This window comes from Planctomycetia bacterium (genome assembly GCA_021413845.1).
In the GTDB taxonomy this organism is placed as follows: Bacteria; Planctomycetota; Planctomycetia; order Pirellulales; family PNKZ01; genus PNKZ01.
The window spans coordinates 1-57,214 of record JAIOPP010000142.1; the positions used below are offsets into that span (position 1 = coordinate 1).

The window sequence follows — 57,214 nt, forward strand, 5'->3', positions numbered from 1 at the left end:
GAAGCTCGGCCGCGAAGAGTTCACTCGCGACATTCCGAACGTCAGCGAAAAGATGCTCCGCAACCTCGACGAAGGGGGCATCGTGCGGGTCGGGACGTTCGTCCGCCAAGGCGATATCCTCGTCGGCAAGGTCTCGCCGAAGTCGAAGACCGAACTGACGCCGGAAGAGAAGTTGCTGCACGCCATCTTCGGCCGCGCCGGCGAAGACGTGAAGAACGATTCGCTCGAAGTCCCCTCGGGCATCGAAGGCATCGTCATCCACACGCAAAAGTTCTCGCGCCGGATGAGCTTGTCGGAAGAAGAACGACGTGCCTTCGAGAAGGCGTTGAAAGATGCCGAAACGGACGGCAACGCGAAGATCGCCGCGACGTTCGGAGCGTTCATCGAAGAGATCGAAAAGACGCTCGGCAAGAAAATCGCCGACGAAGACGGCAATGCCTTGGTCCACGGCCAAGAGCATCGTTACGTAGCCGAGCAAGCCGCGCGGTTCAAGATCGACGTGCTCGACATTCGCAGCCCGCAACGGAAGACGGATGTCGAGAAGTTGCACAAGCAAATGTGGCCGGCGGTCGAAGAAGCGATCGACGAGCGCGATCGTCAGCTGAACTCGATGAAGCGCGGCGACGAACTGCGCAGCGGCGTGTTGCAAATGGTCAAGGTCTACATCGCTGCGAAGCGTGTGATCTCGGTCGGCGATAAGATGGCCGGACGCCACGGTAACAAGGGTGTGATCGCGAAGATCCTCCCGCGTGAAGACATGCCGTTCTTGGCCGACGGAACGCCGATTCAGATCATGCTCAATCCGCTGGGCGTGCCGAGCCGTATGAACGTCGGTCAGATTTTGGAAACGCATCTCGGTTGGGCCGGGGCGAAGCTCGGCTTCCAAGCCGTGACGCCGGTCTTCGACGGTGCGAGCGAAGAAGACATTCACAAGTGTCTCAAAGACGCCGGCCTACCGCTGTCGGGCAAGTCGCAATTGTTCGATGGTCGGACCGGCGAAGCGTTCGAGCAGAACACGACGGTCGGTTACATCTACATGTTGAAGCTGCATCACTTGGTCGACGACAAAGTTCACGCTCGTTCGACCGGCCCGTACTCGCTCATCACGCAGCAGCCTTTGGGCGGCAAGGCGCGGTTCGGCGGTCAGCGGTTCGGCGAAATGGAAGTGTGGGCGTTGGAGGCCTACGGCGCCGCTTACATCCTGCAAGAGTTGCTCACCGTCAAGAGCGACGACGTCGAAGGACGCACGAAGATTTACGAATCGATGGTCAAGGGCGAGAACACGCTGGAAGCAGGCACCCCGGCCAGCTTCGACGTGCTCACGAACGAAATCCGCGGCCTTGGCTTGAACATGCAGCTGGAGAAGCGCCGCATCTGAAATGACTAATGACTAATGACCAATGACTAACGCCGGTCGCACGGCGAGAGTCATTCGGTCATCGTCGTTACTTTAGGCATTTGACATTAGACATTAGTCATTCGAACACAACATTGGGTCGACCCAGGACCCCTTAGGAGAATAAACCATGAGCGTCGGCGAAAGCTCTTACGATCGGATTAACGACTACGCCTCGGTGAAGATCAGCCTCGCGCGTCCGCACGATATTCGTAGCTGGTCGTTCGGCGAAGTGAAGAAGCCCGAGACGATCAACTACCGCACCTATCGCCCGGAAAAAGACGGCCTCTTCTGCGAGCGCATTTTCGGCCCTGAAAAGGATTGGGAATGCTCCTGCGGCAAGTACCGCGGCATGAAGTACAAGGGGATGATCTGCGACCGCTGCGGCGTGAAGGTCACGCATAGCCGCGTGCGCCGCAAGCGCATGGGCCATATCGAATTGGCCGCGCCGGTCGTCCATATTTGGTTCTTCAAAGCGATGCCTAGCCGCTTGGGCAATCTGCTCGATATGAAGACCACGGCGATGGAAAAGATCATCTATTTCCAAGACTACGTCGTCATCGATCCGAAAGAGACGCCGCTCAAGAAAAACCAGATGCTGACGGAAGACGAATACCGTCAGGCCCGTGAGCAATACGGCGACGGCTCGTTCGACGCCGATATGGGCGCCGAAGCGGTGCGCAAGATGCTCGCCGGTTTGGAGCTCGTCTCGCTGTCGCAAGAATTGCGCAAGGCGCTCTCGGAAACCAGCTCGAAGCAAAAGCAGAAGGATCTGATCAATCGGCTGAAGATCGTCGAAAGCATTCGCGATTCCGACAACAAGCCGGAGTGGATGGTGCTCGACGTGATCCCGGTGATCCCGCCGGATCTCCGCCCGCTCGTCCTGTTGGATTCGGGCAACTTCGCCACGAGCGATTTGAACGATCTCTACCGCCGCATCATCAACCGCAACAACCGGTTGAAGAAGCTCGTCGACTTGAACGCGCCGGAAGTCATCATTCGCAACGAAAAGCGCATGCTGCAACAAGCGGTCGATGCGTTGTTCGACAACAACCGTTGCAAGCGCCCGGTCCTCGGCTCGAGCAATCGACCGCTCAAGTCCCTCACGGACATGATCAAGGGCAAGCAAGGCCGGTTCCGCGAAAACTTGCTCGGTAAGCGGGTCGATTACTCGGCTCGTTCCGTCATCGTCGTCGGTCCGCACTTGCGGCTGCATCAATGCGGCCTGCCGAAGAAGATCGCGCTGGAGCTTTATCAACCGTTCATCATTCGCCGCTTGAAAGAGCTCGGCCATGCCGACACGATCAAGAGCGCGAAGAAGATGCTCGAGCGTAAAGATACCGAAGTGTGGGATATTCTCGAAGAAGTAATTCGCAACCATCCCGTGTTGCTCAATCGCGCTCCGACGCTGCATCGCATGGGTATTCAAGCCTTCGAGCCGACGCTCGTCGAAGGGAACGCCATCAAGCTGCATCCGCTCGTCTGCAAAGGCTTCAACGCCGACTTCGACGGCGATCAAATGGCGGTCCACTTGCCGCTCTCGATCGAAGCCCAGGTCGAAGCCCATACGCTGATGATGTCGATTCACAACATCTTCAGCCCTGCCAACGGTGCGCCGATTATTTCGCCGTCGCAAGACGTCGTGATGGGTTGCTACTACGAAACGATGAACGTGCCGAATCGCAAAGGCGACGACATGATCTTCGGTTCCGTGTCGGAATGCATGCTCGCGCATGCGGTCGGCAAGGTCGATACGCATGCGCGGATCAAGTTCCGCCTGCCGAAAGATCGCCGCTTGAAGGGAGAAGGGGAACAAAAGCCCGGTATTCTCATCGAGACGACGATCGGCCGCGTCTTCTTCAACGACATGCTGCCCAAGGGGATGCCGTTCTACAACATCGCGATGCGTTCGAGCGAGTTGCAGAAGGTCATCAGCGACAGCTACCAGATGCTCGGCCGTCGCGCGACGATCGACCTATTAGACAACATGAATCGCTTCGGTTTCCGCATGGCGACGGCCTCGGGCCTGTCGTTCGCGACCGACGATCTCATCACTCCACCTACCAAGACGAAGATCATCGGTGAAGCGGAGAAGACGGTTCTCAAGTATCAAAAACTGTATCAACGCGGCGTGATCACCGAGCAAGAGCGTTACAACTCCGTCCTCGATGCTTGGACGCATGCTCGCGAACGCATCACCGCGGAAATGATGAAAGAACACGAGAACGATTATCGGTCGGAAGGCTACGTGAACCCGATTTACCTCATGGCCCACTCCGGCGCGCGAGGCGGTGTCGAGCAGATTCGTCAGCTGGCCGGTATGCGTGGTTTGATGGCGAAGCCGTCCGGTAAGATTATCGAAACGCCGATCAAGGCCAACTTCCGCGAAGGCCTAACGGTGCTCGAATACTTCAGCTCGACGCACGGTGCTCGTAAGGGCTTGGCCGATACGGCTCTCAAGACGGCCGACTCCGGTTATCTGACGCGTAAGCTCGCCGACGTCGCGCAGAACGTCGTCGTTACGATCCAAGATTGCAAGACGACGCAAGGCATCACGAAGGGAACGATCTATCGCGGCGAGAAGGTCGAAGTTCGGCTTTCCGACTCGATCCGCGGCCGTTGCAGCCGCACGAACATCGTCAACCCGATCACCGACGAAGTCATCGTTCGTGAAAACGATTTGATCACGCCGACCATCGCCCGCCGCATCGAAGACATGGGCTTGGAGAAGATCCAAGTTCGTAGCCCGATGACGTGCGAAGCGTCGCTCGGTGTTTGCCGCTTGTGCTACGGCATGGATCTCTCGACCGGTTCGATGGTCGAAGAAGGCATGGCCGTCGGCATCATCGCCGCTCAGAGCATCGGCGAGCCGGGCACGCAGCTCACGATGCGTACGTTCCATATCGGTGGAGCGGGCCAACGTCAGTTGGAAGAAAAAGAAATCAAGGCGAAGAAGACCGGTATCGTGAAGTTCACGCGCATGAAGGTTGTGCGCAACATTGAAGGTCAGCTCGTCGTGCTCACCCGCAACGGTGAAATCTCCTTGCTCGATCCGAAGGGTCGCGAGTTGGAGAAGTACGAGATCCCTGCCGGTGCCGTGTTGCACGTCGAAGAGAATGCGGAAGTCCAAGCAGGAGGCGTCCTCTGCGAGTGGGATCCGCATAGCATCCCGATTCTCGCGGAAAAAGCAGGCAAGGTTCGCTACGAAGAAATCATCGACGGCGAAACGGTCCGCAGCGAGAAAGACACGACCGGTAACATTCGTAAGATCATCACCGAGCATAAGGGTGAGTTGCACCCGCAGATCATCATCGAAGATGAGCACGGGAAGATTCTCGACTTCTATTACCTGCCCGAGAAGGCGCATCTTGAAGTCAACGAAGGTGAAATCATTACCGGCGGTAAGTTACTCGCGAAGACTCCGCGTGAAGCGGCAGGCACGCAAGACATCACCGGCGGTCTCCCTCGCGTGACGGAAATCTTCGAAGCTCGCAAGCCGAAAGATCCGGCGGTCATCGCCGAAATCGACGGCACGGTCGAGATCCTCGGCGAGAAGCGCCGCGGCAAGCGAACGATCATCGTCAAGAGCGAGAGCGGCATCGAACGCGAACATCTCGTGTCGCACGGTAAGCATCTTCGGGTGCATAGCGGCGACTACGTTCGCGCCGGCGAAGCGCTCGTCGACGGTCCTTTGGTGCCGCACGATATTCTCCGGATCTCCGGCGAAGAAGCGGTGCAGCATTATCTGACCCGCGAGATTCAAAACGTCTATCGCAGCCAGCGCGTGGAAATCGACGACAAGCACATCGAGATCATCGTCTCGTCGATGCTCCGCAAGGTGCGCATCGAAACCGTCGGCGACACCGGCTTGCTGCCGGGCAGCCTGATGGATCGCATCGAATTCCGCACGGCCAACCAAGGGCTGCACGGTTGCGTTCGCATCACGCAAAAGGGCGACAGCGAATTCGCCGAAGGCTCGATCGTTCCGAAGGAAACCTTGGAACAGGTCAACGCTCAGATCGAAACTCTCGGCGGCACTCCGACCAAGGGAGCTCGTCCGAAGCCGGCTACTGCGAGCACGCAGTTGTTGGGAATCACGAAGGCGTCGGTGCAAAGCTCCAGCTTCATCTCCGCCGCGAGCTTCCAAGAGACGACGAAAGTGCTCACCGAAGCGGCGCTGGCCGGCAAGGTCGACAAGCTCGTCGGCCTCAAGGAAAACGTTATTCTCGGCCACTTGATTCCTGCCGGAACCGGTTTCAAGACCTACCAAGAATCGGAAGTCCGGATCAATCCGCAAGCGTTGGAAGACATCGCCGCGGAGAAAGACAAAGTCTTGTCGCGCAGCTTCCCGCTGCTCGATGGTGCCGGCGACGGCGAACGGAAGCCGGCCGCCGAAACCAAAACCGCCAGCTCGCTCGACGCTTTGTTGGGTGGTGCCGGCGGAGAATAGTCTCTTCTCACCGACCTTTAGGTGAGAAGAGAAGCTAGGCCGAGCGGCGAGGTTTCGGTGAAGAACCGACTCGCCGGCGGCCGAACGAATGCAGGTTGCAGTACGAAGAATCGAAATGCGAAAAATGAGCGGTTTGCGTCGGGTTTAGGCCCGGCAGACCGGCGAATCGGGATCTTGGCTCGCCCTTGACAGGCACCGGGGTTTCGATAGGCTAAAAGGCTCGAAATTTTTCAAATTTCGTTGCATGGCCGAAGTGCTAGATTTTCAGGTTTGATTTTAAAGGGCCGTGGTCGAAACGGCCCCCTTGGATAACTCCCCTCCGGACGACGAACGGACCCGCGAATGCCGACGATCAATCAGCTCGTAAAGAACAACCGCAAGGCGCCACGCCGCTTCAGCAAGAGCCCGGTGCTTGAGAAGTGCCCGCAAAAGCGCGGCGTGTGCTTGCAAGTCAAGACGATGACCCCGAAGAAGCCGAACTCGGCCCTTCGTAAGATCGCCCGCGTGCGGTTGTCGAACGGCAAGGAAGTGACGGTTTACATTCCGGGCGAAGGCCACAACCTGCAAGAGCACTCGATCGTCCTCGTGCGCGGCGGTCGTGTTCGCGACTTGCCGGGCGTGCGCTACCACATCGTTCGTGGCGCGCTCGATACGCTCGGCGTTACCGGTCGTAAGCAATCGCGCAGCTTGTACGGTGCGAAGAAGTCGTAACGTGCGTCGCGGCTTACGAAGCCCGTCGGCCCTGTGCGGCCGCGCTTCGTAAGACTTTCACACGCAGTAATTCTAAAATCAGTCACTCTCAAATACCGAAGTCGTCAGCTTCTCGATAGGAATCATCAGATGGGTCGTATTACCGCCAGCCGTACCATGCTCGCTCCCGACGCGCGATTCAACTCGCTGCTGGTGAGCAAATTCATCAACTGCTTGATGTACGACGGCAAGAAGAATCGGGCCACGCGCGTGTTCTACGATGCGATGGACGTCATCGCGGACAAGATCAAAGATGCCGATCCGGGCGAAGTGTTCAATCGGGCCATCGACAACGTGAAGCCGGAAGTCGAAGTCCGCTCGAAGCGGGTCGGCGGTGCGGCTTACCAAGTGCCGATGCAGGTCAACAAGGTCCGTCAGCAATCGTTGGCGATCCGCTGGGTGTTGATGGCCGTTCGCGAAAAGAAGGGCCGCGCCACCCATGAGAAGCTCGCCGACGAGCTTATGGCCGCCTACAAGCGTGAAGGAACCGCCGTGACGAAGCGCGACAACGTGCATCGCATGGCCGACGCCAACAAGGCGTTCGCGCACTTCGCGTGGTAAGCTGCGGCTACGGTCGATAAGCTCCGGCGAAGATCGCCGAATGTCTGTAGAATCTCCAATGACGAACGAAGGTCTCACGACTTCCGTTCGTCATTTTTTTGTTTTGAGTTCGTCTCTCGTTCGTCATTCAGACCTTAGTCGTTAGGCATTCTCGGCCATGGCTCGCAAGCTAGAAAACATCCGCAACATCGGCATCATCGCCCACATCGATGCCGGCAAGACCACGCTGACCGAGCGGATGCTGTTCTATGCCGGTGCGATTCATCGCATGGGCGACGTCGACAAGGGAACCACGACGACCGACTTCGACCAGGAAGAGCAAGAGCGCGGCATCACGATCTACGCCGCTTGCGTGACGTTTCCCTGGCGCGACTGCGTCGTGAACTTGATCGACACGCCGGGCCACGTCGACTTCACGGCCGAAGTGGAGCGGAGCTTGCGCGTGCTTGATGGCGCCGTGGTCGTATTCAGCGCACGCGAAGGGGTCGAAGCGCAGAGCGAAACGGTGTGGCGTCAGGCCGATCGGCATCATGTTCCGCGGCTGGCGTTCATCAACAAGATGGATCGCGACGGGGCCGATTTTTACGGCACGGTCGAAGAGATGCGCAATCGATTGGAGGCGAACCCGGTGCCGATCCAGATTCCCGTCGGCATCGGCCCGCCGCATCTGCCCGACAGGTTCCGCGGGATGATCGATCTGATCCGGATGAAGTTCGTCACCTTCTCGGCCGAAACGCAAGGTCGCGAAGAGACGCTCTCCGACATCCCGGAAGACTTGGAACTCGACGCCCACGAATGGCGCAACAAGCTGTTGGAATCGCTCTACGACCAAAGTGCCGAGCTCATGGAGCTCGGCCTCGGCGATGCGCCGATTCCCGAAGAGTTGTTGCATCAGGTGATCCGCGAAGCGACCATCGCGCGCAAGATCGTGCCGGTCCTCTGCGGCACGGCGCTGGATCACGTCGGGATCCCGCCGGTGCTCGATTCCGTGGCCCGTTATCTGCCGAGCCCGCTCGACGTTCCTCCGGTCGAAGGAGTCGACCCGAAGAACCGCGAGAAGAAGCTCATTCGCAGCCCTGATCCCGAGGAGCCGTATTGCGGCTTGGTGTTCAAAATCCTTGCCGATAAATACGGCGATCAAGCGTTCGTGCGGTTGTATTCCGGCACGCTCAAGGCGAACAGCCGCGCGTTCAATCCCGACAAAGACAAGAAGGAAAACGTCAGCCAACTCTGGCACATTCAAGCCGATCGGCGAGAGCAGGTCGAGAGCGTCGAAGCGGGCGATATCATCTGCATCGTCGGCCTACGGCACTCGATCACCGGCGACACGCTCTGCGATGTGAAAGACCCGATCTTGCTGGAGACGATTCAATTTCCGGAGACCGTCATTTCGATGGCGATCGAGCCGGAAACCTCGGCCGAGCGCAAGAAGTTGGCGGAGACGTTGGAGATGCTGAAGCGGCAGGACCCGACGTTCCGCGCAGGCGATAGCTCCGAGACCGGGCAGACGCTCATCAGCGGCATGGGTGAATTGCATCTCGAAGTCATCAAACACCGCTTGCTGCGAGATTTCAAACTCAAGGTGAAGGTTCACAAGCCGCGCGTCAGCTATCGCGAAACGGTGCAGCGCGCGGTCGAAGCGACCGGCGAGTGTCGGCAGCAAGTCGCCGATAAGGCGCTGTTCGCGAAAGTGAAAATCAAGCTGGAACCGACCGGACCGGCGACGCTCTTGGAATCGGTCCATCGCCCGAGCGAACGACAAGAGCGGACGACGCAGGTCTTGAACTTGGCCGGCGATAAGTTGCCGCCGCTCTTCGCCACCGCGGCGATCGAGGTGCTGAGCCAGCAGTGCGAAGGTTCCGGCTTGGTCGGCTTCCCGCTCATGAAGCTCCGCGTGACGTTGCTCGGCGGCGAGTTCAACGAACTCGAAAGCAACGAACTCGCGTTTCGTCGGGCCGCGGCCGATGCCTTTCATCATGCGCTCGAAGCGGCGGGAGTCGCGCTGCTCGAGCCGATCATGAAGCTCGAAATCACGACTCCGGAAGAAAGCCTGGGCGAGATCGTCGCCGACTTGCAGCAACGCCGCGCCACGATTACCGAAACGCTGGTGCGTGGGCGGAACACGATCGTCGGTGCGCTGGCCCCGCTCGCCTCGCTGTTCGGCTACGCCGGCGCGATCCGCAGCTTGAGCCAAGGCCGCGCCAGTTGCTCGATGGAGCCGGCGGCTTATGGACCTGCGCCGAAGGAGGTCGCCGAGACGTTCATGATGTGACCGATTAACGGTGAGCGAGAGAAAAACACGCGGTCTGGCTCAGCTGAGTCGTGGTCGGAGCCCGAAGACTCGTAAAGTTTCATATTTTGCGACTTCTTCGATCTCTCCAGGCTCGCGTGGCTTCCGTAGTCTGCGTTGTTTGTCCGGTCGAAAAGTGGAAGATTGTGCGGTTTGTATGCGAATTTCGAGCGCGCGGCTCAATCGTGCTCAGGCCTGGCAGGGGAAATGCCGAAAACTTTGAGATTCATCCCGTTGACACCTCGGACTGACTCTCTTATTATTGCCGTTTCCCATTCGCGGAGCCGACTCGCATTGATGAGTCGCTCGGCCCTCTCCCCGGCCTATTAACACGGCTTGTGGGGAGTTTTCGGGGCCGAAACGCAAAAATAGTTTGATCGCAGTTTGATTTACGTATTCATTTAGCATGTTGGAGCCGTCCGAAGCGGAAACGCTGGGACGCAAATCGTGGCCGGAACATCGAACGAAATTATTCGCATCCGTATGGAAGCCTACGACCACTCCGTGCTCGACCAGAGCGCGGCGGAGATCGTCGACACGGCCAAGCGGACCGGCTCGGAAGTGCATGGCCCGATCCCGTTGCCGACCCGCGTCGAGCGCTATACGGTGCTCGCCGGTCCGCATATCGATAAGAAGGCTCGTCAGCAGTACGAAATTCGAACGCACAAGCGTTTGATCGACATCGTTCGCTCGACGGCGAAGACGATCGAGGCTTTGAATAAGCTCAGCTTGCCGGCTGGTGTCGACATTAAGATCAAGGCTTCGGCCCGTCACTAGTTTGGCTGATTTTCGACGCCGCTCCGCGAGTCGAAAATGGTTTGTCGCAAGAAAAGATTCGGAATTTAATCGGTTAAGAGTCGGATGGTTTCGTAGCTCAGCTGTATTTGAACTAACGCAGAATCTGAAATAACGAAGTCATGAACCTGGAAGTCTGTGGGGTAACCGGCGGCCTGTCCGCCAAGTCCCTGTAGGCAAAGATCACGCAAGGCAACGACGATGGCTATTGGACTACTCGGCCGCAAGGTCGGGATGACGCAAGTATTTGGACCCGCCGGAGAGGCGGTTTCCGTGACGGTGATCGAAGCCGGTCCCTGTCACGTGCTTCAATTGCGCTCGAAAGATCGCGATGGATATGAAGCGGTCCAGCTTGGTTTTGAAGACAAGCCGCGTCGGTTGGCCGCTCGTAGTGAGCGTGGTCATGTTGCGAAGCTCGAAAGCAAGCGGTCGAAAAAGCTCTCCGCCGGCGGCGTCGAGCTGGAAGGTAAGGCCGGCTGCGAGCCGCAACGCTTCATCCGCGAGATCGATCTCGACGGCGAGCATAAGGTCGGCGACAAGCTGACCGTATCCGTTTTCGGCGCCGTTAAGGCCGTCGATGTCACCGGCATCACCAAGGGTCGCGGCACCTCGGGCGTGATGCGTCGCCACAACTTCAAGGGCCAGCGTGCTACGCACGGCGTAAAGAAAGTGCATCGCCATGGCGGTTCGACCGGTAACAACACTTGGCCGGCCCGCGTTTGGAAGGGAAAGAAGATGGCCGGTCGCTACGGTGCCGAGCAAAGCACCATGCGCAACATCAAGGTCGTCCGTGTCGACGAAGAGAATAATCTCTTGCTTGTCCACGGCGCCGTTCCCGGCCCTGTCGGTGGTTATGTGCTGATTCGCGGCACGAATATGGTTCGCTAGTTCGCTGTCGTAAGAGATTCAAAGACTTAAAAGAATTGTTCCTGCCGGTGTTCCGGCCGTATTGGGATCGAAGAAATGGCTAGTTTGCCGATTTATAATCGCTCGGGCTCGCAAGTCGGTAGCTACGAGATCGACCCGACCGATCTCGCGCCGAGAATCAATAAGCAGTTGTTGCACGAAGTCGTCGTGATGTACCAAGCGAACAAGCGGTTCGGTACGGCGAAGACGAAGAGTCGTGCGGAAGTTGCCGGTTCGACGAAGAAGATGTATCGCCAAAAGGGAACGGGCAACGCTCGTGCCGGTGGTCGTCGCAGTCCGGTTCGACGTGGTGGTGGTCACACGTTCGCCAAGCGTCCGCGCGACTGGTACTTCCGCTTGCCGCGTAAGGCCGTGCAGCTGGCGACTCGGATGGCATTTGCCTCGAAGATCATCAGCGAGCAGGTCGTAGTGATCGACGAGTTGAAGTTCGCCGCTCCGAAGACGAAGGAAATGTATTCGATCTTGAAGGCCTTGAAGTGCGACGGTGCGAGCTTGTTGGTGACGACTGCCGCTTACGACAAGCTGGTGTATATGAGCGCTCGCAACATCGACAAGGTTTCCGTGTTGCATGTCGCCGACTTGAATGCCTTGAGCATTCTTCAGCCACGTAAGTTGCTTGTGACGCGCGAAGCATTGGACGCGATCAAGCAGCGTGCGGCCGCGAAGTCGGCATAGGCTGGGAAGTCGGCCAAGTGCCGATTGAAATAAGAGAGACGGTTTGCCGGGTGTGGTTGGTCGAGAAGATCTTAGGTTCGTGAGAAAGAGTTCGAGTCATGACCGAAATTGCCGCAACATCGACCCTGCTTCGCGCTGATCAAGTGATCTTGCGTCCGCTGGTTACGGAAAAGGGCGTGCATCGCTCTTCCCGCTACAACGCTTACGCGTTCGAAGTAGCCAAGGCCGCGACGAAGATCGACATCCGCAAGGCCGTCGAAGAGTTGTTCAACGTGAAGGTGGTTCACGTTCATACGCAGAATCGTAAGGGAAAGCCGCGACGCAATCGCTTCAAGTCGACGCACACGCGCGACTGGAAGAAGGCGGTTGTGAAGTTGAGTCCCGAGCACCGAATCGAATTGTTCTAAGCAGTCGAGCGGTGTCGGGAAGCGAGTGTTCGTCGTCGGTTTTCGGTTGGGTTGGTTTCGGCAGGTCGGGCTTCGGTGCTCGAACGCCGCATAGAAATAGTAAAAGAGATCGTTATGGGTATTCGTCGATATAAGCCGGTCACGCCAGGACGCCGCGGCGCCACGGTCAGCGACTTCGCCGAGCTAACGCCGGGCGCGAAGCCTGAGCGGAAGTTGATGATCCGCAAGAAGATGAAGGGCGGCCGCAATAACCAGGGCGTGATCACGTCGCGTCATCGTGGTGGTGGTCATAAGCGAAACACGCGGTTGATCGACTACCGCCGCAATAAAGACGGCATCGCCGCGAAGGTCGATTCGATCCAATACGATCCGAATCGTTCGGCACGCATCGCGTTGTTGTTCTATGTCGACGGTGAGAAGCGGTACATTATCGCTCCCGAAGGGTTGAAGGCCGGCGACGAAGTGATGAGCGGTGCCGATGCGGCTCCGACCGTGGGCAACTGCTTGCCGTTGAAGAATATTCCGATCGGCATGAAGATTCATGCCATCGAGTTGATGCCGGGCCGCGTTGCCGTGCTCTGCCGTTCGGCCGGGACCGGTGCGACGCTGGCCGCTCGCGACGGCGATTGGGCTCAGATCAATTTGCCGAGCGGTGAAATTCGCCGCGTGCCGGCCGCAGGCCGAGCAACGATCGGCATCGTCAGCAATGCCGACCACATGAACATCGTGATCGGCAAGGCCGGTCGCAATCGCTGGAAGGGAATTCGTCCGACCAACCGTGGTACGGCGATGAATCCGATCGACCATCCGCACGGTGGTGGTGAAGGTCGTACGAAGGGTGGTCGTCATCCGGTGAGTCGCGAAGGAAAGCTTGCGAAGGGTGGTCGCACGCGTAAGCCGCGGAAGCCATCGAACACTGCGATCGTTCGTCGTCGCAAGTCGCGCCGCTACGGTCAATTGAAGATCAGCTAAGACTGGTGCTTCGGTCGGCGATGGAATTAGTCGGAAGTTTTAAGACATAAGCTTTGAGATAACGGAAACGAGATTGCACGATGGGACGTTCATCCAAGAAGGGGCCGTTTGTCGACCCGAAGTTGTACTTCAAGGTCGATAAGCTCAACGAGCGCGGCATCAAAGAGCCTTTGAAGACCTGGGCTCGTCGTTGCACGATCGTTCCGGAGTTCGTCGGGCACACGTTCATGGTGCACAACGGCAAGCAGCACGTGAAGGTTCTCGTCACCGAGGAAATGGTCGGGCACAAGCTCGGCGAGTTTTCCCCGACGCGAACGTTCCGCGGCCACGGCGGCGTGAAGAAGGCAGAGCCTAAGTAGGCTCGCCGGCAGATCGCTTAGATCTCGGTCTGAGTGTTGTGGTTAGTAAGAAACATTGCAGTTAAGCGGTTCGGTGGTTAAGGACGCATTTCATGGCATACACGGCAACACACAAGCACGCTCGCATCAGCGCCCGTAAGGTGCGCTCGCTCGCGAACTTGATTCGCGGCAAGCATGTCGACGAAGCGCAAGACATTCTCAAGTACATGCCCCATCGCGGCGCACGATTGCTGGAGAAGGTCTTGAAGAGCGCTTTGGGCAACGCGGAAGATCGTCGCGAGGCTAGCGTTCAGAACCTCGTGGTCGTCGATGCTCGCGTCGACGGCGGACCGATGTTCAAGCGGATCAAGCCGGTTTCGCGCGGCCAGGCCTACATGATCAAGCGTCGTTCGAGCCACATTCGCGTGTCGCTCGATACGCTGAAGTAGTCTTCGCGAAGTGATGTCGAAGTCGGGTCTTTGAGTTCAACAACAAGTTCAGCTTTCGGAATCGGTTATGGGTCAAAAAGTCAATCCTATCGCTTTCCGCACCGGTGTCATGATCGGGTGGAAGAGCCGTTGGTGCGCCTCGAAGAAGGAATTCGGCGCGCTGTTGTTGGAAGATTTCAAGATCCGGAAGTTCATCAAAGAGAAGTTCCGCAGCGCCGCGATTCCGAAGATCGAAATCGAACGGACGCGCGACGAAGTCAAAGTCATTTTGTTCACGGCCCGTCCCGGCGTGATCATCGGTCGTAAGGGTCAAGAAGTCGAACGCCTCCAGGCCGAACTGCAAGGTTTGGTCGGTCGCCGGATCAATATCAAGATCGAGGAAGTCGGCCGCCCGGAAATTCAAGCTCAGCTCGTTGCCGAAGACATCGCCGATCAGCTCGCGAAGCGGGCCAGCTTCCGCCGCACAATGAAGCGCTCCACCGATCAAACGATGGAAGCGGGCGCAAAGGGTATCAAGATTCAATTGGCCGGTCGCTTAGGCGGCGCGGAAATGGCTCGTCGCGAGAAGCAAACCGCGGGTTCCATGCCGTTGTCGACGCTGCGGGCCAAGATCGATTACGGCTTCACGGAAGCCGTCACGCCGCAAGGTAATATCGGCGTTCAAGTGTGGGTTAACCAAGGTATGTACGAGGACGACGCCAATGGCGATGATGCCCAAGCGGGTCAAACATCGAAAAAGCCAAAGAGGACGTATAAAAGGTGATGCCACCCGCGGTAACCGCGTGGTGTTCGGCGACTTTGGTCTTCAAGCGACTCAAGGTGGTTGGATCAGTGCGGCGACCATTGAAGCGGGTCGCATCAGTGCGCAGCAATATCTGCGCACCGAAGGCCGTTTGTACGTTCGGATTTTTCCGCATAAGTCGATTACGTCGATCCCGCTCGAAACCCGTATGGGTAAGGGCAAGGGAGAGCCGGATTATTGGGCAGCTGTGGTCAAGCCGGGAACCGTGTTGTACGAAATTTCGGGCGTGCCCGAGTCGGCAGCAAAGATGTGTTTCCGCCGCTTGGCTCACAAGATGCCGGTCGGGGTCTGCTTCGTTCGTCGCCGAACGATGTAGTGTCTCGTCATGTAGATTGAGTTCGAATTAGTTAGCCTTGAAGCAGATAGCCTTGAAGGAAGTACGTCGATGAAGGCCGCAGAACTACGTGAGATGAGCGACGAGCAATTGTCGCTGACGTTGAAAGAGACGACCGAAAACTTGTTTCGGTTGAAGATGAAGGCACAGACCGAGAAGCTCGAGTCTCCCAGCGAGCTGATGAAGCATCGTCGGTTGGCTGCCCGCATCCGAACCGTTTCGCATCAGCGAGCCACGGCCAAAGCCGCGGCGGCCAAGCCGGAATCGAAGTAAGCCTTAAGGCCGAGCGCTTTAGGACCGTTGAAGTAAGTCACAGCAAAGTCATTAGTCGTAAAATCGAAGAGCGATAAGCGAAGTAAGCCATGCCTAAACGTGTTGCCGTCGGGACCGTGATGACCGACAAAATGAGTAAGAGCCGTCGGGTCGAGATCCCGCGCGTCGTGCATCATCAGAAGTACGGCAAGATCATCCATCGCAAGACGGTCTGCCATATTCACGACGAGAACAACGAGTCGCACGTCGGCGACATGGTCGAGATCGTGGAATGCCCGCCGAAGTCGAAGCTGAAGCGCTGGCAGTTGGTGCGGATCCTTCGCAAGAGCACAATCGTCGACTTGGCCGCGATGCGAGCGGCCGAGAAGTCGATCGACGACCCAAGTCTGACCTCGGAAGGTAACGCCAAGGCGGACAGCACCGCGAAGTCGGAAGCCTCGAAGTAGATTTTGTCGCAGCACGAATTTTCGATTCGATGACGTTTCGGGCGATCCCCGGATTCAAACACACAAGACGCAGCAGCCGATCGCGACGGACGTTTCCGTCAGGTCGCTTCGGCCGCAAGTAAGTTAGGTTTTCCGCTATGATTCAAATGCAAACGCGCCTGACGGTCGCCGACAATACCGGCGCCAAAGAAGTCATGTGCATCAAGGTGTTGGGTGGCTCGCGTCGCCGCGTCGCTCGCTTGGGCGATATCGTGGTGTGCAGCGTGAAGAGCGTGATCGCGGGAAGTGAAATCAAGAAGGGGCAGGTCGTTAAGGGCGTAGTCGTTCGCATCAAGGCGCCGACGCGCCGGCTGGACGGCAGCTACGTTCGTTTCGACAGCAACGCTCTTGTTCTTATCGACAACGATAAGAACCCTCGCGGGACGCGCATCTTCGGTGCGGTCGCTCGCGAACTGCGTGACAAGAATTACATGAAGATCGTCAGCTTGGCCGGTGAGGTGGTGTGATGAAAATTAAAGTCGGTGATACCGTAAAAGTAATCGCTGGTGACGACAAAGGTCAGACCGGTAAGGTCAGTCGCGTTCTCCGCGACAAGAACCGCGTCGTCGTCGAAGGCGTAAGCAAGGTGTTCAAGCACGTCAAGCGCAGCCAGAAGAACCCGCAAGGGGGCCGGCTCTCGATCGAAACGACGATCCATGCCTCGAACGTCATGCTGGTCAACCCGGCCGGTGAGACGACTCGCGTCGGCTTCCGCAAGACGGCCGACGGCGGCAAAGAGCGGTTCGCTCGCAACGGCGGCGGTTCGCTCGGTGCGGTAACGAGCCCGAAGACGAAGTCGGCAGCGAAGAAGTAGCTCCGGACGCGGAGTAGTTTCGGAAGTGGAACGAAGACGCGTTGCGGAAATAGAAATAGTCGAGTGATCGCGAAGCATAAATCAGTAAATTAGGTTGTTTGTCATGGCCGCCAAGAGCACGAAAAAAGACGCGAAGAACGCCGAAGCCGCGGTGCCGGCAGATATGCCCGCGATTCCGCGCTTGCAAGAGCGTTACCAAAAGGAAGTCTTGCCGCACCTGGTCGAGAAGCTCGGCCGAACGAATCCGCATTCGTTGCCGAAGCTCACGAAGATCGTGGTCAGCATGGGCGTCGGCTCGGCAGTCACCGAGAAGAAGCACATGGAAGAGGCGTTGACCGCCATGCAGACGATCACCGGTCAGAAGCCGGCTCCCTGCAAGAGCAAGGTCGCGATCTCGAACTTCAAGCTTCGCGAAGGGCTCGACATCGGTTGCAAAGTCACGCTCCGCGGTCCGCGGATGTGGGAGTTCTTGGATCGTCTCGTGTCGATCGCACTCCCGCGTGTGCGCGACTTCCGCGGCTTGAATCCGAACGCCTTCGACGGCAACGGCAACTACAGCCTGGGCCTAACCGAACAATTGGTTTTCCCGGAACTGAATCCGGACAAGTACACCCGTCCGCAAGGCATGAACATCGCGTTCATCACGACGACCGACAGCAACGACGACTCGCGGGAAATGCTCCGAGCGTTGGGAATGCCGTTCCGAGTGGAAGAAACGACGGGTAAGAAGTCGCCGGCGGCGTAAGCCGCGAGCATCGAGAATGTTTTAAAGACAGGTATCCGTATGGCTAGTAAATCGAAAATTGCCAAGGCCAATCGAACGCCGAAGTTTTCCAGTCGGCGTGAATCGCGTTGCAAACTGTGCGGGCGACCCCGCGCAGTGTATCGCAAGTTTGGTTTGTGCCGCATTCATTTCCGCGAGTTGGCCGACAAAGGTCTGATTCCCGGTATGCGCAAAGCGAGCTGGTAAGAGGGATGAACAAGTAAGATGATGACCGACCCTATCGCCGATATGTTGACGCGCATTCGCAATGCCGTGCGCGTTGAGCATCCTCACGTTGAAATGCCTCTTTCCAAAGTGAAAAAGGGCATGGCGGAAGTGCTTAAACGCGAAGGCTACAGTTGGGACTTCGAAGAAGTAGGTGAAGAGCCGCTCCGGCAACTTCGCTTGCATCTGAAGTACGGCCCGAACGGCGAGCGCGTGATTCGCTTCATCAAGCGCATCAGCACTCCCGGCCACCGCGTTTACAGCCCGTTCCGCACGTTGCGGCCCGTGCTCAACGGCCAAGGCATTAAAATTCTCAGCACCAGCCGAGGCGTCGTGAGCGATCGCGAAGCGCGGCAACGCCAACTCGGCGGCGAAGTGCTGTGCGAGTTGTACTAAGCTTGCGCAAGTAGGGCCGGTCTTAGGATCGGCGTTACGACCCGCTCTCGATAGCGACGACCCATTACGCGATATACAAGAATTCAATCACACAACGGTAGTCGTTCGCGGCGTCCTGCAGGCGAACCCGACGTGAAGGTAAGGTAACGATGTCTCGGATCGGTAAGAAACCGGCGAAGATTCCCAACGGCTGCAAAGTCGTCGTCGATAACGGGATCGTACGGATCGAAGGACCCAAGGGTAAGTTGGAGCAAGGGCTCCGCCCGGAAGTCACGGTCAGCGTCGATGCCGGCAACGTCACGGTTGCCCGCACCGAGGAAACGCGGCAAGGTCGTGCGATGCACGGTCTGTATCGCGCCCTGATCGTGAACATGCTCAAGGGTGTGAGCGAAGGTTACGTGAAGAAACTCGAAATCGTCGGCGTCGGATACTTGGCGGCTTTGGCCGGCAAGGTGCTGCAGATTCGGGCGGGCTTCGCCAACGAAATTCAGATGCCGATCCCGACCGGCTTGAAGATCACCTGTCCGGACCAGAATCACATCATCATCGAAGGAATCGACAAGCAACTCGTCGGCCAATTCGCCGCGGAAGTTCGCTCGATTCGTAAGCCTGAGCCTTATAAGGGCAAGGGAATCCGCTACGATGGTGAAGTCGTCCGTCGCAAGGCCGGTAAGGCCGTATCGAAGTAATGCGGCTTAACTAAAGCCCTGCGATCATAAAACATCACGCCGATAGAAACAGTCCACCGACAGAATTGACGAGAAGTAGCCGTGAGCCAATCTAAAACGATCAACGTCCGACGCGAGCGCCGTGGGTTTCGCGTCCGCAATAAAATCAAACGTGTGACGACCCGTCCTCGTTTGAGCGTCTTTCGCAGCAATGCGAATATGTATGCCCAGATCATCGACGACGCCTCGGGCAAGACGCTCGTCGCGGCTTCGACGTTGGAGAAGGGTGTCGCCGGCGGCAAGGGTGGCAATAAAGACGCCGCCAAAGCGATCGGCAAGACGATCGCCGAGCGGGCTCTTGCGGCAGGCATTAAGGAAGTCGCGTTCGATCGCGGCGATTACAAGTATCATGGTCGGGTCGCAGCGCTGGCCGAAGGGGCGCGCGAAGCCGGTTTGGCGTTCTAGTTCCGGTCGACAGGAATCGTACGCTGCGAAAAAAAGTGCGTAGCGCGATCCGTCGGTCGATAGTCCGAAGATTCAATAACCAGTTAGATTTATAGAGCGATGCGAGTATGAATCAGCCTAGCAGAGGACGCCAATCGGGCGACAATCGCGGTTCCGGCGGCGGCGAAGGTGGCGGCGGCGATAAGCGTCGCGGCCGCGGCGGCGATCGCAACCAAGGTGGCGGCGATCGCAAAGGGGATCTGATCGACAAGTTGGTCAAGATCCGTCGTTGCGCGTGCGTGGTCAAGGGTGGTCGTCGCTTCAGCTTCACGGCCATGGTCGTCGTCGGCGACGGCAAGGGGAAGGTCGGCTTCGGTTATGCCAAGTCGAACGAAGTCCCGCCGGCCGTCGAGAAGGCTACTCGCGAAGGTGGTCGCTCGCTGGTGGAAATCCAGATGACCGGTCACACGATCCCGCACTTGGTGCAAGGGCATTTCGGCTCGGCCCACGTCGTGATGTTGCCGGCCAGCGCCGGTACGGGCATCATCGCCGGAGCGGCCGTTCGCTCGGTGTGCGAAGCGGTCGGAATCAAGGATATTTTGACGAAGAGCTTCGGCTCGACGAATCCGCACAATCTAGTTAAGGCCACGATCGACGCGCTGCGGCAACTTCGCTCGCGCCAAGAAGTCGAGCGCCTGCGTGGAGTAAGCTTGTCATGAATCTGCACGACGTAAATCAAGGCATCGAAAAGCACAAGAAGATCAAGCGCGTCGGCCGCGGATCCGGTTCCGGGCACGGCAAGACCTCGGGTCGCGGGCACAAGGGCCAAGGCCAATTGGCCGGTTGGACGACCCACGCGGCGTTCGAAGGGGGCCAGATGCCTCTCTACCGACGCATCCCGAAGCGCGGCTTCAACAACCGTTGGGCGCTCGTCGTCAAGGTCGTCAACGTAGGCGACTTGAATGAGTCGTTCGACGCCGGTGCCGACATCACTCCCGAGTTGCTCGCCGATGCCGTCAAGGGTCGTTACGACCTGTTGAAGGTCTTGGGCGACGGGGAAATCACCAAGAAGTTCAAGGTCTCGGCGCATCAATTCAGCAAGAGTGCCGAAGAGAAGATCAAAGCCGCCGGCGGCGAGATCGTCGTCCTGCCGGGTAAGGCTCCGGTAAAGAAGTTCGAGAAGCGGGCCAAGAAGAAGACCCCGAAAGACACGAAGTAAGCGGCTTGCCGAATCGACCTGTTTGCATGGCAACGGGTTGATTTTCGCGGCTTGTTTGTTTCGTTTTAAGTTCGTCTTGTCGAGCTTTTCTCCGCGCCGCATACTACCTGCCTCGCCGCAACGGCGAATCGGATCGTGGTAGTATCGGTCGGGTATGCCGGTAGACCGATTGTTCGTTTAGCCGGCGACCGACGTTCGGCCTAGCTCTAAAGGACGGATCGCAAAGCTATGTGGGAAAAACTTCGTGTCGTCTTCACGATCCCGGAACTGCGTCAAAAGATTTTGCTGACGCTCGGGCTGCTCGCCGTCTATCGCATCGGCTTCTGGATTCCGCTGCCGGTCGTCGACACGGCGGCGATGAAGAACTACTTCGACGCCACGGCGAACGAAGGCCTTCAGAAGATGATTTCGCAGGTCGCTATGTTCAGCGGCTCGCAGATCAATCAGGCCACGATCTTCGGCCTCGGCATCATGCCGTATATCTCCGCTTCGATTATCTTCCAATTGCTCGGCAGCGTCTGGAAGCCGCTGGAAGAATTGCAGAAGGAAGGGGAGACCGGCCGTAAGAAGATCAACGAATACACGCGCTATGCGACCGTCGTGCTCTGTTTGATTCAAAGTTGGTTCTACGTCAGCTTTCTCGTCAAAGAGAATCTCATCAATGCGACGCTGCTTAACGACAATGGCGGCTTGTCGTTTAGTTGGTACCTCATCTCGGTACTGACGATGACGGGGGGCACCATCTTCCTGATGTGGCTCGGCGAGCAGATCGATGAGTTCGGCATCGGCAACGGCATCAGCTTGTTGATTATGGCGAACATCTTGGCGCGCATGCCGCAAGCGTTCGTCGAGTTGCTGCAACCGGTCTTCAAAGACGGCACGATCGCCTTGAGCGGCTCGGCAGGCGAAATCGGTTTGGATAAGTTGATCTTGCTCATCGCCTTGTTCGTCGGCGTGGTGTTCGGCGTGGTGTTTATCTACAAAGGCCAGCGTCGGATTCCGATGCAGAGCGCCAAGCATGTGCGCGGACGTCGGGTCTACGGCGGCAATCGCCAATATCTTCCGCTCCGCGTCAATCAGGCCGGCGTGATGCCGATCATCTTCGCGAGCAGCTTGCTGCTTTTCCCCGCCATCTTTTTGCGTTGGCTCGGGAGCGCGGTGAACAGCACCTGGATGTCGTCGATGGCAACCGCGTTGGAAAGCAGCAACGCTTTTACGCACAACTTTCTGTTCGTCGCGCTGATTTACTTCTTCTGCTACTTTTGGACCGCCGTAACGTTCAATCCGAAGGACATGGCCGACAACCTCAAGGGTTGGGGGTCGTTCATTCCGGGCTACCGTCCGGGCCGTCGCACGGCCGACTACTTGGAAAAAGTGATGGCTCGCATCACGTACGTCGGTGCGGCGTTCTTGGCGGTCGTCGCCATCGCTCCGACCATCGTTGCGTCGTCGGCCAGCATTCCGCAAGTGATCGCCGGGTTCTACGGCGGTACGAGCCTGCTGATCGCGGTGAGCGTGGCGGTCGACTTGGTGCAGAAGATCGACAGTCATCTCGTGATGCGAAATTACAAAGGTCTTACGGAGTAACGATTCCGGCGGAGTTCGCCGCCGCGGCTTGTCGGCGCGATACGCACGGAAGAAAACGGATCGGACTGGAAATAGGCTCGGCCGAGGATGACAAACGATGCGGCTGATTTTTCTTGGTCCGCCGGGTGCAGGCAAGGGAACGCAGTCGCAACGCTTAGTGCGATACCTGCGTGTGTCGCATTTGTCGACCGGAGACATGCTGCGGGCTGCGATTGCCGCACGAACTTCCGTAGGGATCTTGGCCGAAGAGTATATGTCGGCCGGGCAGTTGGTGCCCGATGCGATGATTTTGGATTTGGTTGCGAAGCGATTGGAAGAGGCCGACTGTGCGGCCGGGGCGCTGTTCGATGGTTTTCCTCGCACGCTCGGGCAAGCTCAGGCGTTCGATGATTACTTGCACGATCGAGGCCAGCCGCTCGATGTGGTTCTGGAGCTATGCGTTCCCGATCATGTCGTGCTGGAGCGGCTCGGTGGGCGCGGTCGAACGGACGACCGTCCGGAAGTGATCGCTCAGCGGTTGCGAGCCTATTGGGCTCAGACCCGGCCGCTGACCGAATACTATTCGCATCGCGGCTTGTTGGAGTCGATCGATGGTCTTGGTTCGCCGGACGAAGTGTTCGGCCGAATCAAGCGAGCCTTGGATTTGCGAAGTGCCGCAAAACCAAGACAGCGAGAAACTGCGTGAGTGTCGGCGAGATAAAGATTACGAAGAGTTCGAGACGGACGGTTGTTGAAGCGGTCCGCTAGGTTTTTGTTTTGCTGCGAGTGGAAAAGCGAGTATTTAGAACGTGGCGACTCTCCGATCACCGCGCGAAATCGGCCTCATGCGTCAGGCAGGCCTGGCCGTTTGGGGCGCCCATCAAGTCGCCGCGGCGTTGGTTCGCCCGGGCGTAACGACGGGCGAACTCGATGCGGCGGTGGAGAAGTTCTTCATCGAGCAAGGTGCGATCTCCTTGTTCAAAGGGTATCCCGGTAAAGTTCCGTTTCCGGCGGTCACCTGCATCTCGGTCAACGAAGAAGTCGTTCACGGTATTCCGGGCCCACGAGTGTTGAAAGAAGGGGATGTCGTCAGCATCGACACCGGCTGCAAGCTCAACGGCTGGTGCGGCGACTCGGCGATTACGCATCCGGTCGGTAAAGTCAGCTCGGAAGCGAAGCGACTGTTGGAAGTCACGAAGGGGACTCTCGATCTCGCGATTCAGCTCATCGGCGTTAAGAACCGTTGGAGCGAGGTAGCGCTCGAGATGGAACGCTATGTTCGCGATGCCGGTTTCTATGTCGTCGAATCGTTCGTCGGCCACGGGATCGGTCGCGATATGCACGAAGATCCGCAAGTGCCGAACTTCGTCAGCTCGCAATTGAAGCGTGGTGGGGATTTCGACCTTCGGCCGGGCCTAGTGATCGCCGTCGAGCCGATGGTCAACGCCGGCACGAAGCGCGTGAAGGCGTTGTCCGACCATTGGACTCAGGTTACTTACGACGGGAAGCCGAGTGCCCACTTCGAGCACACGATCGCCGTGACGAAGGATGGCCCGTTTTTGCTTACGGCCGGTCCGGATACCCCGGGCCCGAGCCTGTAATGAGTCGGAATCCGACGGATCGGCCCGCCTCGATATGGCGGTTTGTCGGAGCCGTTAGCTTCAATGGTTGATTTGGATGTTTAGGTAGGATGTGTTGGGGTGGTCGAAAGATTGGGAATGCCGAAAATCGTGTTCTAGGCCCTTGTGGAATCTCGCCGATTCTTCGTATACTGCTATGCTTTGAATCGCGCCGAGACGAGAGAGAGTGTCATGAAAGTCCGTGCCAGCGTTAAGAAAATCTGCGATAAATGCAAGCTCGTTCGTCGTCGCGGCATTTTATTCGTCGTGTGTGAGAACCCGCGCCATAAGCAGCGTCAGGGTTAGAACAGCGTAGAAGTTTCTCGGGTAGTCCGCTTGGATGAGCCCTTGCATCAATAAGCCAAGTTACTAAACATCGCCGAGTTCGATAGGTTGCCGCAGCGTCGTGAACGACGTCTTTACGGACCGGGAACTAGGTCGGGAGTGTAGGTTATGCCTCGTTTGCTCGGTGTGGATATTCCGAACGATAAGCCCACGTGGATCTCGCTGACGTACTTGTACGGCGTCGGCAACAAGGTCTCGCTAGAAGTGTGTCGCAAGGCCGGGGTCAACCCGCACGCACACGCCCGCGAACTCCACGAAGACGAGGTCGCTCGGATCTCCACGTTGCTCGACAAAGATTACACTTGCGAAGGTCAGCTTCGTCGGCAGATCGCGCAAAACATCGCCCGCCTGAAGGACATCGGTTCCTATCGCGGCGTTCGTCATCGTCGGGGTTTGCCGGTGCGCGGTCAGCGTACGCGGACGAACGCTCGTACCCGCAAGGGTCCGAAGAAGACGGTTGCGGGCAAGAAGGGCGTGAAGGATATGAAGTAGTCGCTCGTTGAGAACCTGGCGACTGCCCGGCCGATTGCGGCTCGGCTCGGTCGCGGTTCTTGCGAGTTGCTTTCCTCGCGTCGCTGCAAGATGTTGCAGCCGGATCGGAAGGCGATCGTTTTCATTCAATTATGTCCGTTTGAAATGTTAGGAGTGATCGGAACGTGAACTCGCAACCTACGCAAGGTTCGGCCGCAGCATCGTCGGCAGCAGGTGGTAAGCGCCGCAAGATTCGCCGCAACGTGACCTTGGCGATCGTCAACATCAAGGCGACGTTCAACAACACCGTCGTCACCGTAACCGACACCAAGGGGGACGTCCTCTGTTGGGCGAGCGCCGGCACGAGCGGCTTCAAGGGAAGTCGTAAGAGCACGCCGTTTGCCGGGCAATGCGCCGCGCAGCAAGCCGCGGAAAAGGCCTCGAAGTACGGTGTCAAAGAAGTCGAAGTTCGTGTGAAGGGCCCCGGTAGCGGTCGCGAAAGCGCCATCACCGCGTTGCAATCGGCCGGGATGGCCGTGAAGTCGATCGAAGACGTGACGCCGCTGCCGCACAACGGCTGCCGTCCGCCGAAGAAGCGCCGCGTCTAAGTTCGCCGGGCGATCGGCTTCCTTTGCCGATCGCCTTGCATTCCGGCCGCTCAAGCGGCTGTGGTGTTCGCTGGTTCCGGGTTTTGTGTTTTCGCGGTTTTCGTTCGGAGAGGCATCATGCGTATTCGTTGGCGTGGCTTTGAGTTGCCCAGTACCGTCACGTGCGAAAAGGAAAGCCTAACCGCGACCTACGGTAAGTTCATCGCCGAGCCGTTCGAGCGTGGCTTCGGAACGACCGTGGGGAACGCGCTGCGTCGCGTCTTGCTTTCGAGCCTCGAAGGTAGCGCCGTCACACAAGTGAAGATCCAAGGCTCGCAGCACGAGTTCACGAGCATTCCGGGCGTCGTCGAAGACGTGACCGACGTCATCCTGAACATCAAGTCGATCGTGGTGAAGAACCACAGCGAGAGCACGAAGGTTATTCGTATCGAGAAGAATACGAAGGGCCCTGTCACCGGTGCCGACGTGCAAACCGACGGCACGGTCGAGGTCATCAACAAGAACTTGCAGATCTGCACGATGACGGCCGATGTGCCGTTCAGCGTCGAAATGGTCATCGAAAACGGCCGCGGTTACGTTCCTTCGTCGGAGCATAGCCCGAACGTCGAGATCGGCATCATTCCGGTCGATGCGGTGTATAGCCCGGTCGTTCGCGTGCGCTATGAAATCGAAGAGACGCGTGTCGGACAAAAGACGAACTACGACAAGCTTACGCTGGAGATTTGGACCAACGGTTCGATCGGTCCCGAGATGGCTTTGGTCGAAGCGGCCAAGATCATGCGGAAGCACCTCAACCCGTTCGTGCAATACAGCGAATTGGGCTCGCAAGTCTTCGCCGAAAGTCGCGTCAGCGGCCCTGCGATGACCGATGCGGCCGGCGAAGCGAAGCTCAACATGAGCCTTGCCGAGTTGAACCTTTCGGTTCGTGCGATGAACTGCCTCGAATCGGAAAACATCCACACGGTACGCGACCTCGTCGTCCGCAACCCGGATCAATTGCTCGAAGTCCGCAACTTCGGCGACACCACGCTGAAGGAAGTGACTGAAAAGTTGACTTCGCTCGGCCTGCGCCTCGGCATGCGAGTGCCGGTGAGCGGCAGCTTCTAAAGACACGTTGAATACAGAGTTTCCAGTACACAGTTTCCAATACCGTCATTTTAACAGTGTGATAGTGCGATCGGCCTCGCGGCCCGTCGCGTTTCGACACGGATACGATAGCCATGCGACATCGCAGAAAAGGCCGAATCCTCGGCCGCAGTCCTAGCCACCAACGAGCCTTGTTGCGCAACCTCGCCAGCGCGCTGTTCCTTACGGAGCGCGATGCGGAGTTCGATCCCAACGCTCCGAAGGTCAAGGGCCGCATCATCACCACCTTGGAAAAAGCCAAGGAAGTTCGGCCGCTCGTCGAGAAGTGCATCACGCTCGCTCGTCGCGCCGTCGAACAACGGGCCGCAGCCGCCGAGTTCGGCAGCACCGCTAAGCGCAATAGCGAAGAGTGGAAGGCTTGGAAGCAAAGCGAGCGCTATAAGAGTTGGGTCAAAGCGGTCGGTCCGTCGATCGCCGCTCGTCGTCGCGTCTTGAAGATGCTCGGCGACAAGAAAGCCGTGAAGGTGCTGTTCGACGACGTCGCCGCACGCTTCAACGGTCGCACCGGCGGTTATACCCGCATCATGCGTTTGGCGAAGCCGCGCCTCGGCGACTCCGGCACCCGAGCCATTTTGGAATTCGTCGGCGTGCGCGATCGGGCCGCTCCGGCCGCCGCAGCCCCGGCCTTCGAGGGTGGCGAAGCTAAGAAGTAATACGCTCGCCGGTTACGCTAGCTGCGTATCGGCCTAGTGAGCTTATCGAATTTGGGAGAAGGCGGACGTTTACGACGTTCGCCTTTTTTCGTATCTTCCGCGTAGGGACATTGCCGAACACACCGCGCCGAACAAACCGCTGTCGGGCCGTTTCGAAGTCCGAGGATGATGCGCTTATGGCAGGAAGCCTACCTGTGCCGCGGTCGACGTCGTCGGCTGCAACGCTTCCCGATCTCGATCTTACGGCGCGCATGCGTCGTCTGTGCGAACATATTTGCGCGTCGCTGGATGAGCTGCGGCACGTCGACATGCGGCGCGTGGCTCTAAGAGTCTGTCAGACTCGACGCCGCGGGCCCTACGGCGTGCAAGCGACGATGACGCCGCTCCGCTTTCGCGATGGTGCGACGTCGACGCTGCGCCGCAATCGCCGTTGGATCATTCGGCCGATGCCGCTCGACGCCGAAGGCAATCCGTGTTTGTATCTGTTCAGCCTCTACGTGCCCAGGTTCTTAGATCTTCCAGCGGCGGAAAAACTCGCCGTGACGATCCACGAGCTCTGGCATATTTCGCCCGACTTCAACGGCGACCTGAGGCGGTTTCCCGGCCGTTATCATGCCCACGGATCGCGCTGCGATAAATACCACGACGACATGCGCGACCTGACGCGCCGCTGGCGCGCGACGCAGCCGGCCACGCCCCTCTTCGACTTCCTCGAAGGGGATTTCAAGAGCCTGCGGCAACGCTACGGCCGCATTCTAGGAATGCGCCTGCCGACCCCGCGTCTCTGGCGCGTCGACGCTCTGCCGCGCGAAGAACGCCCGAAAGACGATGCCTCGGCAGCGTAACGGCGATCGGCGTAGCTTGAACGTTCATCATTGTCATCGCTGCCTGCCGGCATTGCTCCGCGTTGACACGTTTCGACGGCATCGCTACCGTACGCCCCTCTCGCGCCGGTCGGCTTTTCGGCGGCGTTTCGAACTTTTAGGCGGTAGGCATCTTCCGTGCGACGGCAGCGTCTCGGTCTTCGTCTCTGCGCCCTCTTCTGCGTCGTTTCGTCGATGCATGCCGTCGGCTGTACGCCGATGGCGCCGATGAAGAAGCTGCCCCTCTCGATGCCGACGCTCGCGAAGAATAGCGTCGTGCTCGATGTACTCTTCGTCCGCTTTCCGGTCGGCGATGCCGATCTCAATGGGCCCGTCTGGCAAGAGATCGACGAGCTGCATTTTACGGCCGACGCTCGACGACGGATGGAGTCGAACGGTTTCCGCGCCGGCGTCATCAGTGGGCCGCTTCCGCTCAAGATCGAAGGACTTCTGAAGCTTTCGGATAAGCCGTCGAACGAACCGGACGGAGGTCGGAAAGTCGATGTCGAACGAACCTCGGCCGTGAAGCAACGACAACTGCGCGTGCGCGCCGGTCGACGGTCGAACCTCATTACGATGGGCGAGTCCGAGCGCGTGCCCGAGATGTCGCTCTTGTTGCGTGGCGACGATGGGCAAGTGAAAGGCCGCACCTATCGTGAAGTGATGGGCTTATTCGCCACTCGGGCCTATCCGCAAGGAGACGGCGGCGTGCGGATCGATCTCGTGCCGGAGCTCGAACATGGTACGGCGCAAAAGCGATTCGTCCCCGGCGACGGAATGTTTAAGGTGGAATTCGGCCCACCGCATGAAGTGCTCGAAGATCTCAAACTATCGGCCGTGTTGACGCCGGGCCAGTTCCTCGCGGTCACCTGCGTTCCTTCGCGCTCAGGCAGTCTCGGCTATCGCTTCTTCACCGAGACGAAGGGAGACGCCGCGATGCAGAAGTTGCTGCTGGTTCGATTCCTCCACTCCGAAATCGACAACCGCTTCAACGACACGCCCGCCGCGGTCGAGGGAGACGAAGAAGTGAAGACGGTCGACCTCGATGCCGTAACGCACGAGAATTCGTCGTTTCGGCGCGATAAGAACTAAGCCGCTTCAAGCTGTCGCAGCCAATAAGGTTGCAGTCAATAAAAAGGCCCCGCACGCTCGAGGAGTCGTGCGGGGCTTTTATGATTTACGCTACGCGATCGAGCGTGAAAGTTAGACCTTCACGCCGAGGGATTGACGTAGGCTTTCCAATTGTCCGGCCGAGCCGAGCATCTTATTCTTGTGTGTGATGAAGTCGGCATAGGCGGCCATGAACGGCTTGCCCGACGTGCGCGGATCGAAGTCCATCGGCTTATCACGGAACGTCTCGCGGAGAATCGCACACCACACCAACCGGCCGTCGGTGTCGATGTTCACCTTCGTCACACCAAGCTTCGCGGCCGGCAGATAATCGGCTTCGGGCACGCCGCTCGTTTCGGGCATGTTGCCCCCGGCGGCATTGATCCGGTCGACCCATTCCTTCGGCACGCTGCTGCTGCCGTGCATGACGAGCGGGTAGTTGGGCAACAGCTTTTGGATCGCTTGGATGCGATCGAAGTGCAGCCCTTGCTTCCCCTTGAACTTAAACGCACCGTGCGAGGTGCCGATCGCGACGGCGAGCGAATCGCAACCGCTCCGCTCGACGAATTCGACCGCTTGGTCCGGGTCGGTGAGGCAAGCGTGGTCGGCATCGACCGAGATGTCTTCTTCGACGCCGCCCAGCATGCCGAGTTCGGCTTCGACGGAGATGCCTTTATCGTGGGCCCGATCGACGACGCGGCGCGTGATCTCGATGTTCTTGTCGAACGGATCGTGCGAGGCGTCGATCATGACCGACGAGTAGAAGCCCGAGTCGATGCACTCGTATGCGACTTCTTCGGTGCCGTGGTCGAGATGGACGGCGAAGATCGCTTCCGGAAAGACTTCTTCCGAGGTCCGAATCATCGCTTCGAGGTAACGCTTGTCGGTGTAGCCGCGAGCGCCGCGCGAGAGCTGAATGATGAACGGAGCCGAGGCGTCTTTTGGCGCGGCACCTTCGTTCTTGTCCTTCTTGCCCAAGTTGCCGCGGAACAGCCCGATGGTCTGTTCGAGATTATTGATGTTGTAGGCACCCACGGCGTATTTGCCGTAAGCATGCTCGAATAGCTCTTTCGTCGTGACGATCATGAGAAGTGCTCCGAGGAGGCCATGCGGACGAGGGCAGGCTCTCGCAAAAAGGGAGTAAAAGACGGAATTACCGAAGTGGATAAGCTCAAAGTATATCGGATGCGAGACGGAGTTAAAGGTGACATCGAAATCCTTACAAAACCTAAGGTTAGGGCGTTCCGGCCATCCTCTCATTCACGTTGCCGGGTTTTCGGGATCCGAGTAGAATCCCCCACCCAAATTCCACGGATTCGCCGGTGCGCCGGCAGAGGAAGATGCGCATGAGCATGGACGCCGCTCGCCAACACGAATTCAGCTCCGTCGATTTAAGCCCTTTCGAGCAATTAAGCTACGCTCGGCAGATCCTGCGCATGGGCTCCCAAGCGCTGGAAAAAGTCAGCGAACGACTCGACCTCGAGTTCTGTCGCGCGGTCGAGCGGTTGCACACCTGCCGGGGGAGCGTCGTCGTCAGCGGGATCGGCAAGGCAGGCCTCGTCGGCCAAAAGCTTTCCGCCACGCTCGCCTCGACCGGCACGCGCAGCTTTTTTCTCCACCCGGCCGAAGCCGTGCATGGCGACCTCGGGCGTCTCCGCAGCGACGATGTCGCGCTCGTCCTTTCGCAGAGCGGCGAGACGGAAGAAGTCGTGCGACTGTTGCCGTCGCTGGCCGCGGCCGAGGTGCCGATCGTCGCGATGACGGCGCGGAGCAGTAGCCGCTTAGGGCGGGCCGCGGAGATCGTACTCGAACTCGGCCCGTTGCAAGAGGCCTGTCCGCTCGGTCTCGCGCCGAGTACCAGTACGACGGCGATGCTCGGCCTCGGCGATGCGTTGGCGCTCGTCACGAGCCGGATGCACCGTTTCGGTCGCGAAGATTTCGCGAGGGTTCACCCGGCCGGCGCGCTCGGTCGCCGCTTGAGCAAGGTTGAAGAGCGAATGCGTCCGGTCGATGAATGCCGTGTCGCTTCGGATGCGCAACCGTTGCGCGAAGTCTTCGCACAGGTTCGCCGTGCCGGTCGACGCAGCGGAGCCGTGATGTTGGTCGATGCCGAAGGAGCGCTCAGCGGCCTCTTCACCGATAGCGATCTCGCGCGACTGTTCGAGTCGCGCCGCTACGAAGGGTTCGACCTACCGATGTCGGCACTCATGACGAAGAACCCGACGATGGTCGTCGAAGGGACGATGCTGGCCGACGCCGTGGCGATCATGGCCGATCGTAAGTTCAGCGAACTACCGGTCGTCGATCGCTTCAGCAGGCCGATCGGTTTGCTCGACGTCACCGACTTGGTCGAGATGATTCCGGACGAGCCCCGTTGATTTCGTTTCGTATAAGCGACCCTCTAAAAACTTATCGCCGATTTTCCGAACGGACCGACCTCTATGACGAATTCCAATCTCCAACCGATCGAACTCATCTTGGCCGACGTCGACGGGGTGCTCACCGATGGCAGCATCATCTTCACGAACGAAGGGATCGAGATTAAGCGATTCAACATTCGCGACGGCCTGGGTATCAAACTCTGGCAACGAGCCGGCGGCAAATTCGGTCTGATTACCGGGCGCAATTCGCACATCGTCAACGTGCGCGCCGGTGAATTAGGCATCGAGATCGTGCGCCAAGGGACGGAGAAGAAGCTCACGGCGGTGAAGGAGATTCTCGCGCAGCTGCGCTTGGAACCTCAGCAGGTTTGCTTCATCGGCGACGATCTTCCCGACCTCGCGGCGATGCGCTACGTCGGACTCGGGGTCGCCGTCGCCGACGCTTGCATCGATGTTCGCCAAGCGGCCGATTACGTTACGCATCTCAACGGCGGAACCGGCGCCGTGCGCGAAGTGATCGAGATGATCTTGCGCGCACAGCAGCGCTGGGACGACGTTCTGCACCCTTATAACGCGTAAGACTCGCGCGTCGAGCATCGCAGCCATATTTGAAACCGTAGCCGATCCGAATCACCACTCCAACCCTTGCAGCGATCCGTGATCGAAAGCCTGACGCGCATCATCGCCAGCTTCGTGCTCACCGCCGCCTGTTATACGGCGTATGCGGTGGCGGTGGTGCCGTTCGTCGAGCCGGCGCCGCCGGAAGCAAACGGCGATCTTCCTGCTCTGACCGAAACGGATTTCCAAATCGCTCAAGAAGGAGCGGTGCGTCAACGGGCCGACTTAGCGTATTGGTTTCGCGACGGCGATTGGGAGCTGGACACTCCGTACATGCTCGAGACGTCGCAAGGCAAGCTGTTGTTTCGCGACCATCGACCTCGCGACGACGGCCTGTGGGAAATCAATCCTTGCTCGATGGTCTTACTTTCCAACGAACCGGGCGTCGATCCGGAGCTTCGTAAACGTCGGGCAACGGTGCTCCGCGCGCCGGAGGGAGCCCTACTGCGTTTCGAGACCCCGATCGACTTGAAGCAAGGAACCATCAGCAAGCTTATCGGAGGCGAATTGCTCGGCGAGGTCGAGATCACGAGCGGTCAAAAGTTGCCCGGCCCTGAAGACGATCTCAAGATCACGACGCGCGACGTGATGCTGAGCGAAACGCATATCTCGACGCCGCACATGTTGGAATACCGTCTCGGCACCCATCGCGGTCGGGGGCGCGGCGTGCTGATCGAAATGAATAGCGAAAAGACGCCCGGCGTGGGCGAGAGCCAAAATCGGGGCATTAAAACTCTGACGCTCCAAGAGCAAGTCTACGTGCATCTCGAGCCCGATGCGAACAGCGATCTTTTCCCAGGCCGTTCGTCCGAAGCGGCGGTTGCGAAAGCGCCTGCGGAGCGTGGGGCGAAGCCTTCGCCGCCGGTCGATATTCGCTGTAGCGGCGCCTTCACGTTCGACATGGTGAAGAACATCGCAGTGTTTCGTAAGCAGGTCGACGTTACGCGGCTGAATCCTGGCGCGGAAAGTGATCAAATCAACGGCGATTTGCTGACGATCTACTTCACGTCGGAGGCGCCGCCGACTGCCGCCGGTGTGCCCGACCCGAACGGAGCAGCGCAGGTCGCGTCGAAGAAGCTTGAGCCTTCGCGCATCGAAGTGATCGGCGAACCGGTCGTGATTCGCGCGCCGAGCAACCGCTTGCAAGCGCGCGCGCAATACGTCGAACACATTCTCGCCACGCGGAGCGTGAAGCTGCGCGATTCGGTCGAGGCGATCGTGCGGCAAGATGCCCGCGAGATTCGAAGCCCCGAGTTGACGTTCGTACCCGATGCCGCCGGCGGCTATGGGACGATGCTCGCCCAGGGAAAAGGAAGACTCATCGGCTCCGCTCCCGACGATCCGGCACAAACCTTCGAGGCCGAGTGGACTTCGCGCTTCTACTTCCGTCCGCACGAAGGGCAACCGGTCCTCTCGATCGAAGGCAATGCGCGCGTCGAAGTGCCGGGCAAGGGAACGATGGCGGCCAGTCAGATCCATCTGTGGTTCAAAGAGGTTCCGAAGTCTTCGACCACGCCGCTAGGTACGCAACCGCTCGTCGATTTGCCGGCCGTGGATACGGGCAAGAAGCCGCGCACTGAGCTCCAGGCCGATCGCTTGCTCGCGCTCGAAGCCGTGCATATCGACTCGCCGCAAATGGTCGGCGACATCGAACGTCTTGAAGGTTGGTTCGAGCATACGAATCGCGTCGGCATGCGCCAGGCGATGTACCGTCCTGCCGGCGACATAGTGCTGGTCACCGCGCTGCTCGGTGCCGGACCTCTGCAATTTCCCGACGAACGGCCGACGATCGTTGAACCGAAGCCGGTTCCGATGTTGGCGGAGCAACCTCGCGCAGCGGGCCTCTCCGGAGCAGTACCGCTGTCGACGATGTCCGGCGGCGGAATTCCCGCGGCGTCTCCGATCGTGCCCCGGCCGGGCATGGCGCCGATCGTGAATCCCGCGATGCAGCCGCAGCCGAATAACTTCGGGCAAGCAGCGGCTCCGGCCGCTCCGCCGGAGCCACAGCCGCAATACCATATTCGCGGTGAGTTGGCGCGGATGTTGATCAATGTTGAAGATCGCGTGATGCGAGTCCGCGAAGTCGTGGTCGAAAAGAACGTGAAACTAACGGAGACGCGCACGAAGCTCCCGACGGAGCAGCCGCTCTTGATTCAAGGCGACACGTTGCAGCTCTCACAAGCTTCGCCGACGGCTTCGTATGTCGTCGTTACCGGAACGCCGGCTTATGTCGAAGCACGCGGCATGACGATGTCGGGCGGCAAGCTGACGCTCGATCGCCCGAATCCGCAAACGAACCTGCTCGGCGTCCCCTGCCAAGGAGTGATGACGTTGCCGGTCGACCGCGACTTGCAAGGCAAGCCGACCGGTGCGCGCGAGCTTCTCAATCTCACTTGGCAAGGAGGGCTTACGTTCGACGGCCTGACGGCGAAGTTCGAGCGGGGGGTCGAAGCGCGACTCGCCACTCAATATCTCCGCACCGATCGGATGGACGTGATCTTCAATCGGCCGGTGGCGATGGGGGAATCGGACGGCAACCAACCGCCTCCCGATATCGAACGAGTGAATTGCTACGACGGCGCATTCGTCGAGAGCCGTACGTTCGAAGGGCCGGAGTTGAAATCCGTCGATCGTTTGACCGCTCGAACCTTAGCGCTGCATCGCCCTTCCGGCGACTTCGCCGCCGACGGCCCAGGCGAAGTCGTCTCGGTACGTCTGGGCAAACCGAAAGATCCTGCCGCACCACCGGCGTCGAATCAACCGGTTGGCAATGCCGGGATTCCGGCGATTCCGATCGGTTTCGGCGATGACGACCAAGCCGCGAACGCGAAGCCGACGATCAACTATTTGAATACCCGTTTCCAGCGCAGCCTCAAAGGAAACGAAATCCGCCGCGAGATGACCTTCTCGAATCAAGTGCGCGTCCTTTACGGACCCGTGCCACAATGGAACGCCGTGATCGATCCCGACCGGCCCGAGCAATGGGCCCAGCAAACGGTGCTGATCGATGCCGATCAATTGCAGGTCAACGCCGTGCGCGACAGCGCGACCAACACCGATTCCTACAATCTCGTGGCCGAAGGGAACACGCTCGTCGAAGGGAATACGTTCACGGCCCGAGCCCCGCGACTCACGTATGCGCAAGCGAAGGATCTGTTGGTGATCGAAGGAGATGCTCGCACCGATGCCGAGCTTCATCACCAGAAGAAAATCGGCGGTCAAAATTCCGACACGAAGGCGCAGCGTTTCATGATCTGGCCTTCGACGAATCGCGTGCAAGTCGATGGCGCGACGTTTCTCGACCTGACCCCGTAGCGCTCCGTCGGCACCGCTTCGTGGTTGCGAAACGTCAGACGCGCCGCCGTTCCTGATCGAGTCGTTCGGCGATGAATTGCATCGCGCGCGGCGCCATGTGGTCGTAGTATTTCCAGCTATGACCTCCGGCGGAAGTTTCTAAATCGACTTCGTGCATGATCCCCAGCGACGACAGCTTCATATGCAACCGCTCGGAGCTTTCATGCCAACGATAGTCGACAGGATCGCTGGAAAACCAGGTGTTGCGAGGCCAATTCAAAGGATGCACGTGGAGCGTCGCCGTATCTTGGCGCACCGCTTCCGGGTCGGAATACATTTCCGCGAGCGTGCCCCCTTCTTCTTCGTCGTAATAGCGAATCTGGTAATCGATAGCCGGGCTGATCGCGGCCACGATCGGAAACTTCGCCGGATGCTTAAACGCGAAGCGAAGCGCTCCTTGGCCTCCCATGCTTGTCCCGAGTAGTGCGACTCGACCGGGTCCGGAACCCCACCGCTCGCAAACATAGGGAAAGATATTGTCGAGCAGGTGCCTTTCGGCGGTCAGTTGCGGATCGAACTCGCGACAGATTTTGTTCGTCCACCAACTTCGTGCCGTCATCGGTCCGACGACCGGCAGCCCGTAACGGTCGAACTCTTTCCGAAACGCTTCGTTTTCGGTGAGCCGGGCGAGATGCACGCCATGCAGATAGAGCACGACGTAGCCATGCGGATTCAGCGCCGGCGGCTCGTAGATGTCGCACGAATGGCCGCCGACCTGCACTTCGCTCCAAGTTCCGGTTGCCGCTGCCATCGATTCTCGTTTTGCGGTTGTAAGTCGGTTCGTGCGCGAAGTGTCGCGAGTTCCACGGCTTTCAATGTATTGGCATTCGCCGGGCGCACAATAGAATGTGAGGGCTTGCAGGCCGAATATCCGAGGTAATCGTTTTGAAAATATTGCTGACCCAAGACGAAGTGCGCGAGGGAGTGACGCGCATGGCGCGCGACATCAACGCCTGCTACGGCAAGCGCCCGGTGACGATCGTCGGCGTATTGACCGGCAGCGTCGTCTTGCTCGCCGACTTGATCCGCCTGCTCGAAATGCCGCTCCGCGTCGGGCTCGTTCAAGCGAAAAGCTACCGCGGCGCGTCGACCGTGCGCAGCGAATTGCAAATCAAAGCCGATGCGTTACCCGATCTGACCGATCGCGAAGTCATTCTCATCGACGACATCTTCGACACGGGGCACACGCTCGATCGATTGCTCGAAAGCTTCGGCACGTTCGGCACGAAATCGATTCGTTCGGCCGTCTTATTGCGCAAGCATGGACGACAAGAAGTGAAGCGCGAGCCCGACTTTTACGCGTTCGAGATCCCCGACGAGTTCGTCGTCGGCTACGGACTCGACTACGACGACGAGTATCGCAACTTGCCGCACATCGCGGCGCTGGAGCCTCACGAGATCGTCGGGAACAAGTCGTGAGTCGGCTGAGGCTGGTGTATGTAACGCGCAGATTTCGGCCTCTGCCGGGAGGATTGGAAAACGTCGCCGTGCGCATGCTCATCGAACTGGCGCGGCGTGGTCATGCCGTGCATGTAGTCACCCCTCGCTGGCAGCCCGACTGGCCGACGGAGACCGATTATGCGGGAGTGCGCGTAGTTCGGATCGCTCCTCCTGCCGGAGGTTGTTGGGGCGAAGCACGCTATGCGCGGCGGCTGGTCGCCACGCTCGACTCGCTTCGCGAGCGAATGCAGGTCGCGATCGTTTCCGGCTTGCGAATCGATGCGCAAACCGTGGTCGGCGCGGCGCGGCGAAGCGGCCGCGTGGTGTTCCTGCAGCCGGAGCGGCCGGGAATCGAAGGAGATTGTCATTGGCAAATCGAAGCCCGCGGCGGAAGTCGATTGAAACGTCGTTGCTACCTGGCCGATGGTTTCGTCGCGCTGACGGCGCTTTTGCAACGCGAACTCACGGCGGCCGGTTACGCGCGATCGCGCATCTACGGCGTGCCGCTCGGCGTGCCGAGCGTGACGCCGACGACCGCGGCGCAGAAAGCGGAAGCACGCCGTAGCTTAGCGCAAGCCGATCCCGCTTTGGCGCTGCCGAACGATGCGCGCTTGGTCGTGTATGTCGGGCGATTGCGGTTCGGGAAGGGATTGGAGGTGTTGCTCGAGGCGTGGCGCGGCATCGTCGCGGATCGAGAAAATGTAGTACTTTGGCTGGTCGGCGAAGGGCCCGACGCCGAGGCGCTGCGCGAACGGATGTTCGAGCTTGGTTTGGCGAAGAGCGTGCGTTTGACCGGTGCTTTCGACGACGTAGAAGATGTGTTTCGCGCCGCCGATCTCGCCGTGTATCCTTCGCAAGACGACGGGCTCGGTGTCGGCGTGCTCGAAGCCGCGACGTACGGGCTGCCGATCGTTGCCGGCGATACCGTGACGCATCGCGAATTCTTCTCGGACGATCGTGCGGCGCTGCTCGTACCGAAGCACGACGCTGCCGCACTTGCGGCAGGCCTCGCATCGCTCCTCGACGACGACACACTTGCCCGCCAACGTGGCGCAGAGGCGCGGCTTCGCGTGGAACGGGAGCATGGCCTCACGGCGATGGTCGATACCTACGAACGACTGTTGATCGAAGCCGTCGCGCGAAAGCCCGCCGAGGTGCGGTCATGACGCGCCGTCGGTTAGTGCATGTCGTCGAGTCGCTCGAGCCGTGGAGCGCGCAACGGATGCTCTCGCTGGTGGCACGTCGGCTCCCGGTCGACATGTTCGAGCAGCGGGTCGTCGCATTACACAGTGCCGGCGAAAGTGAAGATCTTTGTCGCGCCGAGTTGCTCGCTGCGGGAATTCAGGTTGACGTCGTCGGTGGGCTTCGCGCGAGATCGCAAAACAGTGAGCGACGAAGCTGCGGCGATTCACGCGTTGCCGCGACTTGGGGTGTGCGCCGATTTGTCGCTCGCGATGCCGCGGAGATCGTCCATCTTTGGGACGACTCGGCACGCGCGTGTGTCGGCCCCTGGATCGCGTTGACTAACGGGCCGGCGATCGTGTACTCGCTGCGAAACCCTCGATGCGACGCGCTTGGGCTCGATCGGTTTTTGGAACGTCGCACGTTGTCGCGCGCCGCGGCGATCATCGCAAACGATCCCACTGTGCGAACGCAGCGACTGGCGGTTCATCCTCGATATCAATCGCAATGGGCCGGCAAAACGCGCGTCGTGCGCGATTCGATCGAACCCGCTAAGACTTATCGGAACGACGGCATTCGCTCGGCGCTTGGAGTTCCGCAAAGTACGAAGCTGATCGGCACTGCCTGTCGGCTCGTGCCCGATGCGAACGTGCGCGACTTGCTCTTCGCCGGCGCGTTATTGAAGCTCGTCCATGAAGATTTTCGCATCGTTATCTGCGGCGATGGCCCCTCGCGCGATGATCTTCGTCGTTTCGCCACGCTTATGCGCATCGACGAGATTACGCACTTCGTCGGGCCGGCGATCGATCCCGATGCCGTTATTTCGGAGCTTTTCGCCTATGTCGCTCCCGCCTATTGGGCCGGCCCTGCGCGCGAGATCGGCGTTGCCTTGCGACACGGCGTTCCGGTCGTCGGTGTCGACACGCCCGTTCGCCGCGCCGAACTCGACGTCGAACGAAACGGCTTCGTCTTTCGTGAACACGACCAAGGCGCGCTGACGCGCCATCTGCATCAACTCTTGGGCGACGCGCCGGTTTACGACCGCATGAGCTCCGCGGCCCGCGAACGGGCTCAAGGGTTCTCGCATCCGGACGAAGTCGCCGCGCAATACGCCGCGATTTATGACGAAGTCGCCCGATAAGCGTTCGCGCGTCGACTACAACTCGCGAATCCAAATGTTGCGAAAGCGGGTCGGGTTGCCGTGATTCTGTAGATTAAACGGCAGTTTATCCGCATGCTTCGTATACGACGGCGGGCGATCGTAGAACGTCCCCCCTTCCAGCGCGAAATGGTTCTGCACGAGAACCCCGTTTTGCAAGACGGTCATATAGGCGGGCTCAAGCAGTTTGCCATCGTCGGCGAATTTCGGAGCGGTGAAGATAATGTCGTACGTTTGCCACTCGCCCGGCTTGCGACAGACATTCACAAGCGGCGGACGTTGCTTATAGATCGAACCGGCTTGGCCGTCGAAGTAGGTTTTGTTTTCGTAGGAATCGAGAATTTGCACTTCGTAAATTCCCATCAAGTAGACGCCGCTATTGCCGCGCCCCTGCCCTTCTCCCTTCACGACGTCGGGCGTGGCCCATTCGATGTGCAACTGGCAACTGCCGAACGAGCGGCGCGTGGTCACTCCCCCTCCTCCGCCGACCGTGGCGACGCCGTCTTTCACGGTCCAGCCTTGCCCGCCGGTGAACTCCTTCGCGAGATCCTTGCCGTCGAAAATAACGATCGCATCCGAGGGGGCCGTCGTTGCGTCGCCGGGGTTCACGATCGTCGGCTCTTTCCATTCCTTCCCGCTCACATACTCTCGACTCGCCGGGGCAGCCTTCTTCGGCGCTTCCTTAGCGGCGGGCTCTTTAGCGGCAGGTTCTTTAGCGGCCGATTGCTTTTCGTCTTTAGCTGCTTCGACGGGTGCCGTGAAGCCGGCGATCAGAAGCGAAGCGACGGCGGTGCGAAGATAAAACATAGCTGCGATGCGCATGCACGGATCCTCGAACTAGGGCTACTGGGCAAGATGCTTTTTCGGCGTCGACATAGGCCGCGACGCTAGTATGCGTCGAGCCGAGGCGCGTCGCAAGCCGGCAGCCGATCGGGAGCGTCCGCACTTCTGCCGTCGTGTTCAAGACGCGGCGTTTGAGAAAAGTCAGCTACCGCTGGGAACAACGCCGGAGAGGCCGCCGACGATGGACGTGAACCAGGCCGCACCGCCGACATAGACGCTGAAGACGATGATCGCCAACAGGCCGAAGCAGAGGTAGCGTTCCACCCCGTGACCGGCGAACGCCACGGCCGTCAGACCGAGCGATAGGAGAATCGTACCGGCGACGAATAACATTTCGCGCCAATAACCCCACATCATATTCGACGAGACAGCCTCGGTGGCTGCGTTCTGATTCTCGGCCCATTTCGCTTCGCTTAGGCGGCGCTCTTTTTCATGCGCTTTGCGCAAGTCTTCCAAGCTCTTGAGAACTTCGTTTTTGCGTTTGTCGGTGATCTTGTCGTCGGCCAGTTCCGCGTTATAGGCCTTCGTTTCGACTTGATACGGCCCTTCGAAGTGCTGCTCGTCTTGCAAGACACGCGCCTTGAGCCGCGAGATGTTGCGCGCTCCCAACCCATCGCAGCCGCGCGCCGTCAGCACTAAGACCAAACCGAGCATTAAGATCGCTTGCGCACCGGCCAGCAACGCTCCGCCGGAAAGTTCGCCGGAGCGTGGTGCCACGGTCGGGCCGACGTTGCGCACCGGCGTCGTGGGTTGCACGACCGTCTGCGCCGGCGCCGGCTGTTGTGTCGCGGCGGGTTGCGTCGTGGCGGCGGCTGGAGCGGGGTCGCTTCCCGACCATCGCCCTGCCGCGGCATCGGCTGCCGTCTGCGTCGTGGCCGGAGCAAGCGGAACGGTTCCGTAAGTTTGTGAAGACTGTGGTTGAGCGGCCGCGGCCGTGGTCGTGCTCGGAGCGGCAGCCGCACCGGCGGGAGCAGCAGGTGCGGTCGATGGTAATGCCGTACCCGAGGCGGAAGGTCCGACCGCAAGCGTCGAGCCGGTCGGCGACGTTGCGGAAAGTTGAAAAATAATACCGCAGCCCGGTGCGGGACAGCGCAACTTCATCCCGGCATGTTCAAGCGGAACCTGCAAGCGATGCCCGTTCGGACAGACGGCTTCCAACATTTCTTAAGTTCCTACCGACATCAGGATGTGAGTCTATGAGCCAACGCCGTGCGATCGAACGGCCGCTCCGGCAAAACGTCGCCGTATTCAGAAGTGCAGTGTCAGTATAGACGCCGGCAATTCGGGATGCAAAACGCTCTTCCTCTTCCGCCGGTGCGGAAAGGCCGTTTCCCTGCCGTTGCCTAGCGCCGTAGAATCTATGCCATGCCCGACGGCGGGGAGTTTTCGGACTCTAGCGATTGTCGGGCCGTCTTTCCTCGTGAGTTCGCCGTGATGTCGATCGCCGATCGCGTTCTGGAATCGTATCTCGACGAATCGCTCCCGGTCGAAGAAGCGGCCTCGGTCGAACGACTCTTGCGCGACGACCCGTCGCTGCTCGAGCGATTGTCGGTGCTCATCCGTCGGCGCGACCTCGGCGACCATTCGCTCGGTGCGATTTGGCAGCGGCAGCGGATCACCTGCGCCGACCGGAGCACGCTGGGAGCCTATCTGCTCGGCGTGCTCGACGGTGCCTCGCGGCGCTATTGGGATCTGCATCTCAATGTCGTCGAATGCCGCTTCTGCCGCGCCAACCTCGACGACATGCGCTTACGTCGTGAAGCTCGGCCAGATCAGACCACGGCTCGACGGCGAAAGTTTTTCGAGTCGAGCGTCGGCCGATTGGCGAAGCCCTAGCGGGCGGGCTATAGTAGCCCGATGCCGTAGACCAACAGCGCGGCAGAACCGCCGGCAAGTACGGCGGCAACGATCTTTTCCCAGCCACGCATCGCAAGCGGCGGATAGAACGTCCGAGGTCGATAAGGATCGAAGCCTCGCGCCGTCACGCTTTCGGCCAATGTCTCGGCTTTGCGCAGCGCGGCGGCGATGACCGGCAGCAGGATGCCAAGCTCCGCACGATAGGAACCGAACCGATCTCCCGGCATTCCCCAGATTCGAAAGCGGTAACCTCGGAGTTTTCGCGCCTGCCGCACCTCGATCGCCTCCTCGATCAGCAGAGGTAGGAAACGGAGCGCGGCCGTCGTCATAAAGCTGAGTGTCGTCGGCAGGCGGAACCACGACAGCGCGGCCAGCATACGCTCGGGACTCGTCGACAGACTGACCGTAAAGCCGGCGAGCGCCGTGGCGAGCAGCCGCAACGACTGCATCGCTCCATAACGCAAGCCTTCGACGGTGAGCACGACGCCGGCGAACCGATCGCCTCCGGTGCCGCGCGGCGCCACCAACGTCAATAGCGGCGTTCGCGGCTCGAAGGAATAGAAGAACCCTTGCGTGAGCATCGTCCCCCATACCGTCAGCGCGAGAATGCCGAGAATCGCTCCCCAACCGCGCGCCGGAAGCCTGAGACCGGTGCTGAAGAAGATCGCCGTAGCGAACAGAACGCCAAGCTCGTCGAGCGATTGTACGACGGCCGCTGCGACCGAAATACCGAACACGTAGAGAAGCTTGACGCGCGGGTCGAGCCGTGCCAACCAAGCGCGAGCGTTCGTCGGCGTAAACAGAGCGGAAGACATTAGGCATCGCTCCGCGATGGATCGCCGGCTTGAAGTTGCCGAGCAAGAAACTCGGCGATGAGCCCGGTGACGTCGAAGGAGTGCAAGCCATGTTCGCGGCGAAAGTCCCACACGGCCGACGAGCGCAACTCGGCCCGTTGCATGAGCGACGGATCGGCGAGCAAGTCGGCGGGAGTTCCTGTTTGCAGCAGCTTGCCTTCCGCTAAGACGAAGATGCGATCGGCATAGCGCACCGCCGTTGCGAGATCGTGCGTGGAAAAAAGGAGCGCTTCCGGACCTCCCGGCGTGCCGACGCAACGGCTTAAGAGCTCCATCATCCTTACGATCATCGGCCCGTCCTGACCGGTCGTCGGCTCGTCGAGCAGCAAGAGCCGGGGCGAGGTTGCCAGGGCCGCGGCGATCGCGGTTCGTACACGTTGCCCTTGGCTGAGCGCCTGGGGCGTCTCCGTAAGTAGTTCTTCCAGCGCGAACAAGTTCGCCATCAGTTGCACGCGCTCCGCAACGACCGCCGGCTTGAGCCCTATTTGCCGGGGCCCGTATGCGAGCTCCTCGGCAACCGTACGATGGACGAGCGTGAGCTCGGCCCGTTGCGGAACGAGGACCGTCGGTAACGTGCTTTTGTCGTTCACGTTCCAATCGATGCGGCCGCCGGTGGGGTCGAGCAACCCGGCGAGCAAATTCATCAGCGTGCTCTTGCCTGCACCATTGGGGCCGACGAGCGCGATCCGCTCGCCGCGCGAAATCTCGAAAGAGACGTCGCTCCAGACCGGCTCACCGCTGGGATAGCGATACGTTAAGCCGCGCACCGCGAGTACCGTTTCCGCGGTCTTCGCAGTGCGCAGTCGATCGGACTGTGCGATGGTTGTCGGAGGCCGCCGTCGAGATTGAGACACGTTTCCTTTCAAGCCGGCGATCGTCCAGGCTTCCGGTTCGACGAGCCCCACGGTGCGCAGCGCCGCCGTCGCGCGCGGAATATCGGTTGCGTCGATGTCCGCGGCGAGTCTTCCTCCCTCGAGCAGCAACAATCGATCGGCCTCGGGCAGCAACTCTTCTAGGCGATGCTCCGCCACGACGATCGTCATTCCGGCGGCGCGCAACAGGCGCAATTCGGCGATGAATGCCGAGGCGGCACGTGGATCGAGCCTGCTGAGGGGTTCGTCGCAGATCAGAATGCGCGGCCTCATCGCTTCGATCGCGGCCAAAACCAAGCGTTGTTTCCAGCCCCCGGAAAGATACGGCGTCGGAACGTGGCGGAAGGGATTGAGCCCGAATTGTTCGGCGATTTCCGCGATCCGGAGGCGAATCTCTTCGACCGGCAGATTCAAGTTTTCCAAGCCGAAAGCCAGTTCCGCTTCGACGGTCGACGTGCAGATTTGATCGTCGGGCGATTGCAGCACAAGGCCGACGAAGCGCGCCGCATCGGCAGTCGCCAGCGTGCGGGTATCGCGCCCGAACCAACGCACCGCTCCGCTCATCGTTCCGCGCGCGTATTGAGGAATCAAGCCGGCCAGTGCGCGCAGCAACGTCGACTTTCCCGAGCCGGTCCGCCCGGCGACGACGGTCCATGAGCCGGCTGGAAGCGAGAAGGAAAGGTCGACGAGCGTCGGTTGATCGCGACCCGGAAACGTGTAGCCGAGTCGGTCGACTTCGATCGCGCTGGCTGCGAGTGTGGGTTCGTGGAGGCCGGTCGTTGCACGATTCACGGCGCGGTCTTTCGGAGTTGAAAGCCCCAAAGCGTACCGATCGCGGCGCCGATGGCGCCGTATCCTAAGCCGGTAACCAGAGCCACCCTTTGGACATACCACATCGGGAACATGAGCTTGTAGAAGTAGATCGAAATGAAGAACTGAGCGTAGAGCGCAATGGCATTGGCAAGCCCGATGGCGAGCGCCGTGCGAGCGACGAGCAGCGTCGTCGGCTTGCCGGGCAAGGTCGTTCTGCGCTCTAGTTTCGTCACTCCGAAGAGCGCCAAGATCGCTTCATGCACGACGATGCTCAGCCCGACCATGGCGATGCCGGCGAGCGAAAAGCTTCCCGACACGATCCCGTTGAGCAACCAGACGGTCAGGATCGTCAACGTCGCCGTGCCGATGCGCGGGATCAGCGTCACGATTACGGCCATCAGCAAACAGGGAATCCCTTCGCCGCCAATGCCGTCGAGATAGACGGCCCAAGGCCCGAGGAAAACGTGAACGACCGAGCCGGCGAGCCGAGCCGCGAACGACACCGCGAAGTGGAGCGCCGCGACCATCGCGATGGTCGAAAGTTCCCGATTGTCGAAGAGTCCGCCGGCGCTGCGGCCGGCGAACATCGGAGCGGCAAGCGGCGAATCGTCGGCTACGTGCATGGTTCCTCGACTAGCCGACGATCGGATCGCACCGGATGCGAGCTTCGTTCGACTCTGGTATACAATGCCGATAAACATCGCAGGAACGGGCGCTCGCAACGCCGCCGTTCCGAATCGAACAGAATACCCATCGCCCACCCCTCTTCGCCAGTCCCGTTGCGGAGCACTCGATGCCCAACGTCATCACACTTTCCTTTCCGGAAGCCGACATCGCCCTGCTGACGCTCGACGACCCGTCGAAAGGGGCGAATGTACTTTCTCGCCCCGTGCTCGACGAGCTTGCCGCGCACTTAACGAGTTTGGAAAGCCGCACCGATCTGGCCGGCCTCATCGTGCGCTCGACCAAGCCGGGCATTTTCATCGCGGGGGCCGACATCCGCGAGTTCGTCGCCGCCGGCAAGATCACGAAGCAAGAAACGATCGCGATCGCCGATCATGGACGTGAGTTGTTTCGTCGTTTGTCTCGGCTCGCCGGCCCGAGCGTCGCGGCGATCGACGGCATTTGCGTCGGCGGCGGGGCCGAGTTGGCGGTGTGGTGCGATCGGCGGCTGATGACCGCAAGCCCTAAGGCGCAGATCGGATTCCCGGAAGTGAAGCTCGGTATGTTTCCGGGCTGGGGCGGAACGGCCCGTCTGCCGCGCATCGTCGGCCTGGCGAACGCCGTCGAGATGATTACCGGCGGAGAATCGATCGATGGACGCGCGGCTCGCGCGATGGGGCTGGCGACGGAAGTCGTGGAAGTAGCCGAAGCCGACGCCTTGCTCCAAGAAGCGATCGCGCTCGTGCGCGCGGAACGGGCAAGCGGCGACTATTTGCGCGACCGCGAACTTTGGTCGAAGCCGAGTACGCTCAGCGAGACCGAGCTAGGGTTTCTCGGCGCGACCGGCAATGCCTACATCATGCAGCAGACCAAGGGGCAGTATCCCGCTCCGATCGCGGCGCTGAACTTACTGCTCGAAGCGGCCGGCGTCGATATCGACGAAGCCTGTCGGATGGAAGCGGACGGGTTCGCCGAAATCTTCGGCACGCCGGTCAATAAAGCCTTGCTCAACGTCTTCATGCTGACGGATCGGAATAAGAAAGATGCCGGGATCGCCGACCGCGCGATCAAGCCGAAGCCGATCGCAAGCGTCGGCGTCGTCGGAGCCGGCATCATGGGCTCGGGCATCGCCGGCGCGTGCGTTAAACGAGAGGTACCCGTGACGATCCTCGATGCGCGGCCCGAAGCGCTGGCCGGTGGAATGCGCAAGGCGATCGAAGAAGCCGCTTACGATAAAGTCGCGAAAGGTCCGACGACCGAACGGCTGTTGAAGTTTGCGCCGCTCGTGCGGGCCGTCGGGAATGAAGCCGAGTTTGCTTCATGCGAGCTCGTGGTCGAGGCGATCGTCGAGAACGAGAAAGTGAAGCGGGAGCTCTATTCCAAGCTTGAGCCGCAACTTTTGGAGCTCGCGATCTTGGCCTCGAACACATCGGCCATTTCGATCACGCGCTTGGCGAAAGGGTTGAAAAATCCGGAGCGATTCTGCGGCATCCACTTCTTCAATCCGGTGCGGAAGATGCCGCTGGTCGAGGTGATCCGCGGCGCGCAGACGAGCGACGAAACGATCGCGTCGGCAGTCTCGTTCGCCAAAGGACTCGGCAAGAGTCCGATCGTCGTGGAAGACGGGCCCGGGTTCCTGGTGAATCGGTTGTTGTTCCCCTATATGAACGAGGCGTTGGAGTTGCTTGTCTCCGGCGTGCCGATCAAGGCGGTCGACGGCGCGGCCAAAGGCTTCGGTATGCCGATGGGGCCGATCACGTTGTACGACGTCGTCGGGCTCGATACGGCGCTGTTCGCCGGCCGTGTGATGGTCGAGGCGTTTCCCGATCGCTTTCTGACGTCGCCGCTGTTGGAAGAAATGGTGCAAGCCGGCCGCTTGGGGCAGAAATCGCGCAGTGGGTTCTTCGCCTATAAAGATAAGTCCGATCGGGGTGAGCCCGACCCGACGTTCGATCCGATTCTTGCCAAGCACGCTCGCAAGCCTGCGGGTTCGGAGAAGTCGGCGAAGCTCGACGCACAAACGATCGCGCTCCGGCTATTCTTGCCGATGCTGCTGGAGGCGACGCGCGTAATCGCCGAGAAAAAGGTGCGCGATCCGCGCGATGTCGACCTCGGGCTCATTTTCGGGATCGGCTTTCCGCCGTTTCAAGGAGGGCTGCTGTTTTGGGCCGATACGTTCGGCGCGGCGCAGATCATTGAAATGCTCAAGCCGTTCGAGGCACTGGGCGAACGGTATCGCCCGACGCCGCTCTTGCTCGAGCTTGCGGCCGGCGGCGGCAAGTTCTACGACCTCGCGAAGAAATAATCCGTAGTAAGAAATAGATTGTAAGAAGAAATTCGCTCGCCTCGCCCGTTGGATTTTTTAGTGGAGTCACGCTCCCATGCATGAAGCCGTCATCGTCGACGCCGTCCGAACTCCGATCGGCCGCGCGCATAAAGACAAGGGAATCTACCGTCACGTCCGGAGCGACGATCTCGCCGCGATCGTCGTCGAGGCGCTGATCGAGCGCTCGGGCATCGATCCTGCCGCGATCGAAGACGTCGTCTTGGGGAACACGCAGCAACAGGGAGAGCAAGGTTTCAACGTCGCGCGCAACGTCGCGCTGCTCGCTGGCTTGCCGACGACGGCGGCCGGCGCGACGGTGAATCGTCTGTGCGGCTCGAGCTTGCAGGCCATCGCGCAAGCTTCGCATTCCGTGATCGCCGGCGGAGAGGATGTGCAGATCGTCGGGGGGTTGGAGCACATGCTGCATATCGCGATGGACAAAGACATCGACATCAACCCAAAGCTGTTTCATCAGACGAGCCGCGGCGCGCTCAACATGGGCTTTACCGCCGAATTTCTCGCACAGACTCAAGAAATCTCGCGAGAAGAACAGGATGCGTTCGCGGTGCGCAGCCATCACCGAGCCGCCGCCGCACAAGCCGGCGGTAAGTTTCGCAGCGAAATAATTCCGGTGTGGGGAAACGACGAAGCCGGGCGGCGCGTGCTCGCAGAAGTGGATCAATGCGTCCGGCCCGATTGCAGCATGGAAGGGCTCGCTGCGCTTAAGCCGGCCTTCATGCCGGTCATCGGCACCGTGACGGCTGGGAATAGTTCGCCGCTCAACGACGGCGCGGCGGCGCTGTTGCTCATGAGTCGCGCAAGGGCCGACGAGCTTGGCTTGAAGCCGCTCGTAAAAGTGCGGGCCACGGCGGTGTGCGGAGTCGATCCGGCGGTGATGGGAACCGGACCGGTTCCGGCGACGCAGAAGGTTCTCAAGCGGGCTGGGCTCTCGCTGAAAGACATCGGCCTGATCGAGCTCAACGAAGCGTTCGCGGCGCAAGCGTTGACGTGTATTCGGATGCTCAAGCTCGATGAAGAGAAAGTGAACGTGCATGGCGGAGCGCTGGCGATCGGACACCCGCTCGGCGCGAGCGGGGCGCGGATCGCCACGACCCTCATCCATGCCATGCTCGATCGAGACGTAGAACTCGGTTTGGCGACGATGTGCATCGGCGTCGGGCAAGGAATCGCCGTCGTCTTCGAGCGGGTTTAGCCGCACTTCTCGCTAGCGCAGTTCGAGTAACTTATGGACACCGTCGTCTCCCGGAATTCGTTGGTGGCGCATTTTGCCGAGAACTTGCGAAACGCGCCGGCGAGACCGTGTATTTGGTTTCGCCGCGACGGAGAGGTCGTCGAACTTGCGTGGCAGGACGTCGGCTGGGATGCCGCACGCTTCGCCGCAGCGCTGAGGAAATTAGGAGTCGTTCGGGGCAATACCGTGGCGCTGGCGTCGCCGAACCGCTACGAATGGATCGTCTGCGATCTCGCGATACTCAGCATCGGTGCGATTCACGTGCCGATTCATGCTTCGCTCAGCGGCCCGCAAATGCGGTTTCAAATCGAAGATTGCCGAGCGAAAGTCGTCGTCGTTGCCGGCGACGAGCAGGCCTCGAAGTTGGCCGGGGTCGGGGCTATCTCGGATGTCTGCTACGCGGCGTTCGACCCAACGACCGTGCGAGTGAACGACGCGCCGATACCAAGATTGGTCGAGATCGCCGAGGGGTGCGACGACGAGTCGACATTCGTTTCCGTTGCTGCGACTGAGCCTGCGACGATTCTTTACACTTCAGGGACGACCGGCGAACCGAAGGGAGTGGTCCTTTCGCACGGCAACTTGACGACGAATGCCGAAGCGATGGTGCGCGGATTTCAGCGCGACGAAGTCGATCGCAGGATGAATTTGCTGCCGCTGAGCCATGTGTTTGCGCGCACGTGCGATGTGTATACGTGGATCGTCGGCGGATCGGAGTTGGCGCTGGCCGACACGCCGCAAACGGCGCTCGCCGATTGTGCGACGTTTCGGCCGACGCTCTTGAACGGGGTGCCGTATTTCTACGAGCGCGTGATGCGCCGGCTGATCGAAAGCGGTAAGTCGGAGGTGCCCGGCGCGTTGAAGCAACTGTTCGGTGGACGGATGCGGCATTGCTGCTCGGGAAGCGCGCCGTTGCCGGAGCACGTCGCAAGTTTCTACGCCGAGCATGGCGTGTTGCTGACGCAAGGTTACGGGCTCACGGAATCGTCGCCGGTGATTACGATGAGCACGCCGACGATCCATCGGGTCGGCACGGTCGGCCAGGCCATCGAACGGGCCGAGGTGCGCATCGCCGACGACGGAGAGATTCTCACGCGCGGGCCACATGTGATGCTCGGCTATTGGAACCGGCCGAAGGAGACCGCCGCGGCTTTAAAAAACGGCTGGCTGCATACCGGCGATCTCGGCATGCTCGATGCCGACGGTTTCCTGCGCATCACCGGTCGGAAGAAAGAACTGATCGTGACGAGTGGGGGGAAGAAGATCGTGCCGTCGATGGTCGAGGCGGCGGTCACGGCCGATCCGTTGTTCCGTCAAGCGGTCGTCGTCGGCGATGGACGGAACTATTTGACGGCCCTGCTGGTGCCGTGCCGTGCGACGTTGGCGAGTGCGCTCGCGACGGCGGCCGGAGAGTCGGCCGACGGCAACGTCGAGCGGCCGGACTTGTTGCAGCGTGCGGAAGTTCGTGCGCTGGTCGAAGATCGGCTTCGAGCTTGCCTTGCGCATCTGTCGCCTTATGAGCAAGTGCGGCGGTTTGTGCTTTTGGAGCAAGAGTTTTCCGTCGAGCGCGGCGAGCTGACGCTGACGCTTAAGCTGCGTAGGGCGCAAATCGCGGCGAATTACGCTACGCAGATCGAGCGACTCTACGCAGCCGAAATCCGACCGAATGCGTAGAATAGAGTAGCCTAGCCGCACCGCTTCGTTCGCCTTTCATGTTAGGATTCGCCGCCGTGACTACCGCCGATAAGCCTGCCGCCGACGAAGGAAAATCGTTTGCCGAGACCGCGCTGAAGATGGGGGGCAAGAGCGACGACGAAGCCCGCCGCACCGGGGCGATCGACAAGGCCGACGACCAGGTCGAATCGCTCTTCGCGCCGCAATATCAGACGACGGCGAGCCCTGCCCATCGGGCCGTTTGGGATGAAGCCGGAGTGCCGATCGATTTGTTCGCGTTCGAGCCGGAGCCGACGCCGCCGCATGTGCAGAAGGTGATGGACGACTCGCTGGCCGTGGTGCGCAAGTTTAAGCAAAGCGGCACGCTGTTGAACGCCGAAGGAAAAGTGACCGACGAAGTGCTCGCGGCACTCGGGACCGCCGGTTATTGGGGCTTGCTCGTCGATCGTGAATTCGGCGGCAGCGGCGCCCCGTTTTCCGTGTTCGCGCCGTTTCTCTCGCGCATGGCGATGCTCGACCCGACGATCGCCGGAATGGCGAGCGTGCATGGTTGCATCGGCGCGGTCGATCCGGTGCGCACGTTCGGCAACGCCGAGCAGAAACGCCGCTACTTACCGCCCTTGGCGAGCGGTGCGAAGCTCTCCGGATTCGCTCTCACCGAGCCATGGGCCGGCAGCGACCTCACGGCGCTCCGAACGCGCGCGGTGCGCGAAGGAAACGAATTCGTCGTCAACGGTGAAAAGCTGTTCATCACGAACGTCGTACCGGGGCGAACGCTCGGGCTCGTCTGCCTCATCGAGAACAAACCGGCGGTGCTCGTCGTCGATCTGCCCACGGAAGAAAATGAGCATTTCCAGCTGAAGAAGTACGGACTCTACGCACTGAAGCACACTTACAATCGCGGCATTATCTTCCGCAATTTCCGTGTGCCTGTCGCGAACTTGCTCACTCCGCCGCGCGGCGATGGATTGACGATCGCCTATCACGGCTTGAATCTCGGGCGGACGGCATTGTGTGCGACGGCGGCCGGCAGCATGCGCAATATGCTTGCCGAAATGTTGCCGTGGGCGAAGTTTCGGCGCACGTACGGCGAAGAGATCGTCGAGCGCGAGTTGGTGCAGCGGCGCATCGGTCGGCTTGCGGGCCTGATCGTCGCGGCCGATGCGCTGACTGCCTGGTGCTCATCGCTCATCGACCACGGCTATCGCGGCGAGATGGAATGCATCATCGCCAAGATCTTCGGGAGCGAGATGCAGAAGGAAGCCGCCATCGAACTACTGATGAAGACGCACGGCGGGCGCTCGTTCCTGCAAGGACACCTCTTCGGCGACAACGTGCATGAATATCTCGCCCCGTGCATCTACGAGGGAGAAGGTGAAATGCTCGGCATGGCGTTCTTTAAGTCGCTCGTGAAGCAACACGGCACGGAATACTTCGAGCCGATCGGCAAGACGCTCGTCGCGGCGAAGATCAAGAAGCCCGATCTTAAGAATCCGGCGCATCTATGGACCTTGCGCAAGCCGATGCTGCACTACGGCAAATGGATGCTCGGGCGGAAATTGCATAGCCGCAAAGCGTCGTTGCCGCCGATGCCCGAGGCGCTGCGACGCCATGCGGAATTCGCCATCGCGTTTCTTAACGGCTCGGCTTTGGAGATCAGCGGCGTGATGCGGAAGCATCAATTGGCTTTGGCGGATCGGCAGTGTCGAATGTCGGAAACATCGGCCCGCGTGCAAACGGCGATCGTGATGCTTTGCACGAGCCTGTACGCTGCGCGGCACACCGACGACATGGTGCGCTCGGCGGCCGATTGCGTTTGCCAAGATTTTGCGAGATCGCTGACCGGCAAGCGTGTGGAAGATCGTTACTTCCGCGTGGTAACGAAACTCGGCGAGCAAGTCGCCGCCGGCGGTTTCTCGCCGCTCGAAGGGACGCAGGCGGGCGAGATACTGATGGGATACAAAAACGAGTAAAATATTGTTGAGCGGCGAGTGCTGGAGTGTTTATATAGTTCTCAGGCCGATGTTCTAGCGCGAGAAACGTTCCATGATTCGTCGAGTTCCCGACAGCCCTAAGCTTCCACCTATCGACGTGTCGGCGTATCGCGGTAAATGGATCGCGATCGATTCGAAAACGCACAAGGTTCTCGGGCATGGGGATTCCCCAGCATCGGCGACGAAGAAGCTTGCGCTGAAAAATATCGAGCCGTTACTGTATTTCGTTTCCTCGTCCGATGCATACTTCGTCGGAAGCGGCGCATGATTTTTCCGTACCTCGAAGTGGTACGCCACGGTGGAGTCCGGTCGCTGCCGATCATTCCGATCCGATTACACGGTCCGCTCAGACATGTCGATTTACTGGCGCTCGTGGATTCCGGCGCAGAGCAGAGCGTCGTCAACTTTAAACTGATCGAATATCTAGGGCTCGCCGCCGAAGGGGCAGTCGTCGTTCAAATTATCGGAGTGGGCGGCAAGGAGAGTCGCGGCTACGTGATCGACGTGGATCACCAACTCAGGAATTATCGCTGGCAAGCGCCGGTCGTATTCTCCGAAGCAATCGAAGCCCCGGTGATTCTCGGTCAGGCGGGATTCTTTGAGCACTTCAACGTAACGTTTAAGCGGCGCTCGGCGTTGATGGACATTCGACGAACGAGATAGATAGCCGGTGTTGCTCTCAGAAGCTCTTGCAGCCAAGTTACCGGCTCATGCTCGCCGCCACGACCAGTGCCGAGACGCCCCACCACAGAGTCGCGGCGATCAATAAGCTTTTCATGATGAATAAATTGCGGGCCATGGAACACCTCGGGGAGCTTTTGAGGATCGGCGTTCGAGGTTGCAACTGCCTCGTATCGCCATGAACTCTCAAGCGCGGGGGCGGGGCGAGTGTTACTTCGCGGCGCGAGGATTTTCGCGAAACCGCAAGCGTGGCGGGAGTGTTGAGCGGCACTGCGGTGCCAGGTGAGTAGCCGACCCCTGGCCCCCGACCCCTGCTCACTACAGCGTCGGCCCGATGCTCCAGGGGGCGAATTCTTCTTCGCCGATGCCGTGTTGTTCGCTCTTGGTTTTTTTGCCGCCGGCGACTTCGAGAACGAGCTCGAAGATCTGCTTGCCCACTTCGGCGAGCGGCGTCCCCTGGCTCAAGACCACTCCGGCATCGAAGTCCATGTCGTCGATCATCCGCTCGTACATCGGTGTGTTCGTGGCGATCTTGATCGACGGCGTCGGCTTGCAGCCGAAGCAACTGCCCCGGCCGGTCGTGAAGGCAACGACGTTGCAACCGCCGGCGACGAGGCCCGTCACACTTACGGGATCGAGGCCCGGCGTATCCATGAAGACGAACCCGCGGCTCTTGATTTGCTCGGCGTAAAGGACGACGTCGTTGAGCGCGGTCGAGCCGGCCTTCGCCATCGCACCGAGCGACTTTTCGTAGATGGTCGTCAGGCCTCCTTCTTTGTTGCCGGTCGAGGGATTGTTATCGAGCCGCGCGCCGAACATAGCCGCGTACTTCTCCCACCAGCGAATCCGCTCGACGAGTTTCTTGCCGACCTCGGGGGTGCGAGCCCGCTTCGTCAGCAAGTGTTCGGCGCCGTAAGTCTCCGAGGTTTCCGCAAGCACCGTCGTGCCTCCGCAAGCTACTAAGAGATCGCTCGCGATGCCGAGCGCCGGGTTGGCAGTGACGCCGGAGTTGCCGTCGGAGCCGCCGCAGTTGAGCCCGAGCACGATTTCGCTGGCCGGGATCGACTCGCGGCGCACATCGTTCACGCGCGGCAGCAACTCGTTGATCTGCCGCAATCCTTCGTCGATGGTCTTCTGCGTGCCGCCGAGTTCTTGCATGACGAGGACCGGCGTCTTCGTCTTCGAGCCGTTGTCGTTCTTCAAGCCGGAGATCTGCACAAGGCCGCGCGTATCGACTAAGTAAGGAAGCGAAGCGGTTTCGCAGCCGAGGCCGATCAACAAGTACGCGCCGATATTCGGATGATGGGCGAAGCCGGCGAGCGTGCGATTGAGTTGCTCGTGGTCGTCGCCGCCGAACTGCATGCCGCAGCCCCCTTTATGGACGAGCGGTAGCACGCCGTCGACATGAGGAAATTGCTTGAGCACGTCTTTGTTGAATCGGGCCGCGATGTATTTACTGACCGAAGCCGAACAGTTCACGTTCGAGACGATGGCGAGATAGTTGCGCGTGCCGACACGGCCGTCAGGCCGACGATAGCCTGGGAAGGTGCGGTCGGTGATCGGCGTCGGATCGGCGGGGATCTCGGTCGAGTATTCGTACTGCCGCTCGAAGATCGTGGCCGTCAGGTTGTGCATGTGGACCCAATTGCCCGGCTCGATCGGCTGCGAGGCGAAGCCGATGGTTTCGCCGTAGCGCGTGACCGGTCCCCCTTTAGGGACGGCGGTCAACGCGATCTTATGACCCATCCGCACGGCACCATCGAGCACGACGGTCTTGCCGCCGGCAGTTGCTTTGTCGCCCGCAACGAGATTGCGTACGGCAATGCAGACATTGTCGGCAGGGTGGAGTTGCAAGACATCGGGCACAGAGGCTGCGACGGCGGGCATAAAGGAATGTCTCAAGTGCGAAAGGAATCGGGCGATCGGCGGGGGTAGGCCGATCTTGGGTCCGGATCGGCTGCCGGCGGGAAACGCTACTTTTACCCTACCGCCGCTAGGCCGCGTCGTCTATCCCTGCCGCCTAGTAGCCGGCGGCGTTATCCCTTCGGCCTGTCGAGGGTTAGCTGCTTTGCCGCCGGTGACATTTCGGAATCGGAGTGCGAAATCGGAGCCGTGGTCGGGAATCATTCGCTTGGCGACGACGTCTATAATAAGGCTGCAACGAAACGTGGTAGAATAGTCGATAGTATCGGCAGCGCTTCCGAACAGCCCTTTTCTCAGTGAGTGCGACGACGCGCATGGCAAGTGGTGCCGCAAAGCCTCGATCCGGTTCATCCGATGGTTCGCGCGGGGAAGCTTCTCGCGGGGGTGGCCCGCGCTCGGCCGGTCGGGTCATCGAATACCAAGCCTACATCGACGGCCAACTTCGCAAGACGCGGAGCCGTGTGAAATGGGTCGATCTGGGATCGAGCCTCACTCTGCTCGCCATCGGCGTGCTGGCCTATCTGCTCGTCGCTGCCGTGATCGATCATTGGGTCGTGCCGGGGGGCTTAGGATTCTCCGGACGCTTGCTGCTGTGCATCGGCTTGGTCGGCGGCGCGGCTTATCACTTGGTTGGTCGCTTTGCTCCTTTGCTGCTGCGCAAAGTAAATCCGGTCTACGCGGCCGAGGCGATCGAGCGCGGTCAGCCGATGAAGAACTCGCTGATTAACTTTCTGTTGCTACGGAAGCAGCCGAACCTCTCGTCGGAGTCGATGCTGGAGGCGATGAAGGAGCAAGCGGCCGTGCGACTCTCGGCCGTGCCGGCCGATGCTCCGGTCGACCGGACGGCGCTCATCCGCCTCGGCTACGTGTTGTGCGCGGTTCTAATCGCCGCCGTGGTTTACGCTTTGGCCGGTCCGAAGGATGCGATTCGATCCGTGAATCGGGTCATCGCCCCTTGGGCCGATCTTGCGCCGTCGACACGCGTGAAGATCGTCGAACTGACGCCGGCCGACGTCGAACGGCGGCGCGATGAGGTCGTCGAAGTGAAAGTACGCACGAAGAACATGCGCGCCACGGATGAAGCCGTGGTCTTTTACTCGAACTCCGGGAAGCCGGAAGACGACATCGCCGTGCCGCTCCGATCGGATGACGTGCTGCATTGGTCGGCGACCATTCCCGGCGGCAGCGAAGGGCTTAAGCAAGACTTGTACTACTACGTTCGGCTCGGTGATACCGAATCGCCCCGCTATCGCATTCGCGTCGCCGCCACGCCGGTTATTACGGTCGGTCGCGTGCAGTACGAGTATCCCGCTTACACGGGCTTGCCGCCGCGCATCGTCGAGCGCCAAGGAGATTTGAAAGGTTTGGAAGGGACGCGCGTCGTCCTTACGGCCGAGACGAACCAACAGATCCGTTCGGCGTTCGTGGCCTTCGATGCGGCGCGCAATCGCGATGTGGAATTGACGCCCGATGAAAACAAATTGAAAGCGACTGGAAGCTTCGAGCTGGCGCTGACGAAGGATCGGAAGCGGCCTGCACATACGTCGTATATGCTGCGGTTTGCGAATATCGACGGGCAAGAAAATCCGAAGCCGATCGAGCACAAGATCGACGTCACGGCCGATCAAGCTCCGGAAGTAAAAGTGATCGAGCCGACGAGCCCGGCCTCGCAAGAGTTGCAGGTGCCGCTCGGTGCGCCGTTGCGCATTACGCTGGCGGCGCGCGATCCCGACTTCAAGCTTGCCGACCTGGCCGTGGTCTTTGAGCGCGGGGGCGTACCGCTACGCGAAGAGCGCATGCTCGCGGAACCGCGCGACGGCGACTTCTCGAATACGGTCGTGTTCGATGCGGCGCGCTATGGTTTGAAGGTCGGCGATCGGGTGACCTTCCGCGGTCGCGCGAAGGATAACAAAGCGCCGCAGCCGAATATCGCGGAGACGGCGCGCTACACGATCGTCGTCGTTCAAGGCAACGGCGCGGCCGGCCAACCGCCGAAAGCCGGCGAGCAAGGGCAACCGAACCAGCAGCAGAACAATCAACCGCCTGGGAACCAACCTCAAGACCGGAAACCCCAACAAGGCAACGACCCGCAACAAGGGAAGCCTTCGGGTGACCAACCGCAGCCGCCGGCCGGCGACAACCGTGAAGGAAACCAGCAACCGAACGGAAAAGGCACGTCTCCGAACGGCCAGGGAAATCAAAAGGGCCGGCCGCAAAACGAAAATCGCCCTCCGGATCAACAGCCCGGCACCCAGCAGCCCAACGATCCGAAGTCCAATAGCCCGCAACCGAATCAGCAACAGACCCGTGGCGGGCAAAAGGAAGATTCTCGCAACGGACAGCCGCAAGATGCGCCCCGGCCCGGCGAAGGGAAGCAAGACGCCGGCTCGAAGCCGGGAGAGAACGGCGGTGCTAAGAACGGGCAAGACGAGAAGCCGATCGATCCCGAAGTCGATCCCGGGAAGGCAATTCAAGAGCTTAAGGATTTCTTCGACAAGCAGGACGCCAAGGACG

57 protein-coding genes (1 of these 57 cut by a window edge) are annotated in these 57,214 nt (G+C 59.9%); 49 read left to right on the forward strand and 8 right to left on the reverse strand.

All coding sequences use genetic code 11. The annotated features are described in order from the left end of the window. The 35 genes from rpoB to K8U03_23920 all read left to right on the forward strand — a co-directional run. The coding region (gene rpoB / locus K8U03_23750) for a DNA-directed RNA polymerase subunit beta (GenBank protein MCE9607910.1) at nt 1-1,378 on the forward strand (1,378 nt) is incomplete at its 5' end. Between the two features lie 148 nt (nt 1,379-1,526). Next, nucleotides 1,527-5,846 carry a DNA-directed RNA polymerase subunit beta' gene (gene rpoC, locus K8U03_23755; GenBank protein ID MCE9607911.1) on the forward strand — a complete coding sequence of 1,440 codons (4,320 nt, stop codon included), beginning with the start codon at nt 1,527-1,529 and terminating at the stop codon, nt 5,844-5,846. 342 nt (nt 5,847-6,188) lie between these two features. After that, nucleotides 6,189-6,557: a 30S ribosomal protein S12 gene (gene rpsL, locus K8U03_23760; protein MCE9607912.1), complete on the forward strand. Its 369-nt coding sequence runs from the start codon at nt 6,189-6,191 to the stop codon at nt 6,555-6,557. Nucleotides 6,558-6,686: 129 nt separating this feature from the next. Then, nucleotides 6,687-7,157 carry a 30S ribosomal protein S7 gene (gene rpsG / locus K8U03_23765; protein MCE9607913.1) on the forward strand — a complete coding sequence of 157 codons (471 nt, stop codon included), beginning with the start codon at nt 6,687-6,689 and terminating at the stop codon, nt 7,155-7,157. A gap of 157 nt (nt 7,158-7,314) precedes the next feature. Further along, complete coding sequence (gene fusA / locus K8U03_23770; GenBank protein ID MCE9607914.1) at nt 7,315-9,429, forward strand: elongation factor G; 2,115 nt, start codon at nt 7,315-7,317, stop codon at nt 9,427-9,429. A 465-nt stretch (nt 9,430-9,894) separates the two neighbouring features. After that, nucleotides 9,895-10,224 (forward strand): 30S ribosomal protein S10, encoded by a 330-nt coding sequence (gene rpsJ, locus K8U03_23775; protein ID MCE9607915.1) that lies wholly within the window; start codon nt 9,895-9,897, stop codon nt 10,222-10,224. A 252-nt stretch (nt 10,225-10,476) separates the two neighbouring features. After that, on the forward strand, nt 10,477-11,130 hold the full coding sequence (gene rplC, locus K8U03_23780) for a 50S ribosomal protein L3 (protein MCE9607916.1): 654 nt from the start codon (nt 10,477-10,479) through the stop codon (nt 11,128-11,130). A gap of 75 nt (nt 11,131-11,205) precedes the next feature. After that, entirely contained in the window at nt 11,206-11,844 is a 639-nt protein-coding gene (gene rplD, locus K8U03_23785; GenBank protein ID MCE9607917.1) for a 50S ribosomal protein L4, read from the forward strand. Between the two features lie 98 nt (nt 11,845-11,942). Further along, nucleotides 11,943-12,251 (forward strand): 50S ribosomal protein L23, encoded by a 309-nt coding sequence (gene rplW, locus K8U03_23790; GenBank protein MCE9607918.1) that lies wholly within the window; start codon nt 11,943-11,945, stop codon nt 12,249-12,251. A gap of 114 nt (nt 12,252-12,365) precedes the next feature. Beyond that, nucleotides 12,366-13,223, forward strand: a complete 858-nt coding sequence (rplB, locus tag K8U03_23795; GenBank protein ID MCE9607919.1) for a 50S ribosomal protein L2 — start codon at nt 12,366-12,368, stop codon at nt 13,221-13,223. A gap of 80 nt (nt 13,224-13,303) precedes the next feature. Further along, nucleotides 13,304-13,582 (forward strand): 30S ribosomal protein S19, encoded by a 279-nt coding sequence (gene rpsS / locus K8U03_23800; GenBank protein MCE9607920.1) that lies wholly within the window; start codon nt 13,304-13,306, stop codon nt 13,580-13,582. Nucleotides 13,583-13,674: 92 nt separating this feature from the next. Further along, nucleotides 13,675-14,010, forward strand: coding sequence for a 50S ribosomal protein L22 (gene rplV / locus K8U03_23805; GenBank protein MCE9607921.1), 336 nt, complete (start codon nt 13,675-13,677; stop codon nt 14,008-14,010). A 67-nt stretch (nt 14,011-14,077) separates the two neighbouring features. Beyond that, the gene (gene rpsC / locus K8U03_23810) at nt 14,078-14,773 is read left to right on the forward strand and encodes a 30S ribosomal protein S3 (GenBank protein ID MCE9607922.1); all 696 of its coding nucleotides are present in this window, start codon (nt 14,078-14,080) and stop codon (nt 14,771-14,773) included. Continuing rightward, complete coding sequence (rplP, locus tag K8U03_23815) at nt 14,712-15,128, forward strand: 50S ribosomal protein L16 (protein ID MCE9607923.1); 417 nt, start codon at nt 14,712-14,714, stop codon at nt 15,126-15,128. The genes rpsC and rplP overlap by 62 nt, the downstream gene beginning before the upstream one ends. A 69-nt stretch (nt 15,129-15,197) precedes the next feature. Beyond that, nucleotides 15,198-15,419 carry a 50S ribosomal protein L29 gene (gene rpmC, locus K8U03_23820; protein MCE9607924.1) on the forward strand — a complete coding sequence of 74 codons (222 nt, stop codon included), beginning with the start codon at nt 15,198-15,200 and terminating at the stop codon, nt 15,417-15,419. 89 nt (nt 15,420-15,508) lie between these two features. Next, nucleotides 15,509-15,865, forward strand: coding sequence for a 30S ribosomal protein S17 (rpsQ, locus tag K8U03_23825; GenBank protein MCE9607925.1), 357 nt, complete (start codon nt 15,509-15,511; stop codon nt 15,863-15,865). A gap of 137 nt (nt 15,866-16,002) precedes the next feature. Then, on the forward strand, nt 16,003-16,371 hold the full coding sequence (gene rplN, locus K8U03_23830) for a 50S ribosomal protein L14 (protein ID MCE9607926.1): 369 nt from the start codon (nt 16,003-16,005) through the stop codon (nt 16,369-16,371). Further along, nucleotides 16,371-16,718 carry a 50S ribosomal protein L24 gene (gene rplX, locus K8U03_23835; GenBank protein MCE9607927.1) on the forward strand — a complete coding sequence of 116 codons (348 nt, stop codon included), beginning with the start codon at nt 16,371-16,373 and terminating at the stop codon, nt 16,716-16,718. The genes rplN and rplX overlap by 1 nt, the downstream gene beginning before the upstream one ends. 163 nt (nt 16,719-16,881) lie before the next feature. After that, entirely contained in the window at nt 16,882-17,463 is a 582-nt protein-coding gene (gene rplE / locus K8U03_23840; GenBank protein MCE9607928.1) for a 50S ribosomal protein L5, read from the forward strand. A 39-nt stretch (nt 17,464-17,502) separates the two neighbouring features. Then, nucleotides 17,503-17,688 (forward strand): type Z 30S ribosomal protein S14, encoded by a 186-nt coding sequence (locus K8U03_23845; GenBank protein MCE9607929.1) that lies wholly within the window; start codon nt 17,503-17,505, stop codon nt 17,686-17,688. Nucleotides 17,689-17,706: 18 nt separating this feature from the next. After that, on the forward strand, nt 17,707-18,102 hold the full coding sequence (rpsH, locus tag K8U03_23850) for a 30S ribosomal protein S8 (protein MCE9607930.1): 396 nt from the start codon (nt 17,707-17,709) through the stop codon (nt 18,100-18,102). A gap of 149 nt (nt 18,103-18,251) precedes the next feature. After that, on the forward strand, nt 18,252-18,791 hold the full coding sequence (rplF, locus tag K8U03_23855) for a 50S ribosomal protein L6 (protein ID MCE9607931.1): 540 nt from the start codon (nt 18,252-18,254) through the stop codon (nt 18,789-18,791). A gap of 81 nt (nt 18,792-18,872) precedes the next feature. After that, on the forward strand, nt 18,873-19,235 hold the full coding sequence (gene rplR / locus K8U03_23860) for a 50S ribosomal protein L18 (protein ID MCE9607932.1): 363 nt from the start codon (nt 18,873-18,875) through the stop codon (nt 19,233-19,235). 107 nt (nt 19,236-19,342) lie between these two features. Next, entirely contained in the window at nt 19,343-19,933 is a 591-nt protein-coding gene (gene rpsE / locus K8U03_23865; GenBank protein ID MCE9607933.1) for a 30S ribosomal protein S5, read from the forward strand. Beyond that, complete coding sequence (rplO, locus tag K8U03_23870; protein MCE9607934.1) at nt 19,930-20,433, forward strand: 50S ribosomal protein L15; 504 nt, start codon at nt 19,930-19,932, stop codon at nt 20,431-20,433. Before rpsE ends, rplO begins: the two co-directional genes overlap by 4 nt. Before the next feature lie 228 nt (nt 20,434-20,661). Further along, nucleotides 20,662-22,020, forward strand: a complete 1,359-nt coding sequence (gene secY, locus K8U03_23875) for a preprotein translocase subunit SecY (GenBank protein ID MCE9607935.1) — start codon at nt 20,662-20,664, stop codon at nt 22,018-22,020. A gap of 97 nt (nt 22,021-22,117) precedes the next feature. Next, a complete protein-coding gene (locus K8U03_23880; protein MCE9607936.1) occupies nt 22,118-22,705 on the forward strand; it encodes an adenylate kinase in 588 nt (195 codons plus the stop codon). A gap of 103 nt (nt 22,706-22,808) precedes the next feature. Beyond that, complete coding sequence (gene map, locus K8U03_23885; protein ID MCE9607937.1) at nt 22,809-23,600, forward strand: type I methionyl aminopeptidase; 792 nt, start codon at nt 22,809-22,811, stop codon at nt 23,598-23,600. A gap of 210 nt (nt 23,601-23,810) precedes the next feature. After that, nucleotides 23,811-23,924 carry a 50S ribosomal protein L36 gene (gene rpmJ, locus K8U03_23890; protein MCE9607938.1) on the forward strand — a complete coding sequence of 38 codons (114 nt, stop codon included), beginning with the start codon at nt 23,811-23,813 and terminating at the stop codon, nt 23,922-23,924. A gap of 147 nt (nt 23,925-24,071) precedes the next feature. Further along, nucleotides 24,072-24,455, forward strand: coding sequence for a 30S ribosomal protein S13 (rpsM, locus tag K8U03_23895; GenBank protein MCE9607939.1), 384 nt, complete (start codon nt 24,072-24,074; stop codon nt 24,453-24,455). 164 nt (nt 24,456-24,619) lie between these two features. After that, nucleotides 24,620-25,042, forward strand: coding sequence for a 30S ribosomal protein S11 (gene rpsK / locus K8U03_23900; protein MCE9607940.1), 423 nt, complete (start codon nt 24,620-24,622; stop codon nt 25,040-25,042). A 117-nt stretch (nt 25,043-25,159) separates the two neighbouring features. Further along, complete coding sequence (locus tag K8U03_23905) at nt 25,160-26,149, forward strand: DNA-directed RNA polymerase subunit alpha (protein ID MCE9607941.1); 990 nt, start codon at nt 25,160-25,162, stop codon at nt 26,147-26,149. Nucleotides 26,150-26,262: 113 nt separating this feature from the next. Next, nucleotides 26,263-26,841: a 50S ribosomal protein L17 gene (locus tag K8U03_23910; GenBank protein ID MCE9607942.1), complete on the forward strand. Its 579-nt coding sequence runs from the start codon at nt 26,263-26,265 to the stop codon at nt 26,839-26,841. 194 nt (nt 26,842-27,035) lie between these two features. Continuing rightward, nucleotides 27,036-27,686 carry a hypothetical protein gene (locus K8U03_23915; protein MCE9607943.1) on the forward strand — a complete coding sequence of 217 codons (651 nt, stop codon included), beginning with the start codon at nt 27,036-27,038 and terminating at the stop codon, nt 27,684-27,686. 246 nt (nt 27,687-27,932) lie between these two features. Continuing rightward, on the forward strand, nt 27,933-28,796 hold the full coding sequence (locus tag K8U03_23920; protein MCE9607944.1) for a hypothetical protein: 864 nt from the start codon (nt 27,933-27,935) through the stop codon (nt 28,794-28,796). Between the two features lie 111 nt (nt 28,797-28,907). Here K8U03_23920 and K8U03_23925 read toward each other — a convergent pair whose 3' ends face one another. Next, entirely contained in the window at nt 28,908-29,900 is a 993-nt protein-coding gene (locus K8U03_23925) for a class II fructose-bisphosphate aldolase (GenBank protein ID MCE9607945.1), read from the reverse strand. A 266-nt stretch (nt 29,901-30,166) separates the two neighbouring features. Here K8U03_23925 and K8U03_23930 point away from each other — a divergent pair, with 266 nt between their 5' ends. The 3 genes from K8U03_23930 (at nt 30,167) to K8U03_23940 (ending at nt 35,128) form a co-directional block, all read left to right on the forward strand. Then, the gene (locus K8U03_23930; protein ID MCE9607946.1) at nt 30,167-31,192 is read left to right on the forward strand and encodes a KpsF/GutQ family sugar-phosphate isomerase; all 1,026 of its coding nucleotides are present in this window, start codon (nt 30,167-30,169) and stop codon (nt 31,190-31,192) included. Between the two features lie 63 nt (nt 31,193-31,255). Next, nucleotides 31,256-31,774 carry an HAD hydrolase family protein gene (locus tag K8U03_23935; protein ID MCE9607947.1) on the forward strand — a complete coding sequence of 173 codons (519 nt, stop codon included), beginning with the start codon at nt 31,256-31,258 and terminating at the stop codon, nt 31,772-31,774. A gap of 78 nt (nt 31,775-31,852) precedes the next feature. Next, nucleotides 31,853-35,128 carry a hypothetical protein gene (locus tag K8U03_23940; protein ID MCE9607948.1) on the forward strand — a complete coding sequence of 1,092 codons (3,276 nt, stop codon included), beginning with the start codon at nt 31,853-31,855 and terminating at the stop codon, nt 35,126-35,128. Between the two features lie 34 nt (nt 35,129-35,162). Here the strand turns inward: K8U03_23940 and K8U03_23945 are convergent, their stop codons facing one another. Then, a complete protein-coding gene (locus K8U03_23945) occupies nt 35,163-35,918 on the reverse strand; it encodes an esterase (protein ID MCE9607949.1) in 756 nt (251 codons plus the stop codon). A 134-nt stretch (nt 35,919-36,052) separates the two neighbouring features. Between K8U03_23945 and hpt the strand changes: the two genes are divergently transcribed. The 3 genes from hpt to K8U03_23960 are packed head-to-tail and all read left to right on the forward strand — an operon-like array spanning nt 36,053 to nt 38,930. Continuing rightward, entirely contained in the window at nt 36,053-36,586 is a 534-nt protein-coding gene (hpt, locus tag K8U03_23950) for a hypoxanthine phosphoribosyltransferase (GenBank protein MCE9607950.1), read from the forward strand. Further along, nucleotides 36,583-37,773 (forward strand): glycosyltransferase family 4 protein, encoded by a 1,191-nt coding sequence (locus tag K8U03_23955; protein MCE9607951.1) that lies wholly within the window; start codon nt 36,583-36,585, stop codon nt 37,771-37,773. The genes hpt and K8U03_23955 overlap by 4 nt, the downstream gene beginning before the upstream one ends. After that, entirely contained in the window at nt 37,770-38,930 is a 1,161-nt protein-coding gene (locus tag K8U03_23960; GenBank protein MCE9607952.1) for a glycosyltransferase, read from the forward strand. Before K8U03_23955 ends, K8U03_23960 begins: the two co-directional genes overlap by 4 nt. Nucleotides 38,931-38,945: 15 nt before the next feature. Here K8U03_23960 and K8U03_23965 read toward each other — a convergent pair whose 3' ends face one another. Both K8U03_23965 and K8U03_23970 read right to left on the reverse strand, forming a co-directional pair. Continuing rightward, nucleotides 38,946-39,755 carry a DUF1080 domain-containing protein gene (locus K8U03_23965; protein MCE9607953.1) on the reverse strand — a complete coding sequence of 270 codons (810 nt, stop codon included), beginning with the start codon at nt 39,753-39,755 and terminating at the stop codon, nt 38,946-38,948. A gap of 177 nt (nt 39,756-39,932) precedes the next feature. After that, entirely contained in the window at nt 39,933-40,952 is a 1,020-nt protein-coding gene (locus K8U03_23970) for a hypothetical protein (GenBank protein ID MCE9607954.1), read from the reverse strand. A 273-nt stretch (nt 40,953-41,225) separates the two neighbouring features. Between K8U03_23970 and K8U03_23975 the strand changes: the two genes are divergently transcribed. Beyond that, a complete protein-coding gene (locus tag K8U03_23975) occupies nt 41,226-41,627 on the forward strand; it encodes a hypothetical protein (GenBank protein ID MCE9607955.1) in 402 nt (133 codons plus the stop codon). An 8-nt stretch (nt 41,628-41,635) separates the two neighbouring features. Here the strand turns inward: K8U03_23975 and K8U03_23980 are convergent, their stop codons facing one another. The 3 genes from K8U03_23980 to K8U03_23990 are packed head-to-tail and all read right to left on the reverse strand — an operon-like array spanning nt 41,636 to nt 44,810. Next, nucleotides 41,636-42,463 carry an energy-coupling factor transporter transmembrane protein EcfT gene (locus K8U03_23980; GenBank protein MCE9607956.1) on the reverse strand — a complete coding sequence of 276 codons (828 nt, stop codon included), beginning with the start codon at nt 42,461-42,463 and terminating at the stop codon, nt 41,636-41,638. After that, nucleotides 42,463-44,166, reverse strand: coding sequence for an ATP-binding cassette domain-containing protein (locus K8U03_23985; protein MCE9607957.1), 1,704 nt, complete (start codon nt 44,164-44,166; stop codon nt 42,463-42,465). Before K8U03_23985 ends, K8U03_23980 begins: the two co-directional genes overlap by 1 nt. Continuing rightward, a complete protein-coding gene (locus K8U03_23990; protein ID MCE9607958.1) occupies nt 44,163-44,810 on the reverse strand; it encodes a hypothetical protein in 648 nt (215 codons plus the stop codon). Before K8U03_23990 ends, K8U03_23985 begins: the two co-directional genes overlap by 4 nt. A gap of 170 nt (nt 44,811-44,980) precedes the next feature. Between K8U03_23990 and K8U03_23995 the strand changes: the two genes are divergently transcribed. The 6 genes from K8U03_23995 to K8U03_24020 all read left to right on the forward strand — a co-directional run bounded on the left by K8U03_23995 (nt 44,981) and on the right by K8U03_24020 (nt 52,759). Then, on the forward strand, nt 44,981-47,155 hold the full coding sequence (locus K8U03_23995; GenBank protein MCE9607959.1) for an enoyl-CoA hydratase/isomerase family protein: 2,175 nt from the start codon (nt 44,981-44,983) through the stop codon (nt 47,153-47,155). Nucleotides 47,156-47,231: 76 nt separating this feature from the next. Continuing rightward, on the forward strand, nt 47,232-48,389 hold the full coding sequence (gene fadA / locus K8U03_24000) for an acetyl-CoA C-acyltransferase FadA (GenBank protein MCE9607960.1): 1,158 nt from the start codon (nt 47,232-47,234) through the stop codon (nt 48,387-48,389). A 33-nt stretch (nt 48,390-48,422) separates the two neighbouring features. Further along, nucleotides 48,423-50,102, forward strand: a complete 1,680-nt coding sequence (locus tag K8U03_24005) for an AMP-dependent synthetase/ligase (protein ID MCE9607961.1) — start codon at nt 48,423-48,425, stop codon at nt 50,100-50,102. Nucleotides 50,103-50,140: 38 nt separating this feature from the next. Next, nucleotides 50,141-52,075, forward strand: coding sequence for an acyl-CoA/acyl-ACP dehydrogenase (locus K8U03_24010; GenBank protein MCE9607962.1), 1,935 nt, complete (start codon nt 50,141-50,143; stop codon nt 52,073-52,075). A 73-nt stretch (nt 52,076-52,148) separates the two neighbouring features. Beyond that, entirely contained in the window at nt 52,149-52,364 is a 216-nt protein-coding gene (locus K8U03_24015; GenBank protein ID MCE9607963.1) for a DUF5678 domain-containing protein, read from the forward strand. Beyond that, on the forward strand, nt 52,361-52,759 hold the full coding sequence (locus K8U03_24020) for a hypothetical protein (GenBank protein ID MCE9607964.1): 399 nt from the start codon (nt 52,361-52,363) through the stop codon (nt 52,757-52,759). The genes K8U03_24015 and K8U03_24020 overlap by 4 nt, the downstream gene beginning before the upstream one ends. A 336-nt stretch (nt 52,760-53,095) precedes the next feature. On the opposite strand, the gene K8U03_24025 is transcribed toward K8U03_24020, so the two are convergent. Further along, nucleotides 53,096-54,664, reverse strand: a complete 1,569-nt coding sequence (locus K8U03_24025) for an altronate dehydratase family protein (GenBank protein MCE9607965.1) — start codon at nt 54,662-54,664, stop codon at nt 53,096-53,098. Between the two features lie 350 nt (nt 54,665-55,014). Between K8U03_24025 and K8U03_24030 the strand changes: the two genes are divergently transcribed. Then, nucleotides 55,015-57,214 carry the 5' portion of a hypothetical protein gene (locus K8U03_24030; protein MCE9607966.1) on the forward strand. It continues 1,955 nt past the right edge of the window, so only the first 2,200 of its 4,155 coding nucleotides appear in the window; the start codon lies at nt 55,015-55,017; its stop codon lies beyond the right edge, outside the window.

Bases quoted from the DNA above. Each gene is read 5' to 3' on its own strand.
- rpoC (MCE9607911.1), top strand. From the start codon at position 1,527: ATGAGCGTCGGCGAAAGCTCTTACGATCGGATTAACGACTACGCCTCG.
- rpsL (MCE9607912.1), top strand. From the start codon at position 6,189: ATGCCGACGATCAATCAGCTCGTAAAGAACAACCGCAAGGCGCCACGC.
- rpsG (MCE9607913.1), top strand. From the start codon at position 6,687: ATGGGTCGTATTACCGCCAGCCGTACCATGCTCGCTCCCGACGCGCGA.
- fusA (MCE9607914.1), top strand. From the start codon at position 7,315: ATGGCTCGCAAGCTAGAAAACATCCGCAACATCGGCATCATCGCCCAC.
- rplC (MCE9607916.1), top strand. From the start codon at position 10,477: ATGACGCAAGTATTTGGACCCGCCGGAGAGGCGGTTTCCGTGACGGTG.
- rplD (MCE9607917.1), top strand. From the start codon at position 11,206: ATGGCTAGTTTGCCGATTTATAATCGCTCGGGCTCGCAAGTCGGTAGC.
- rplW (MCE9607918.1), top strand. From the start codon at position 11,943: ATGACCGAAATTGCCGCAACATCGACCCTGCTTCGCGCTGATCAAGTG.
- rplB (MCE9607919.1), top strand. From the start codon at position 12,366: ATGGGTATTCGTCGATATAAGCCGGTCACGCCAGGACGCCGCGGCGCC.
- rpsS (MCE9607920.1), top strand. From the start codon at position 13,304: ATGGGACGTTCATCCAAGAAGGGGCCGTTTGTCGACCCGAAGTTGTAC.
- rplV (MCE9607921.1), top strand. From the start codon at position 13,675: ATGGCATACACGGCAACACACAAGCACGCTCGCATCAGCGCCCGTAAG.
- rpsC (MCE9607922.1), top strand. From the start codon at position 14,078: ATGGGTCAAAAAGTCAATCCTATCGCTTTCCGCACCGGTGTCATGATC.
- rplP (MCE9607923.1), top strand. From the start codon at position 14,712: ATGGCGATGATGCCCAAGCGGGTCAAACATCGAAAAAGCCAAAGAGGA.
- rpmC (MCE9607924.1), top strand. From the start codon at position 15,198: ATGAAGGCCGCAGAACTACGTGAGATGAGCGACGAGCAATTGTCGCTG.
- rpsQ (MCE9607925.1), top strand. From the start codon at position 15,509: ATGCCTAAACGTGTTGCCGTCGGGACCGTGATGACCGACAAAATGAGT.
- rplN (MCE9607926.1), top strand. From the start codon at position 16,003: ATGATTCAAATGCAAACGCGCCTGACGGTCGCCGACAATACCGGCGCC.
- rplX (MCE9607927.1), top strand. From the start codon at position 16,371: ATGAAAATTAAAGTCGGTGATACCGTAAAAGTAATCGCTGGTGACGAC.
- rplE (MCE9607928.1), top strand. From the start codon at position 16,882: ATGCCCGCGATTCCGCGCTTGCAAGAGCGTTACCAAAAGGAAGTCTTG.
- K8U03_23845 (MCE9607929.1), top strand. From the start codon at position 17,503: ATGGCTAGTAAATCGAAAATTGCCAAGGCCAATCGAACGCCGAAGTTT.
- rpsH (MCE9607930.1), top strand. From the start codon at position 17,707: ATGATGACCGACCCTATCGCCGATATGTTGACGCGCATTCGCAATGCC.
- rplF (MCE9607931.1), top strand. From the start codon at position 18,252: ATGTCTCGGATCGGTAAGAAACCGGCGAAGATTCCCAACGGCTGCAAA.
- rpsE (MCE9607933.1), top strand. From the start codon at position 19,343: ATGAATCAGCCTAGCAGAGGACGCCAATCGGGCGACAATCGCGGTTCC.
- rplO (MCE9607934.1), top strand. From the start codon at position 19,930: ATGAATCTGCACGACGTAAATCAAGGCATCGAAAAGCACAAGAAGATC.
- secY (MCE9607935.1), top strand. From the start codon at position 20,662: ATGTGGGAAAAACTTCGTGTCGTCTTCACGATCCCGGAACTGCGTCAA.
- K8U03_23880 (MCE9607936.1), top strand. From the start codon at position 22,118: ATGCGGCTGATTTTTCTTGGTCCGCCGGGTGCAGGCAAGGGAACGCAG.
- rpmJ (MCE9607938.1), top strand. From the start codon at position 23,811: ATGAAAGTCCGTGCCAGCGTTAAGAAAATCTGCGATAAATGCAAGCTC.
- rpsM (MCE9607939.1), top strand. From the start codon at position 24,072: ATGCCTCGTTTGCTCGGTGTGGATATTCCGAACGATAAGCCCACGTGG.
- K8U03_23905 (MCE9607941.1), top strand. From the start codon at position 25,160: ATGCGTATTCGTTGGCGTGGCTTTGAGTTGCCCAGTACCGTCACGTGC.
- K8U03_23910 (MCE9607942.1), top strand. From the start codon at position 26,263: ATGCGACATCGCAGAAAAGGCCGAATCCTCGGCCGCAGTCCTAGCCAC.
- K8U03_23920 (MCE9607944.1), top strand. From the start codon at position 27,933: ATGAAGAAGCTGCCCCTCTCGATGCCGACGCTCGCGAAGAATAGCGTC.
- K8U03_23925 (MCE9607945.1), bottom strand. From the start codon at position 29,900: ATGATCGTCACGACGAAAGAGCTATTCGAGCATGCTTACGGCAAATAC.
- K8U03_23930 (MCE9607946.1), top strand. From the start codon at position 30,167: ATGGACGCCGCTCGCCAACACGAATTCAGCTCCGTCGATTTAAGCCCT.
- K8U03_23935 (MCE9607947.1), top strand. From the start codon at position 31,256: ATGACGAATTCCAATCTCCAACCGATCGAACTCATCTTGGCCGACGTC.
- K8U03_23945 (MCE9607949.1), bottom strand. From the start codon at position 35,918: ATGGCAGCGGCAACCGGAACTTGGAGCGAAGTGCAGGTCGGCGGCCAT.
- K8U03_23960 (MCE9607952.1), top strand. From the start codon at position 37,770: ATGACGCGCCGTCGGTTAGTGCATGTCGTCGAGTCGCTCGAGCCGTGG.
- K8U03_23965 (MCE9607953.1), bottom strand. From the start codon at position 39,755: ATGTTTTATCTTCGCACCGCCGTCGCTTCGCTTCTGATCGCCGGCTTC.
- K8U03_23970 (MCE9607954.1), bottom strand. From the start codon at position 40,952: ATGTTGGAAGCCGTCTGTCCGAACGGGCATCGCTTGCAGGTTCCGCTT.
- K8U03_23975 (MCE9607955.1), top strand. From the start codon at position 41,226: ATGTCGATCGCCGATCGCGTTCTGGAATCGTATCTCGACGAATCGCTC.
- K8U03_23980 (MCE9607956.1), bottom strand. From the start codon at position 42,463: ATGTCTTCCGCTCTGTTTACGCCGACGAACGCTCGCGCTTGGTTGGCA.
- K8U03_23990 (MCE9607958.1), bottom strand. From the start codon at position 44,810: ATGCACGTAGCCGACGATTCGCCGCTTGCCGCTCCGATGTTCGCCGGC.
- K8U03_23995 (MCE9607959.1), top strand. From the start codon at position 44,981: ATGCCCAACGTCATCACACTTTCCTTTCCGGAAGCCGACATCGCCCTG.
- fadA (MCE9607960.1), top strand. From the start codon at position 47,232: ATGCATGAAGCCGTCATCGTCGACGCCGTCCGAACTCCGATCGGCCGC.
- K8U03_24005 (MCE9607961.1), top strand. From the start codon at position 48,423: ATGGACACCGTCGTCTCCCGGAATTCGTTGGTGGCGCATTTTGCCGAG.
- K8U03_24010 (MCE9607962.1), top strand. From the start codon at position 50,141: ATGTTAGGATTCGCCGCCGTGACTACCGCCGATAAGCCTGCCGCCGAC.
- K8U03_24015 (MCE9607963.1), top strand. From the start codon at position 52,149: ATGATTCGTCGAGTTCCCGACAGCCCTAAGCTTCCACCTATCGACGTG.
- K8U03_24020 (MCE9607964.1), top strand. From the start codon at position 52,361: ATGATTTTTCCGTACCTCGAAGTGGTACGCCACGGTGGAGTCCGGTCG.
- K8U03_24025 (MCE9607965.1), bottom strand. From the start codon at position 54,664: ATGCCCGCCGTCGCAGCCTCTGTGCCCGATGTCTTGCAACTCCACCCT.